This is a genomic window from Exilibacterium tricleocarpae (genome assembly GCF_007004655.1).
Lineage (GTDB): Bacteria > Pseudomonadota > Gammaproteobacteria > Pseudomonadales > Cellvibrionaceae > Exilibacterium > Exilibacterium tricleocarpae.
This window is the reverse complement of the sequence record NZ_ML660102.1, coordinates 1-57,671: the sequence shown is the minus strand read 5'-3', so window position 1 is coordinate 57,671 and position 57,671 is coordinate 1. Positions and strand designations below refer to the sequence as shown.

37 protein-coding genes (1 of these 37 running past the window's edge) are annotated in these 57,671 nt (G+C 57.9%); 25 read left to right on the top strand and 12 right to left on the bottom strand.

The window, feature by feature from the left end:
- The 5 genes in view from FKG94_RS21175 to FKG94_RS21155 are tightly spaced (at most 8 nt apart) and all read right to left on the bottom strand, a layout consistent with a single transcriptional unit that may run on beyond the window.
- Positions 1–16, bottom strand: the start of a protein-coding gene (locus tag FKG94_RS21175; protein ID WP_142928946.1) for a glycosyltransferase. Its footprint begins 2,162 nt before the window's first position; 16 of the gene's 2,178 nt are visible here — the first part of the coding sequence; its start codon is at positions 14–16; its stop codon lies beyond the left edge, outside the window.
- Positions 4–1,278 carry a glycosyltransferase gene (locus FKG94_RS21170; RefSeq protein WP_142928945.1) on the bottom strand — a complete coding sequence of 425 codons (1,275 nt, stop codon included), beginning with the start codon at positions 1,276–1,278 and terminating at the stop codon, positions 4–6. Before FKG94_RS21170 ends, FKG94_RS21175 begins: the two co-directional genes overlap by 13 nt.
- Complete coding sequence (locus tag FKG94_RS21165; protein ID WP_142928944.1) at positions 1,275–2,612, bottom strand: phosphotransferase; 1,338 nt, start codon at positions 2,610–2,612, stop codon at positions 1,275–1,277. The genes FKG94_RS21170 and FKG94_RS21165 overlap by 4 nt, the downstream gene beginning before the upstream one ends.
- Positions 2,596–4,443 (bottom strand): ABC transporter ATP-binding protein, encoded by a 1,848-nt coding sequence (locus tag FKG94_RS21160; protein ID WP_142928943.1) that lies wholly within the window; start codon positions 4,441–4,443, stop codon positions 2,596–2,598. Before FKG94_RS21160 ends, FKG94_RS21165 begins: the two co-directional genes overlap by 17 nt.
- 8 nt (positions 4,444–4,451) lie before the next feature.
- Positions 4,452–5,711 (bottom strand): glycosyltransferase family protein, encoded by a 1,260-nt coding sequence (locus tag FKG94_RS21155; RefSeq protein ID WP_142928942.1) that lies wholly within the window; start codon positions 5,709–5,711, stop codon positions 4,452–4,454.
- A 1,332-nt stretch (positions 5,712–7,043) separates the two neighbouring features.
- On the opposite strand from FKG94_RS21155, the gene bicA reads away from it, so the two are divergent.
- The 7 genes from bicA (at position 7,044) to FKG94_RS21120 (ending at position 16,359) form a co-directional block, all read left to right on the top strand.
- On the top strand, positions 7,044–8,672 hold the full coding sequence (bicA, locus tag FKG94_RS21150; RefSeq protein WP_218943597.1) for a bicarbonate transporter BicA: 1,629 nt from the start codon (positions 7,044–7,046) through the stop codon (positions 8,670–8,672).
- Positions 8,673–8,761: 89 nt separating this feature from the next.
- On the top strand, positions 8,762–9,244 hold the full coding sequence (purE, locus tag FKG94_RS21145) for a 5-(carboxyamino)imidazole ribonucleotide mutase (RefSeq protein WP_142928940.1): 483 nt from the start codon (positions 8,762–8,764) through the stop codon (positions 9,242–9,244).
- Positions 9,241–10,350, top strand: a complete 1,110-nt coding sequence (locus FKG94_RS21140) for a 5-(carboxyamino)imidazole ribonucleotide synthase (protein WP_142928939.1) — start codon at positions 9,241–9,243, stop codon at positions 10,348–10,350. Before purE ends, FKG94_RS21140 begins: the two co-directional genes overlap by 4 nt.
- Positions 10,351–11,049: 699 nt before the next feature.
- A complete protein-coding gene (locus FKG94_RS21135; protein WP_179957746.1) occupies positions 11,050–12,090 on the top strand; it encodes a helix-turn-helix domain-containing protein in 1,041 nt (346 codons plus the stop codon).
- A 165-nt stretch (positions 12,091–12,255) separates the two neighbouring features.
- Entirely contained in the window at positions 12,256–13,539 is a 1,284-nt protein-coding gene (locus tag FKG94_RS21130; RefSeq protein WP_246125309.1) for a metal-dependent hydrolase family protein, read from the top strand.
- A gap of 30 nt (positions 13,540–13,569) precedes the next feature.
- Positions 13,570–15,201, top strand: a complete 1,632-nt coding sequence (locus FKG94_RS21125; RefSeq protein WP_142928936.1) for an N-acyl-D-amino-acid deacylase family protein — start codon at positions 13,570–13,572, stop codon at positions 15,199–15,201.
- Positions 15,202–15,219: 18 nt separating this feature from the next.
- Positions 15,220–16,359 (top strand): DUF819 family protein, encoded by a 1,140-nt coding sequence (locus FKG94_RS21120; protein ID WP_142928935.1) that lies wholly within the window; start codon positions 15,220–15,222, stop codon positions 16,357–16,359.
- Between the two features lie 349 nt (positions 16,360–16,708).
- Here the strand turns inward: FKG94_RS21120 and FKG94_RS21115 are convergent, their stop codons facing one another.
- Both FKG94_RS21115 and FKG94_RS21110 read right to left on the bottom strand, forming a co-directional pair.
- Positions 16,709–18,466: a gamma-glutamyltransferase gene (locus tag FKG94_RS21115; protein ID WP_142928934.1), complete on the bottom strand. Its 1,758-nt coding sequence runs from the start codon at positions 18,464–18,466 to the stop codon at positions 16,709–16,711.
- 497 nt (positions 18,467–18,963) lie between these two features.
- Complete coding sequence (locus FKG94_RS21110) at positions 18,964–19,641, bottom strand: TetR/AcrR family transcriptional regulator (protein ID WP_179957745.1); 678 nt, start codon at positions 19,639–19,641, stop codon at positions 18,964–18,966.
- A 345-nt stretch (positions 19,642–19,986) separates the two neighbouring features.
- Between FKG94_RS21110 and FKG94_RS21105 the strand changes: the two genes are divergently transcribed.
- Entirely contained in the window at positions 19,987–22,467 is a 2,481-nt protein-coding gene (locus FKG94_RS21105; RefSeq protein WP_142928932.1) for a TonB-dependent receptor, read from the top strand.
- A gap of 89 nt (positions 22,468–22,556) precedes the next feature.
- The gene (locus FKG94_RS21100; protein ID WP_142928931.1) at positions 22,557–23,639 is read left to right on the top strand and encodes a hypothetical protein; all 1,083 of its coding nucleotides are present in this window, start codon (positions 22,557–22,559) and stop codon (positions 23,637–23,639) included.
- Here the strand turns inward: FKG94_RS21100 and FKG94_RS21095 are convergent.
- The gene (locus tag FKG94_RS21095) at positions 23,598–24,008 is read right to left on the bottom strand and encodes a hypothetical protein (RefSeq protein ID WP_142928930.1); all 411 of its coding nucleotides are present in this window, start codon (positions 24,006–24,008) and stop codon (positions 23,598–23,600) included. The genes FKG94_RS21100 and FKG94_RS21095 overlap by 42 nt on opposite strands.
- 125 nt (positions 24,009–24,133) lie before the next feature.
- Here FKG94_RS21095 and FKG94_RS21090 point away from each other — a divergent pair, with 125 nt between their 5' ends.
- The 8 genes from FKG94_RS21090 (at position 24,134) to FKG94_RS21055 (ending at position 35,930) form a co-directional block, all read left to right on the top strand.
- Positions 24,134–24,775, top strand: a complete 642-nt coding sequence (locus FKG94_RS21090; RefSeq protein ID WP_142928929.1) for a TetR/AcrR family transcriptional regulator — start codon at positions 24,134–24,136, stop codon at positions 24,773–24,775.
- 426 nt (positions 24,776–25,201) lie between these two features.
- Positions 25,202–27,217: a S9 family peptidase gene (locus FKG94_RS21085; RefSeq protein WP_142928928.1), complete on the top strand. Its 2,016-nt coding sequence runs from the start codon at positions 25,202–25,204 to the stop codon at positions 27,215–27,217.
- A gap of 1,086 nt (positions 27,218–28,303) precedes the next feature.
- The gene (gene purU / locus FKG94_RS21080; protein ID WP_142928927.1) at positions 28,304–29,176 is read left to right on the top strand and encodes a formyltetrahydrofolate deformylase; all 873 of its coding nucleotides are present in this window, start codon (positions 28,304–28,306) and stop codon (positions 29,174–29,176) included.
- A 25-nt stretch (positions 29,177–29,201) separates the two neighbouring features.
- The gene (locus tag FKG94_RS21075) at positions 29,202–30,452 is read left to right on the top strand and encodes a sarcosine oxidase subunit beta family protein (RefSeq protein ID WP_142928926.1); all 1,251 of its coding nucleotides are present in this window, start codon (positions 29,202–29,204) and stop codon (positions 30,450–30,452) included.
- A 32-nt stretch (positions 30,453–30,484) separates the two neighbouring features.
- A complete protein-coding gene (locus tag FKG94_RS21070) occupies positions 30,485–30,793 on the top strand; it encodes a sarcosine oxidase subunit delta (RefSeq protein WP_142928925.1) in 309 nt (102 codons plus the stop codon).
- Positions 30,790–33,819: a sarcosine oxidase subunit alpha family protein gene (locus FKG94_RS21065; protein ID WP_142928924.1), complete on the top strand. Its 3,030-nt coding sequence runs from the start codon at positions 30,790–30,792 to the stop codon at positions 33,817–33,819. The genes FKG94_RS21070 and FKG94_RS21065 overlap by 4 nt, the downstream gene beginning before the upstream one ends.
- On the top strand, positions 33,812–34,411 hold the full coding sequence (locus FKG94_RS21060) for a sarcosine oxidase subunit gamma (RefSeq protein ID WP_142928923.1): 600 nt from the start codon (positions 33,812–33,814) through the stop codon (positions 34,409–34,411). The genes FKG94_RS21065 and FKG94_RS21060 overlap by 8 nt, the downstream gene beginning before the upstream one ends.
- A gap of 136 nt (positions 34,412–34,547) precedes the next feature.
- Positions 34,548–35,930, top strand: coding sequence for a sodium-dependent transporter (locus tag FKG94_RS21055; protein ID WP_142928922.1), 1,383 nt, complete (start codon positions 34,548–34,550; stop codon positions 35,928–35,930).
- Positions 35,931–35,977: 47 nt separating this feature from the next.
- On the opposite strand, the gene FKG94_RS21050 is transcribed toward FKG94_RS21055, so the two are convergent.
- From FKG94_RS21050 to FKG94_RS21035, 4 genes are all read right to left on the bottom strand, one after another.
- Positions 35,978–37,405, bottom strand: a complete 1,428-nt coding sequence (locus FKG94_RS21050; RefSeq protein ID WP_142928921.1) for a methyltransferase family protein — start codon at positions 37,403–37,405, stop codon at positions 35,978–35,980.
- 103 nt (positions 37,406–37,508) lie between these two features.
- Positions 37,509–39,170, bottom strand: coding sequence for a glycosyl hydrolase family 18 protein (locus FKG94_RS21045; RefSeq protein WP_142928920.1), 1,662 nt, complete (start codon positions 39,168–39,170; stop codon positions 37,509–37,511).
- Positions 39,171–39,811: 641 nt separating this feature from the next.
- Positions 39,812–42,757, bottom strand: coding sequence for an Ig-like domain-containing protein (locus FKG94_RS21040; protein ID WP_142928919.1), 2,946 nt, complete (start codon positions 42,755–42,757; stop codon positions 39,812–39,814).
- 850 nt (positions 42,758–43,607) lie between these two features.
- On the bottom strand, positions 43,608–44,804 hold the full coding sequence (locus tag FKG94_RS21035) for an MFS transporter (RefSeq protein WP_142928918.1): 1,197 nt from the start codon (positions 44,802–44,804) through the stop codon (positions 43,608–43,610).
- Between the two features lie 453 nt (positions 44,805–45,257).
- On the opposite strand from FKG94_RS21035, the gene FKG94_RS21030 reads away from it, so the two are divergent.
- The 8 genes from FKG94_RS21030 (at position 45,258) to pnp (ending at position 57,060) form a co-directional block, all read left to right on the top strand.
- Positions 45,258–47,447: a tetratricopeptide repeat protein gene (locus tag FKG94_RS21030; RefSeq protein ID WP_142928917.1), complete on the top strand. Its 2,190-nt coding sequence runs from the start codon at positions 45,258–45,260 to the stop codon at positions 47,445–47,447.
- A 626-nt stretch (positions 47,448–48,073) separates the two neighbouring features.
- On the top strand, positions 48,074–48,529 hold the full coding sequence (gene rimP, locus FKG94_RS21025) for a ribosome maturation factor RimP (protein ID WP_142928916.1): 456 nt from the start codon (positions 48,074–48,076) through the stop codon (positions 48,527–48,529).
- Positions 48,530–48,604: 75 nt separating this feature from the next.
- Positions 48,605–50,107, top strand: a complete 1,503-nt coding sequence (gene nusA, locus FKG94_RS21020) for a transcription termination factor NusA (protein WP_142928915.1) — start codon at positions 48,605–48,607, stop codon at positions 50,105–50,107.
- Between the two features lie 27 nt (positions 50,108–50,134).
- Positions 50,135–52,741, top strand: coding sequence for a translation initiation factor IF-2 (gene infB, locus FKG94_RS21015; protein WP_142928914.1), 2,607 nt, complete (start codon positions 50,135–50,137; stop codon positions 52,739–52,741).
- 30 nt (positions 52,742–52,771) lie between these two features.
- Positions 52,772–53,179, top strand: a complete 408-nt coding sequence (rbfA, locus tag FKG94_RS21010) for a 30S ribosome-binding factor RbfA (RefSeq protein WP_142928913.1) — start codon at positions 52,772–52,774, stop codon at positions 53,177–53,179.
- A gap of 200 nt (positions 53,180–53,379) precedes the next feature.
- Positions 53,380–54,342, top strand: a complete 963-nt coding sequence (gene truB, locus FKG94_RS21005; RefSeq protein WP_142928912.1) for a tRNA pseudouridine(55) synthase TruB — start codon at positions 53,380–53,382, stop codon at positions 54,340–54,342.
- 89 nt (positions 54,343–54,431) lie between these two features.
- Entirely contained in the window at positions 54,432–54,701 is a 270-nt protein-coding gene (gene rpsO, locus FKG94_RS21000; protein ID WP_142928911.1) for a 30S ribosomal protein S15, read from the top strand.
- Positions 54,702–54,933: 232 nt separating this feature from the next.
- A complete protein-coding gene (gene pnp / locus FKG94_RS20995) occupies positions 54,934–57,060 on the top strand; it encodes a polyribonucleotide nucleotidyltransferase (protein ID WP_142928910.1) in 2,127 nt (708 codons plus the stop codon).
- Positions 57,061–57,671 lie beyond the last annotated feature (611 nt).

The following is a 57,671-nucleotide window of genomic DNA, read 5'->3' as shown; positions in this document are numbered from 1 at the left end:
AGATTACTCTGCGCATGACGCCGTCCTCTTCAGGCTGTTGAGCTGTTGGCCGACAGCCGGATTCGATGTCATCATCGCCGCGCTGAAAACCTGCCGCAGTTCGGCGCTGTTGCGGCGGATATCGAATTTTTCCTCAATCAACCTGCGCGCGGCCCGGGCCAGCCGTTGACGCAGCTCGCTGTCGTGAATCAACCTGCCGCAGGCGGCCGCCAAACCTTGCGCGTCGCGCTGCGCCACTTGCAAGCCGGTCTGATTGTGGCGCAGCACTTCGGGAATGCCTGTCACATCCGTGGATACGCACGGGGTGCCGAGCGCCATGGCCTCCAGCAGAATAGTCGGCAATCCATCGCGATCGTCGTCGGCGGATATGACACAAGGCGCTGCCATTACGCTGGCCTGCAAGAGCTTGGCACGCACTTCGGATTGCGCCAGCGGACCGCACAGTTTGACATACCCGCTTAACTGCCGGGCCTCGATCCGCGCCTGCAGGGCAGCGGCCAGAATACCGGGGCCGGCGATCTCACAGGTGAATTGTTGCCCCTGTGCCACCAGTTCGGCACAGGCGTCAATCAGATACTCGAAGCCTTTTTTTTCGACCAGGCGACCGATACCTAAAATCAACGGGCGGCGGCTGGCCGGCGCCGTGAACTTGAACTGTTCGAGATCGATGCCGTTGTAAATAAGATTGAGAGAAGCGGCTGCGGGACCGAAAGTGTCCTGCAGGTAGCGCACGTTGAATTCGCTGACAGTGACCACGGTTGCCGCGTCCGCCAGTTTGCGGCGCAAAACATCCCGGTCGACCTGCTGGTGGAAAATGTCTTTGGCGTGGGCGGTGAACGAGTAGCTGATCCCGGCAAGCTGCGCCGCCAGGCGCGCGACGGCGGTGGCCAGGGTGCCGAAATGTGCGTGCAAATGTTCTATACCGCGCTCGCGAACCGATGCGGCCAGCCACAGTGCCTGCTCCAGGTCGCCGCTGTCGATATCCTCTTCACTGTCCAGCACGGTATCCAAATTCAGGCCCGCTCTGCGCGCCAGGCGCAGGGCGTTCCACAGTGCGGTGGCTTTGCTGCCACTGGTTAGCGGCACATAGGTCACAGGTGAGGACACCTGCGCTATGCCCTCGTGAAAGCGCTGGTCGTCGCTGCGACGCAGGGAGTAGATCGCGACGGGTTCACCGACTTCCTGGTGGGCGAGGATCTCATTGAGAATAAATGTCTCGGAGAAGCGCGGGTAGACCTTGAGAACGTAGGCAACTCTCGGCTGTTGTGTAGTTGTCATGATGCTTTGCCCCCTAGTGGTATTGCCGTGACCCTGGCGCTGTCGAAAAGCGCAGTGGCACGAATAAGTAGGCGTTCCGTTTTTTCAGCCCAGTGGGTTTCGTTGCTGCGAAACGGGTGGTGAGCCAACTGCGCCAGCCCGAATGCGGTATAGGCGCGCAGTTGGTCGATAGCGATCTCCCCACCGGCGCGGAGGTAGCCGCGCAGCAGCGCATCGCCGAGCCTGGTGACTTCTGCCGCAGCGACATTGCCGCTGATGGCATCGCGTTCCAGATGGGCGATAAACAGCCCCAGATCGCGGGTGGGATGTCCCGACTCCACACTGTCGATATCCAGAATACTGACATGTTCTCCGGTGACGACGACCTGCTTGTCGTAGAAGTCGCCATGGACAACGCCGCAGGTTTCGTTTTGATCTTTCCACCAGGCGATCAACTCCCGCACCAGGGTATCCATCCGCGTCTCGAGAGAGGGCAGTAGAAAAGCCATCTGTTCATTCAAGGCCTGGAGGCGGGCGGCGAAGTCCCGACAGGGCAGTGTTTTAATCGCTGCGGCCTGGCGGTGAAACAATGCCAGCGCCCGTCCGGTTGCCTCGAGATAGCGGTAGTCGATATTCGCGGCGGCGGTGATCTCGCGCAATCCGGTGCCGGGCTGCCACGCAAAGGCGAGCGCCCGATACCTACCCGACATTCCGGCCAGTTGCGGGATGCCCGGTATTGGCTGGACCTCGAGGCACTGCAGCAGGGGTTGCACCCGGGCAAATTCCTGGGCGGTGACGTATTTGATCACATGCTCGAGTGTTGCGCCGGTGTCGTCCGTCCAACTGGCTCTGACGACATAGCGTCGCTCGGGTTTATAAGCGAGCGGTTGCAAAGCGACGTCAGGCCGGACCTCTGCGGCGCCGAGGATGCGGGTGAGGTGTTGCCGGACCCGGGTCGGGTCGCCAAGGCGCGCCAGATAGCGCAGCTTTGCGTCGTTGGGAAACGCTGAGATCACCAGGTTGCGAGCGGCGAAAAACCAACGGCCGCAGCCGAGCGGACCCGCCACCGCCGGGCGTTGCCGGTCTTTCGCCAGTTTCTCGGCAGCATCCTCGTCACTGTAGGCTTTAGCGTACACGTCCACGGGACCTGAAGCGGTGTGCAGTCGATATTTGGCCAGGCAGTTGGTGCCGGGCTTATAGCGCAGATAAGTCAGGTCTGCGGCAGTGATTGGGGGACTTCCTCCGGCGCTGTTCAGGTGTGCGACCAGCGCATCGGTATCGAACAGCAGCGGCAACCCGGCGATGGCCCGGTCACGGGCGAGGAGGCTGGCTGTGTGCCTACACAGATGTGGCATGGGTTGCTCCCTCCGTGTTATGGCGGTCCACATCGCGGTGATGAGCGGCGGCGTAGCCGCCGCCGCGAGACAACAACTCCCTGTGGCTGCCTTGTTCGATCGGCTGGCCGGGTCGGATATACAGCACCTGGTCGGCCTCGCTGCCGTGGCGGAGATCGTGGGTAACGTGGATGGTCGTGCGGCCGGCGGCCAGACGCTGTAGCGCTGCGTGAACCTGATGGGCATTATCGGCGTCGAGGCCGGCCAGGGGTTCATCGAGGATCAGAATCGGCGCGTTGCGAATCGCGGCGCGGGCAATGGCAATACGCTGGCGTTGACCGGTGGACAGGGTCACGCCGCGCTCCCCGACTTTTGTCTCGTAACCCTCGGGCAGAGCGCTGATGAAATCGTGAATGTTAGCGATGCGGGCGGCCCGCTCCACGTCCTCGTCAGTTGCCGGGCCGACGGCACCGTAGCGGATATTGTCTGCCAGGGTGCCGACGAACAACAGGGTATCCTGCAGCACCACGGAGAAGTGGCTGCGCCATGACGCCAGTGTAAAGTTGCGCAGGTCCTGCCCGTCCACCAGCAGCCGGCCGCCGTCCGGATCGTAGAGGCGCAGGAATAAACTCAGCAGCGTCGACTTGCCGGCCCCGGAGGGCCCCATCACCGCCAAGTGTTCGCCCGCGGCAATATTGATAGTGAGATCGTGCAGAACGGTGTTGCCCTCTTCATAGCAAAACGACACCTGGTCGAGGGCGATATGGCCCGCCGGGCGCGGCATGGGACGGGCGTCGGGCGAGTCGGCGACTTCCGGTTCCCGGTCCATGATTTCCACGACCCGCTCGGCGGCGGCGGCGGCCTTGGCGATGCGGGCACTGAACTTGGCCCAGTTGCGCACCGGCTTAAACGCACTTTTCAGATAGGCGAGAAAGACCAGCATTTCACCGGGTGTCAGCTTGCCCTCCAGTACGTTCACGGTGCCGATCCAGAGCACCAGGGCGGCAGCCAGGGCCAACACCACATCGACCGTGCGCTCCAGTCCCGCCGCCAGCCGCTTGCCCTTCACACCGGCGTTAAAGTCTTGATCGCCGGTGCGCCCGAAGGCATCGTTAAACTGGTCTGCCAGGGAGAGCGCCTGCACTGTCTTGATGGCGCTGATCGATTCGGCCGCCGTGGCGGCCAGAGCGCTCTCGCGCTGGCGCTGTTCCCGCGCCACCTCGGTGATCCGCTTGTGTTTGCGCGACGCCGTGAACAGCAGCAGTGGCGCAATCGCGATCAGCACCAGCGTCAACTGCCAGTTGAGCCACGCCATAACCGCCAGCATACCCGCCAGTACCACGATATTGCCGAGCAGCGGCATAAAGGCGGTGACCAGCACTTCCTTGAGCATGCCCACATCGCCGGTTACGCGGGTGATGAGGTCGCCGCCGCGGGCTTTACCGTGGAAGCGCAAAGACAGTGTCTGGATATGGTTGTAGAGCTGGTTGCGAACGTCGATAAGTACGCGATTGCCGACGATAGCGAAGCCCACCGTCGCCAGGTACGCCACCGATGCGCGCAGTACGGCAATCAGGAGGACACTGACTGCCGCGATGGTGAGTAACGTCATCGGCTCCATTTGGCTCAAGCCGCCGGGCTCCCCGCTCGCGCTTTGCCCGCGCAGAATCACGTTGTCGATAACGAACTTCAAAGGCCACGGCTCCAGCAGACGCAGCAGCACTTCGCCAAACAGCGCGGCGAAGGAGCCACCGACTACGGCCTTTTGCCGTCCGATCAATGGCGCGAAGCGCACGGCGAATTTGCGTAACGACGGCAGGGGTTTCGACGCCTTGGTCGATTTATCAGACATGGCGGCGCTCACGAAACCAGGTGGACGACGGGGGCGGCATTGTCCTGATCGGGTGAGAGCGCCGGCGGCAACACACCGGTCAATTCACTGACCACATCGCAAATGCGCGAGAGACCATCTAAATTGACGTCGACCGCAGCGCGCGCGCCCCGGTTCAGGGCGCGTTCAATCGTCTTGCGCAGGCGTTTGGTGCTGGGGTTTTCGAGCGCATCCACAAAGCCCTGTTTTGCCAGCCGCTGGGCGCGAATGGCCTGCTCGCGCCGGGGGAATGTGCGCGGCAGCAGAATGCCGCGACACCCGCTTTGCAGAATCTCTGCACAACTGTTGTAGCCGGCCATACTGACGACCACATCCGCCTCGTCCAACAGGCGCGGCAGGTTGGCATGAAAACGATGTACCTGTACCGAGGCCTGGCGGCCGAGGCGGCGCGCCTCCTGTTTATAGTGGCGCGACAGCGCCGGTTCCATCAGCGGGCCGGTAAAGATATGGCTGTCCCAATCGCAGGGCGCAAGCGCCAGTGCCGCCAGATATTTATCGATGCGTTGCCGTCCGTCTTCACCGCCGCCGACGGTTACCAGAACTTGTTTGCGCAGGTGGGGTATCGGGCTGCGGCGATCGCGGTGGCGCGATGGCACCACGTAGCCGGTAAATTCCAAACGCTTCGCCAGGCGTCGCAGCGCCGGGTACTCGTGCAGCGAATCAAAGACCTCTTGATTGCCGTAGATGCACACGCAATCGTAGAGCGTGCTCAGTGCCTGGCGGCAGGCTTGGGAATTCCACGACCGTTGTACGGACACCGGCTCGTCCAGAATATCGCGCATACCGTAGATGGTTCGCACGCCGGTGGCGTGGGCCTCGCGCAACAGTGGCAACGCTTCACCGTGCAGGCCGATCAGTTGGTGGTCGATAATCACCACATTGGGTGCAAAGCCGCGAAATGCCTCGAGCAGTATCCGACTGCGCAATGCCAGCGTGCCTTCCAGTGGTCCCGATAAACTGCGCGGCTGGTAGTCGCCGTTGGTGTCTTTGGTGACTGCGGGCAGTTTGATCAAATCGCAGCGCGCCGGTAACGGAAACTGCGTTGCACAAGGTGAGCCGGTTACCACCAGCGCGTTTGCCTGGCTGAATTTACCGGTGATAGCGCCGGCGATTGCAAGGCTGCGCCGCAGGTGGCCGAGGCCCCAGGAATCGTGACTGTACAGAAGCACACGCAGGGGGCCGGTGAGCAGAGGGGTCGATAGTGCGGTTGAGGTCTGGTGACTTTGCATAGAAAATCTGAGTCCTTATTGAGTGTGGCTGCCTTGCTCGGACGACAACAGGATGCTTGCGGGTAAGTTGCACCAGGACGTGGCACTTTGTTTGAACTCAATCGCTCCCGAAATTGTCGTCACAGCTTATGTTGGCTTGCAAAGCCTCTAAGCGAAGATGACGTCATTGCGAGACAAAACAAATTTTGTGTCGGCGTCCGCAGGTGATTACCTCTACCGTCAGGAATGCAAATCCGCCGCGAGCAACGACCGGCATTCCTAAATGTTGCAGAAATAATACAGGCGGCGACTAAAGAGGGTTTGTTGCGGCGATGAAGGCGCGCTAAATCTCAGATGAAGAATATCTAAATTTTAAATGGAAGATGTTTGACGCGAAACTAGCGGAGTTTTTGGCGGGGTTTTCTACTTACAAAAGCAAGTGTAGCACGGCGACATCGTGGCTGATAGGCGTTGTGGTGTTTTAATTATTGTCGAACAAATTTAGATTTACGGTCGCGTATTTCATTTACTGTGGGACTTTTACCGTCGGTTTTTTTGATCGACAGGCGGCAATTCGCTCGGATGAGATAAACGATTTTTAGAGCACCAGGTTATCGCGTGGAAGCGGGTGCTTGTTACTAATGGCAATCGCTTCAGAGGCCTAATTTTGGTGCTTTAGTAAAAAGGCCCCATCCAGAGGCAGACCTATCACGGTATTTCTGAATCGAGATTGGTAAGAATAGCGGGAGGGTCAATAAACTGCGCAAATCCTCTTGCGTACCATCACCACCACCGCCGAACGTAGGGGCTTTAAGCGCAAGTAGGGGCCTTAGGCGAAAGTAGGCGCTTTAAATGAAAGTGGCCACTCGAGGCGGAAGTAACCCCTTGAAGCAAGCGTCATTAGTGCCTGCTACTGCCGGACCTCGCCAAATTGAGATTTGCGAGAACTCAATCAAAATGGTGGTAGAGCAAAACTATCCACGGCGTTTGGCCCAATTGGTGAAAAACCAGACAGTTGCACCACGGCCGGCCCCGCCCTGGTGTTACTTCTTTATTACTCGTGGCGCAGGCCCCGAATCCCCTTAAAACCCTGGTTTTACTAGGGCTACAATCGCGAACAACAACACTGTATCCTCCCCCGCTGCGGCGACCTCGCAGAGCGGGTTAGCCAAAGGCAAACTTCCATTGTGTCGGCGAACCTGTATCATTTATTGCTTTGGCGCGCCCGGGGCTCGAAAATAGTGCCGAAAAAAACAAAAAATTATTGTAAAATCAATCGGTTACAGATAGCATCTGATGCCATTTCTGGAGACAGTGATTTGTCGGCAATCATAGTCAAGTGTGCCCATGGGTGTGTTTAACACAATTAACCTCGGCAACCTGCGGGGGGATATTTTTGGCGGAGTGACCGCCTCCATCGTCTCCCTGCCGCTGGCCCTCGCTTTTGGGGTGGCCTCGGGTGCGGGTCCCGCCGCCGGTTTGTACGGCGCGGTGCTGGTGGGCTTGTTTGCGGCCCTGTTCGGGGGTACGTCGACATTGATCTCCGAGCCCACCGGACCCATGACGGTGGTCATGACCGCCGTGTTGGCCACAATGATCGCCCAGAACCCGGACAACGGTGTGGCCATGGCCTTCACCGTGGTGATGATAGCGGGTGTGTTTCAGATTTTGCTCGGCGCGTTAAAGCTCGGGAAATATATCACGCTGATGCCCTACAGCGTCATTTCCGGGTTTATGTCCGGCATCGGCGTTATTCTCATTATTTTGCAGCTCGCGCCCTTTCTCGGCCATCCCACTCCACCCGGCGGGGTGTTGGGCACCCTGGAGCAGTTGCCGCAACTGTGGCAGAACATCGCGCCCACGGAGGCCATATTGGGCGCTATCACCCTGGCCATCCTGTTTTTTATGCCGCAGAAGCTGGGCCGGCTGGTGCCGCCCCAACTGGTCGCGCTGGTCATCGGCACCCTGGTTTCACTGTATCTGTTCTCCGCGGCGGATGTGCGGCGGATCGGCGAAATACAGCTCGGCCTGCCGGCGATCACAGTGCCGACCTTTACCAGCGATCAAATTACGACCATGGTGCTCGACGGCATCATTCTCGGTACTCTCGGCTGCATTGACTCGCTACTGACGGCGCTGATAGCCGACAGCCTGACCCGTTCGGAGCACAAATCCGACCGCGAACTGGTCGGCCAGGGAATCGGTAACCTGGTATCCGGTATGTTTGGCGGCTTGCCCGGTGCCGGCGCCACCATGGGCACGGTGGTCAATATCCAGTCCGGCGCACGCACGGCGCTATCGGGCGTCACCCGGGCGCTGGTGCTGCTGGTGGTGGTGCTCGGGGCGGCGCAGCTGACAGAGAATATTCCCCTGGCGGTGCTCGCCGGCATCGCCTTGAAGGTGGGTATCAATATTCTCGACTGGAGTTTCGTGAAGCGCGCCCACCGGGTCTCCTGGCATGCCGCACTGATTATGTACGGCGTGATGTTGCTGACGATTTTTGTCGACCTTATCGTGGCGGTGGGCCTGGGGGTCTTTATTGCCAACGTGCTGACCATCCAGCGACTCAGCGAGCTGCAGACGAAAAACGTCAAAGCTATCAGCGACGCCGATGACGATGTACCGCTCACCGATGAAGAGAAAAAACTGCTCGACCAGGCCGCCGGCCGCGTGTTGCTGGTCTATCTGAGCGGGCCGATGATTTTCGGTGTGTCAAAGGCGATCGCCCGCGAACATGCCGGCCTCGATCAATACGCCTGCATCGTATTGGATTTGAGTGACGTTCCCCTGATCGACACCACCGTGTCGCTGGCGATTGAAAATGCCATTAAAGATGCGGTTGCACTGGAGCGGCAGGTATTTATCGTAGGGCCATCCAAGCAGGCAAAGAAAACGCTGGAAAGGCTGGGACTGTTCGAGCTGATACCGGGCACCCAGTTATGCAAAACGCGCACTGAAGCGCTGCAAAGGGCCCTTGCTTAACACATTTGCGCAGTATTCTTGATCTGCCGGTTATTGCGCTGGCCGGCTTGCTATTTGTTATTTAGTGATTTGTTATTGAGGTTGAAATTATGTCCAAGGCACCGGTTCACATTATCATGGGCTCCCGTTCCGACTGGCCCACCATGGAATTGGCCACGAAACCGTTGCAGGCACTGGCGGTCGATTACGAAACGTCAATCGTATCCGCACATCGCACGCCGCAGCGCTTGTATGCATTTTGTCGGGATTCTGAAACCAACGGCACCAAAGTGATTATCGCAGGGGCGGGCGGTGCGGCGCATCTTGCCGGTATGGCTGCAGCGATGACCTGGTTGCCGGTGATTGCCGTGCCGGTACAGAGTAAGTATTTGAAAGGTATGGACAGCCTGTTGTCCATGGTGCAGATGCCCAAGGGGGTGGCGGTGGCGACCCAGGCGATCGGTGAGGCCGGCGCCTATAACGCCGGGCTGTTGGCCAGCCAGATGTTGGCGCTGTCCGACCCCGAGTTGCAGCAACGTCTGGTCGATTGGCGCCGGGCCCAGACCGACGCCGTAGCCGAGGAAGTGGAATGAGCACGCGCATTGCAATTGTCGGTAGCGGGCAACTCGCCCGCATGATGGCCCTGGACGGCATCCCCATGGGGATGTGTTTCAGTTTTTTGGTGGAGGCGAAAGAGAGCACGGACTGCGTCGACGGCCTGGGGCGAATTGTGGTGCGCCGGGGTGAGGCCGAAAAAATATACGAGGACCTCGGCAAGCCGGATGTGATAACCGTAGAAAAAGAGCATGTGGATATCGATCTGCTCAGGCAGTTGCAGGCACACTGCGCAGTGCATCCAAACCCCGACGCCCTGGAAATTTTCAAAAATCGCAAGCGGGAAAAGTTAAGCCTGCAATCGCTGGGTATTCCGCTCGCCGCCTTTCAAAGTGTCAGTTCCGCAGCGGACCTGCAGCAGGCGGTGCAAACACTGGATAAACCGATATTTCTGAAGTCGGAAGAAGAGGGGTACGACGGTTATAACCAATACCGGATTACGGCTGATAACGAGACAGAGGTAATTGACAGTATTGATTTTCCAAGCGCTTGGGTGGCCGAGGGTTTTGTCGCATTTGAGCGTGAAGTTTCCTTCCTTGCCGCGCGCAATGTGAGAGGGGATATCGTTTTCTACCCGGCGGTAGAGAATCTCCATAGCAACGGCACATTACTGCGCTCGATTGCACCTGCTCCTTCTGTATCTGAACCGCTGCTGGCTGCGGGCCGAAAGTATTTGGAAGATATCCTGGTAAAGACGGATTATGTGGGCTTGATTTGCATGGAGTGTTTTGTTGTCGGAGAGAGATTACTTGTCAATGAAATAGCTCCGCGGGTGCATAACAGCGGCCATTGGACCTCCAAAGGCGCGTTGACCAGCCAATTCGAAAACCATCTGCGGGCGATTACAGACCTGCCCCTGGGCTCGACTCAACCCCAGGGTATCAGCGGGATGTTGAATCTACTCGGCGTTACGCTGAGCGCCGCACAGGCAAGCGAAGAGCGATGTTTTTTGACGCTCTACGGCAAGACTCCACAACCGCGGCGCAAGCTCGGTCATATCACGATCAACAGTGACAGCTACGAGGACGTCGCAGCCCGACTGGCGGCAATGGAAAAACTCGCCTATGGCGGAGTCTCTGTGTAGTGTTTTCCGGCGGCAATCACACGCTCAGGTGCCGTGCGTGATTTGAATCAATCCAGGCCGTGTCGTTCCACTGTCTATAACTTACCAAGCGGTGCCGAGCCGAATTTAACGCACTGCCCGGGACTGGGGAAATCTCGTCTCTATCGGCTTATTGACCCCAAAGGTGATATGCCAGGCCCCTGACTATCTGTTTCTCAAACCTGAATCGTCGCCAAATCGGTACCTCCCTATACAAGTTGGATTTGCGGCCCTGATCGGCAATCGGTGCTTGACTACCTGTCAGAGAGGCCACTGCTGAAACCCCTTGATTACTCGGGAGGCCAGACATGGCAAGGGCTCCAGTCTATCCATCAAGGACTCCAGCCTATCCATAAAGCCTGGTGGAAGCCGGCTTCAGCCGGCCGACAGCGGTCAAAACAGGCCGCAAACCATTGGCCTTGACTCTGTCGACAGGAATACTATACAGTAATGTATATATCAGCCTGGCCGGAAAGTTCCATCCGCGTCGAACAAGCTGAACGAGAATATGACAGAGCGGATGCATCCATCCGGCAGCTTGTGAAAAGCTATTGTTTTAAGAGCGAATATACCTAGAGGAATACGGCAAAAAAACATTCTAGCGTATAGAAAAATCTAGGAGAGTAGGTAATGCCTGGACTTAAAATATATGAGAGGCCTGACGTTATCGAGCTACATAAAATGAGTTTGAACGCGCGGGATGTGGCGGCTTCCATTGCGGAGTTTTCCGAGTTCGAAGTAACAGGCTACCGAACGGGTATCGCAGAAGTATGGCGGGCACAGAACCGGTCGCCGGATAATTTCATTGTCAACGCGCGGTTCGACGGCGCAAATTTCAATACCGGCGTGAGTTTAATCCAGTCGCATATCGATCTCACCGGAGTCAAAAAGCCGATAGAGACTATCTTTGAACCCAGCGATTGCCTGCGCCTGCAATTTCGGCTTTCCGGAAAAAGCACCGATTGTCATGCGGACGGCAGCACCTCAGATGTTCGTATGCCTTCAGTGCTGCTGACTTATTTGCCGAAAGGTGCGAATCTTCACCAAGTGGTGTCCGCGGGCGAGAACTGGCACACCATGACTTTTTCCTTCCCCCGCCTGCTGGTCAGTACCCTGCTGGAAGGCCAGAGGGGAGGTGTGGAGCAGAGTCTGAAGGAACTGTTGGATTCTGAAAAGCCCATGCTGCACTGGCAGATGCCGCTGACGCCCGACCAGCGCGCGATTCTTAACGGCATTTGCAAAACGCCGCTGCGCGGGGCGTTGAAGGCGCGATACCTCGAGGCAAAGTCTATCGAGCTGTTGTGTCTTGCCTTGTATGATTTTAAAGGCGCCGACGGGAAAGGCGATGCCGGAGGTATACCGTTAAACCAGCAGGATCAGTCCAATTTGCGGTTGGCCCGGGATATCCTGTCCCGCGAATTCAGAACGCCGCTGACCCTGGATGAGCTGGCCAGGCGCGTGGGGTTGAACCGGCGCAAGTTGGCCCAGGGCTTTAAGCAGATATTTCACAGCACTGTGTACGGCTACTGCATCCGCCTGCGGATGGAGGAAGCCCGGCGGCTGCTGGTCGATAAAGGCATCTGTGTGACAGAGGTGGCTTTCGAGGTGGGTTATCAGGATCCTTCGAGCTTTACCAAAGCTTTTAAGCAGTATTTTAACGTGCTGCCAAAGGAATTTCGAAATCGGGCATTCGATTCGCGCGACGCGAGAGTGGATTTGTAACGCCAGCCCGGAAAATAAGAACGATCCGGCCGGTAGCCCGACAATAATCTCTTCACACTGGTTAAAAACGTGCTCTGCGCAATGCCCTCTAGGTATTTGCAGTGACGCAGTTTTTCTGCGTACCTTCTAACCGCGACTGTCTAACAACCGGTAAAAACGAAAGTGATGAAATTCAGCCTGTTAATAGTTGGGGCAGTACTGGCCCTTGCGAGCTTGGGAGCCATCGGCGCCACAACCGAAATTCACTGTGGTTATGTCCTGGACGTCGAAGCCGAAAAACTGTTGAGCGACCAGCGTATTCTGGTGCGGGACGACCGCATTATTGCCATGGGTCCGGCGGTAGACACGCCCGCCGGCGCCGGGAAAATCGATCTGTCCGATCGCTACTGTGCACCTGGTCTGATGGATGCTCATGCCCACCTCTTCTTTGATATAACCCGCGGCACTGTCGATCAAACGGTTCCCACCCAGTCCAGTGCTTACAAAGCCCTGCGGGGTTTGAAAAATGCACAGATATTGCTGCGTTCCGGGTTTACGACAATTCGAATTCCCGGCGACGGAGACCTGCACTATGCGGGCATTGACTTGCGCAACGCCATCAACCGCGGGGATTTTGTCGGCCCGCGCATGTTTGTTGCCCCGCACGCTATTTCAGCCCTCGGCGGGCATGGCGATCTGAACACCTATGCTCCCGACCTGGTCAACAAACCCCTGGGTTTTATCGCCGACGGAGTCGATGAGGTTCGTAAAGCAGTCCGCAAGGAAATCAAATACGGGGCCGACTGGATCAAAGTGATGGCGTCCGGGGGGGTTATCAGTCAACACGACGACCCGGAGGTTTCAACCTATTCGCAGGCAGAGTTCAATGCCATGGCGGAGGAAGCGCATCGGCACCATAAAAAAATCACCGCCCATGCCCACAGTGATGCCGCGATACGGATGGCGGTCGAGGCCGGCTTTGACAGTATTGAGCACGCTACCCTGGTATCGGAAAAGACGATAAAACTGATGGCAAAAAAGGGCACCTATTATATACCGACGCTCTATGTAATCGACTGGATTATCGAGATGGGACGTAAAGGTGGGGTGTCGGCCGATAATCTCGAGAAAGCCAAGCTGGTGGCGGCGCGACACAGCCGATCGGTGAACATGGCTTACAAACACGGCGTCAAGATGGTGCTGGGCACCGACCCGGTATTCCCCATGGATCAGGCGATTCGAGAGTTTAACGCCATGGCGACCCGTATCCCGAATAACTGGTACGTATTGCAGGCCGGCACAATTCACGGCGCTGAACTGTTGGGGCTGGCTGAGGAGACGGGCAGTTTGAAAGTCGGCAAGTTGGCCGATATTGTCGCTATGGAGAAAAACCCCATTGCGGCTATGAAGAATATTGAACAGATTGGTTTTGTTATGAAAAACGGGGCGGTAGTTCGCAACGACTACTGACAGGCCTTTACCGCAGAGACCGGCTTAATCATGAGTAATGTTGTTCACATTTTTTTCGTGCTTTTCTCGATGGTATTACTGCCGGCCTGTAGCCGTCAGGTGCCGGAAGAGGAATACGATCTTGTGATTCGAAACGGTTGGGTGCTTGACGGTTTAGGCAATCCCGCCCAAAAAGCCGATGTCGCGATAGTCGGGGATCGATTTGTCAAAGTGGGCGCAGTCACCGCCGCCGGCGCCCGCGAGATTGACGCAACCGGGAAATATGTATCGCCGGGTTGGATCGATATGATGGATCAATCCGGGCAGGTATTGCTGAAAAACGGCCGCGCGGAAAACAAGGTGTTAATGGGAGTAACCTCGGCTATTGGCGGTGAGGGTGGCACCGCCGTACCGGCGGGGGAGCTGCGCGCTTACTTCCGGACTCTTGAAGAGCAGGGTATCAGTATTAATTTCGGCAGCTACTACAATGCCTGGCAGGCTCGCAGCGCGGTGCTGGCGGAAAACATCACCACCGTCACCGACGCCGATATAGCGGCCATGCAGGCGCAGATGCGCCTGGCGATGGAAGCCGGCGCGGTGGGTATGAGCAGCACCGCTTTTTACCCGCCAATGTCACTGTTGACTACCCGCGAACTGATTGAAATGAGCAGAGCCATAGCGCCGTATGGCGGTATATACGCCGCTCATATGCGAGACGAGAGTGAAAAGTTGCTCAGCGCTATCGAGGAAATGATCACCATCGCCGAACAGGCGTCCGTTGCGGTGGAAATTTACCATTTCAAAAGTGCTTTTGCGCCCCACTGGGGTTCCGAGATACACAAGGCGATTGATCTGGTCAATCGCGCCCGCAGCCGGGGTATCGATATTGCCGCCAACCAATATCCCTATACTGCCGGGGGCACGGGTATCGACGCCACTGTTCCCCGCTGGGTCTGGGAAGAGGGTGAGGAGGAGGCGGTAAAACTACTGCGAGACCCGGACGTCAGGTCGCGTCTGAAAACGGAAATCGCCGACCCGCACTCAGATCGCATGGTTAACAACAGCGGCGGATGGCAAAATATTACCCTCGCCAACGCTTACAATGAAAAATACACTGACTACCATGGCAAGCGTTTTACTGAAATAGCTGAGCTTGTCAATAAAGACCCGGCCGATGCCGCCTGGGATATTATGCTGGAAGCTTTACCCAACCGCGCCTATGCACTCTACCATTTGATGTCGGAGGGCGATGTAAAGGCGATTATGCAACAGCCCTGGGTATCGATCGGCAGCGACGCCGGTGCGGCTGAGGTACTGGGAGAAGTTGACGCAATCGGTTTGCCGCATCCCCGCGCCTATGGGACTTTCCCGCGTATCATCGCAAAATACGTCAGGGAGGACGGCCTTTTAACCTTGGCAGATGCCATCCGCAAGATGACGTCACTGTCCGCTAAGCGTATGCGGCTGAGCGACCGGGGCGTGATCAAACAAGGGAAGTATGCAGATGTTGTTATTTTCGACTACGACAACATTCAGGACAACGCAACCTGGCAGCAGCCGCTGCGCACCCCCACGGGTATCGACTATGTGCTGGTGAACGGCGTGGTGGTGGCGGAGCAGGGTAAGCATACCGGCAAGACACCGGGTCGGGTGTTATACGGCCCGGGTTATCAATCACAATAATTGATTCGGGAGGATTAAGTGCAAGCGTTGATATCGCCGGATTGGACCTTTGCGCTCTGGGGCGTTTTATTTACCATCGCGGGTTTGGGATTTTGGGTGGATACCACCGCTTTTGGCAAGCGCGTATCAGGTATCGGCCTGGTTATGATCGCGGCCATGATATTGTCGAACCTGGGGCTGGTGCCGATGTCGGCGCCGACCTACAATGCTATCTTTACCTATCTCGTTCCCGTCGCCATTCCTTTACTGTTATACAAAGCTAATCTCAGGCGCGTTATTCCCGAAACCGGTGGGATGCTTGCCGCTTATCTGTTCGGTGTGATGGGTACGGTGCTCGGCGTGGTGGTGAGTTTTTACCTGCTGCCGCTGGGCGAGTGGGCGCCGCAGCTTGCCGGCGTGATGGCATCGACCTATATTGGCGGCTCCATGAATTTTGTGGCTGTGGGCACTATGTTGGAGGTGGATGAAGCGGTGTTGACCGCCGGCGCCGCCGCCGATAACGTTATGGGCACTCTCTATCTGGTAGCGCTTGCCGTTATGCCAACCCTGTTGGTGTTGCGCCGGTGGTTGCCTTCGAAAATCGCCGATGCCGCGGAAGCCGGCGAGCACACCGCCACCGGGGGCTTTGCCGACGGCGCCACCATCAATCTGGTACATATCGCCTTCGGCCTGGCGCTGAGTCTGGTGATCTGCGCGCTAAGCACCTGGATGGCGACGTTACTGGGCGTTGCCAACTATGCCATTCTTTTTATTACCGTGATTACGGTCGCTATTGCCAATATCTTTCACGACGCCATGGCCAGGCTCACGGGACATCTCGAAGTCGGTATGCTCTTGATGTATGTATTTTTTGTAGTGATTGGCCTGGGCGCCGATATCCGCGCGATGATCGACTCCGCCATGTGGGTGGCGCTCTTGGCGCTGATTACCATAAGCTCCCACCTGGTGGTGATACTGGTGGCCAGCAAACTCTGTAAGTTGGACCTGGCCGAGGTGATTATTGCATCCAATGCCTGTGTGGCGGGTCCACCGACCGCAGCGGCCATGGCCGCCGGCAGGGGCTGGAACACGCTGGTGACACCGGGCGTGTTGTGCGGTACCTTCGGCTATGTGATTGCCAGTTTTCTGGGTATATTTATTGCCGGGCTATTGGCGTAAGAGAAAATACGGCGTGCGTTTGTCTCGATGACTGCGCCGCTTGCCGGGGAAAATCCGAACGGTGAATTGAGGGGTGCGCCGAGGCGCACCCCTCGAATGGCACTTCCTTAAGCATATTTGCATCAGTTTATCGATCGCCTTACCAGCCACATCAATCTCGATTAAGCGTATTGACGGGAGGTCTGGCTCAGGCTGACGCCTTCAGAAACTCTCGACAGCAGGGATGCTGTCGGGAAGTCCCCAGGGATGGGTTTACGACGTGTTTCTGAAGGCGTCAGCCTGAGCCAGACCGGTCAATTAGCACATATTTGCTGTAAGGATGTGCCATTCCGCACCCCACCATCTAACCTTAAACGGCGAAGGCCTGGGCGGTGCGACGCGGATCACCACAGGCGCTGGCCAGGCCCTGCGCGTCAATATGGATACCGTCAAAGGAGCCGTGGGTCCAGTTCCAGGGATTCACGCTTTTTATCGCGGCATTTTTTCCGCGCAAATAGCTTAACGTTTTTGCGCCCATATCGGCCTCGACCATCAGCATTTTCAGGTTGTCTATATTGGCGCCGCCAAAGCGCGCCTTGTGTACTGAGGTCTCAATATCGAGACCGAAATCCAGGATGTTGATAGAGTTTTGAACGATGTTCTCGGTCAGGGAAACACTGGGCGAGCCCGAAGCCAAAACAGGCTTGCCGTTTTTAAAGAACATATTGGGACAGATGCGGGCGTGAATGCGGCGGTCCGGTCCGGGTATCCCCGCACCCAGGTGAATCAGGCCCGCACAGGCATAGACACCCTCCACGAAAATTCCCGTGGTATAGGGCATCGACATCACCGAGTGCAACACAGTGGCTATATTGCCCTCACCATCGACGACGGTGACGTGGTTGGAGCCCGGGGGGAGCGCGACTAAATTATCGTAAGGACCTTTGGGCGGTCCCGAGAGCTTGGCGAAGCGCTCGGCGGCAAATTCCTTGGAGATGGCTTTTTCCACCGGCATCAGCGTGCCCGTGAGCCGGCCCAGGATGGAATCGGTGTAAACCTGCCCGACGATTTGCATGAGTTTAAACGTTGTCTCGGGAGACTCAAATGCCGGCCCCTGTCGCTGCAGATCGATATGCTCGACCATGTTCATGATTTCAACCAGGGCCTGGCCGCCGAAATCCGGCGTCGGCGCGGCGACCAGTTCGTAGTCGCGATAAGTGGTGCGCACCGGTTGATCCCACAGGGGTTGCCACTGCGCCATATCTTCTTCGGTGACGTAGCCGCCGGCGGCCTGTACCGCCTGCACGTATTTGCGGGCAAATTCGCCGCGGTAGAAATAATCGCTGCCTTCCTCCGCCAGCCGCTCCAGCGTGTCGGCATGGCGGCTCTGTATCAGTTTTTCTCCCGTATTCAGCAGGCGCCGGTTTTTAAAGTACATTTCCTGCCCCTGGCTGGCGGCACCCAGAGCTGCGCTTTCCACAAACATCTCGCCCCATAAAAACGGATGGATTTCAAAGCCGTCGCGGGCGTAGTGAATGGCCGGCGCCATCACCGTTTTGCGGCTGAGTCTGCCGTGGTGGTCGTGTGCCGCCTCAAACCCACCCCAGAATCCCGGCACCGGACACAGAGCCCCGGTGCGGGCGCCGGTTGCTATGAATCGGCCGAGGTCGGACAGCGGCAGGGTGAAAATAGGGTGTTTTTTGGGTGCATTTGCCGAGCCGTTGACGTAGGAGAGCCGGCCTGTCGCCGCCTCGTAGTACAGCATGGAGAAAACGCCCGACAGGGTGGTCATATGCGGTTCCACCACCGCCTGTGCCATGGACGCGGCACAGATGGCGTCGACGGCATTGCCGCCCATTTGCAACATATCGGTGGCCGCTTTGGTGGCCAGCGGATGGGTGCAGACGGCGACGCCGTTGCGACCCGATACCCCTTGCTTGCGGCCGAACTCGGCCATTGCGACCAGGCGCCGGCGCTCCGGGTCACTGGGCGGTTTCCACCCCGCGGAGGCTAGAGCGCCGGTGCTTGCAGCAGTGCTGGCCCCACTTGTGCTGACACAGCCGGACAGGCCGGCCACAGCGCCGATAGCGGAAAGGTTGATAAAGTCACGCCTGTTAATGCCAGTCATAATCGTTTTACCTGAATTTTTAAGTCGACTTTAAACTTATCGTATTGCGGCCGCCGTCAAGTGAGTAATCGGCACGAAAGACGGGGCTATCGTTACTATTCATTGGTTGTGCCCGATAGTTGCGTCTTTTTTCAAACGGTTTTCGCCTTTTCGGCACCGTTTAATTGGGAACTGGACTTGATGGCATTTACTTAAGCCAATATGTGCTAAGTATCCGGTCAGCATCTGGATGGTGCTTTCAGAAACACGCCGTGAACCCATCCATGGGGGCTCGCTTAAAGCGCCTACTTTTGGTGGTCACGACAGCATCCCTGCTGTCGAGAGTTTCTGAAAGCACCATCCAGATGCTGACCTACCCCCGTCTTTTTTAGTTGAGATCGGTAAGGATCACCACACGAATTTTGATAAACTGTGCCAATCTTCTCAACTAAGCGCCACTTTGTGTTGGACTAATCGGCCGATGCCGGCGGCACTGAGCTATGGTAAAGCTTTGCCACCTAGCGCGCTTCTTTGCCAAAACCCTTGAGCGCTCCTCTCGGCAAGTCGAACCCGGTGAGTTGTTTGAAATAAAGCGGCAGGTATTTCAAGCGCTGCTCATGTGTTTCGTGCAAGCCCATGGCGTAGTAGCCGACTTGGTGAAAATAGAGGATCCTGGCCCTGATAAAAGCTTCTTCCCGAGGGTATTTCAGCTTTTTAAAGATATCCGCCAGCGCTTCGATGCGGCGGTTATCAACCAGGTCAATCGCCCTTTTTGCATTGCCTGAATTACGGGACCAGTCGCGCACGGCAGTGTCCAATGACGGAGAAAAGGAGTGCTCCATGATCAGGTTGAGGCAAAACTGAATAATGGTATCCAGCGGATTGTCGCCTGCGGTTTGCATGGCCTGCGACAGCGGGTCATTTTTACTGTCCATCCAGTCTTCGAGCAGCGAATTTAAAAGATCCTCGCGGTTTTTGAAAAACCAGTAAAACCCGCCTCTGGTGACTTTGAGATTCTTTGCCAGTCGATCTATTTTGACGCGGTCGACACCCTCTTCGATCAGTACCTTCCTGGCTTCTGCGAGCCAGTCTTCACGGGTGTTTTTGGTATTGCCACGGGCAGTATTTTCAGACCCTTCGACAGAGTTATTAGCAGCCAACAAGATATCCTTATAGTAAAGAAACTGTTGCGCCAAGGATTTGGTATTGGCCAGTGAATGTCAAGGGGTTTAGGTACTCAGATTGGTGCTAACGTTACTAAAAGTTACTATCGGGACTGCTGTCGCCGCTGCCCTCAATGTCCGCACGAACAAGAGGCGGTCAACTCGCGCTGGTAGATGGGAGGCCTTTGCCGTCCGTTTGTTACACGGCGGCTAAGCAATAGTAACGATAGCCCTGAATATGGTACCGATTATCCAGTTGCCGGTGTGGAAACTCAGATAGAATCGAGCTTAAATCAAAGTATGCCAATGAATAAATCTGTTACTGGTATTACTTATGTGTACTACAACAATAAGTGAGAAACTATTCGGGGGAAGGTAATGTTCAGAAAGACTCAGTGTTATCGGGACGTGCGCAAGGCGAATACTTGGCTGGTCGGTGGTTCGATCTGTGCGGCGTTCTCCTTGTCGTTACCTGTTGTTTCCCAGGAGACGCCGGATGCTTTATTGGACGAGATAGTCGTGACGGCGCAGAAACGTGAACAGGAACTGTTTGAAATTCCGATTGCCATTAGTGCCTTTTCCGGCTCACAGCTAGAGCGCTCGGGTATAAGTGATTTGACCGGACTGACCGAACAGGTTCCGGGACTGGAAATTTCACCCAGCGAAGCCGGCGGCGGCTCGGTGTTTATTCGCGGTATCGGCACGGGTGTGCAGGGTGTCGGTGCCGACCCCAATGTCGCTATTTATCGTGACGGCGTTTATGTGTCCCGCCACGCAGTGGCGTTCCAGGACTTTATTGATATCGAGCGGGTCGAGGTCTTGCGCGGCCCCCAGGGGACGCTCTACGGTCGCAACGCCACCGGTGGCGCCATCAATATCATATCCAACCGGCCCGGTTCCGAGTGGCGGGTCAACGGTCGCCTGGAAGGCGGCAGATACGACAAGTATACAGGGGCAATTGCCGCCGGCGGCCCGGTGGTGGCGGACAGGCTATGGGTGAGAGGCAGCTATGTTCGATCGACACAGGAAAATTATGTCGAGAATGTGTTCGACCCCAGCTCTCCTTTTCGGGAGAAAATAGTCGACTCTGAAGCCTTTAACGGCTCGGTTGTGTTTGAGGTCACCGGTAACCTAGAGGTGGTGTTGCAGGCGGACTACGAGGAGGACAACGGGTTCGGCGTACTGCCCATCAGAAAGAGCTGGATCGGCCCCCGGGATATCGCCGAGGCCGGTCCCTTGTTCGGGGTGCCGCAGGTATTGACTGACGACCGTTTTGAAAGCAACCAGGACTTTGCCGATACCGGCGATGCGCAACTCAGGAACCGGGGTGCGGGTGCAACCGTTACCTGGGATTTTGGCGGCTACACTTTCAAGTCCGTCAGCGGTTACCGGCGCTTCGAATCGACCCGGGTTTTCGACAACGACGGTACCAATTCGCCTATAGCTACCGCCATTACACCAAGCGACTCGGAATCGTTCTCGCAGGAAGTACAACTCTTATCGCCGTCCGGCGGTAAATTTGAATGGATTCTCGGTGCCTTCTACTACGACGAAACATCTCGTGGGCTGGGGCGGTTTGGTGGTCTGCGCAACTTTGACGTAGGCTTGGGTGAGTTGGGCTTTTCCGGGGTCCTGGCCAACAGCCAGTCCAACTTTGATTCCACCATCGAAACAGAAGCCTGGGCGATATTTGCCCAGGGGACCTACACTATTTCCGATCAATGGCGTGCCACTTTGGGGTTGCGCTACAGCGATGAGGACAAAACTTTCCAGACCACGTCAGATAATCTGCGCAGCGTGGCCAACCGGGATGAGGTCGAAGAGTTTCTGGCCGGGCCCCTGGCCCAGCTACCTTTTGAAGGTGGTACGGTCGGCGATGTGGTGAACAATATCGTGGCCTTTTTTGATGAACCGCTGACCGCCGGAACTACGGATGAGGCCAGCTTTGATGCCTTTACGCCGCGGGTTGCGTTGGAGTGGCTGCCAAATGAAGATCGCCTGTTTTACGCCGCTGTTTCAAAAGGCTTTAAGAGCGGCGGTTTTAACGCGCTTGACACCGGGCCTTTGAATATCTTATTGGGTCTGGCGCCGCCACCGCCGAGCGGCAGTGCCAATGATGCCTTCCAGGCGCCCTACGACGAAGAGGAATTGTGGAGTTACGAAACCGGTATGCGGATGACCCTGATGGAGGGCCGCATGCGCCTGGCGAGCACGCTGTTCTACTACGATTACGATAATTTGCAGGTGCAGACAACCGTCGGTAACCCCACCACGGGCTTCCAGTCCCTTATCTCGAATGATGCGTCGGCGGATATCCTCGGTCTGGAACTTGAACTGGTGGCCGAACCGATCGAACGATTGCAAGTGGCATTGACGGCAGCCTGGACCGATGGCGAGTACGATGAGTTTGACAATGTGGCAGACGCCATCGACGGTCGGATTATCGATCTGTCAGGCAGCGAAACGCTGAGAACGCCTGAATACCGGTTGTTTACTTCTGCACAGTACAACGTACCTATGGGTGACAACGGCATCCTTATTCCCAGAATCGAGGTGTCTTACGAAAGCGATCAAAACTTTCTACTGTCGACCATTACCTCGGAGTCCGATCCTCGCTTCCAGGCGCAAAAAGAACTGGGTATCGGTGATCTATCGACAGTGAAGGGTGGGGAACATACCGTGGTGGACCTCAGCCTCTCTTATGTATTCCCGCAGCAGGATATCGTCGTTAGAGGATATGTCGACAACGTTTTTGACGAAACCTATCGGTTGGCGCTTTTGTCGGATTCCGGCACCGGCCAGCAGGAAGTCCTTGCCAGGGGACGCGAGTACGGCGTGACCGTATCGTTCAATTTCTAGTACTACCTCACTGACAGACGTCATTTGGGCCTGCACAGCGACTTATCCCTCGCTTTGTCAGGCCCTCTTTTTTGGGTGATCAGCGCCAGATGCTTCCCTTCTTCCGCAAATACCTGCTGCCGGGCTTTATTTTTCAATCTGTCGTGATCGGCGGTGGTTATGCCACCGGCCGGGAACTGGTCGAATTCTTTTTTGCCGCCGGGCCGCTCGGCGGGGTACTGGGTTTGCTGGTGTCGGGGTTGGTCTTTGGTGTCGTCATGGCCCTGGGTTTTGAGATGGCGCGGGTGACGCGCAGCTACGACTACCGCAGTTTTTGCCGCCAACTGTTGGGCCGGGGCTGGTTTGTATTTGAAGTGGCCTACCTGCTGCAATTGTTGCTGGTGTTATCGGTTATCAGTTCCGCCGCGGGCCGGTTGACCGCGGCCAGCTTCGGGGTGCCGGCCATTGCCGGTACCCTGGGACTGATCGGTTTGATTGGGTTGCTGACATTTGCCGGTTCGGCGCTTATCAAGCGCGTTTTGGCGGGCTGGTCTGTCCTGCTTTACGGAGTTTACCTGTTACTTTTTATATTCACTGTGCAGCATTTTGGCGGGGATATTGTCGAGGCCTACAAGCAACCGTTAAAAAATGCGGACTGGCTCGGCAGTGGTATCCTGTATTCCGGCTATAACTTGGCGGTGCTGCCGGCGGTGTTATTTGCCGTATCTACACATACAACGCGCAGAGAAACGCTGGGTGCCGGTTTGATCGCCGGTGCCATTGCTGTGATTCCGGCCGTGTTGTTTTTTGTCACCATGATGGCGCACTACCCGGATATCGGTGCCGCGCCGGTGCCGGCATCGGTGCTGATGGCGGAACTGGGTATCGGCTGGCTGGCGCTGATTTTTCAGGTAGTTGTATTTGGCACCTTTGTGGAAACCGGTACGGCTATGCTGCACGCGGTAAACCAGCGACTTGACACCGCCTTCCACGAGCGCAATAGACGTCTGCCGCGATTTGCCCGACCGCTGGTCTCACTCGGTTTTCTGGGGCTGGCGATTTATGCTGCGCAAACCATCGGTATAGTCGATTTGATCGCACGGGGTTACGGTGTGTTAACGCTGGTGTTTATTGCCGTGCTGATTCTACCGTTAGTGACGGTGGGAATCTGGAAAATCCTGCATCACCGGTAGTATGACGACCGGCGGTAGCTGCAGGGTCCGTGCGGCTGTCTGGCGGACATTGCGGCGCTTGCATATTGGCTTATAAATGGCTAGAGTTTGCCGCACAAGCTCGGGGGTGAAGGTTGCAGCCGACGCTTTGGGAAAGCGTGCCAGGGTCGTGATTTTGAAACTGGCATTTTGCAACGGCCGTTTTGGCGTGCAGGCTATAAAGTAAACCTTGTAAAGCAGACTTTGTGGAATAGGTGCTTTGAGATAGGTGCTTTTAGATAGGTGCTTTGAGGTAGCTGCTTGAAGATAGACTCCTTGAAACAGCGGCTTCAAAACAGCCGCGTTGAAATAGCCGTTTCGCAATGAATATAGACCGGTAAAGGGCATCACAGTAATCTCTTCGCACTTTCCTGCCAGAGACTTGTCAATAGTCGAGTCATTACTTTGTAGTAACTTGTATCTGATTAGTAACTTGTATCTAATCGTTAAGATCTAACCGTTAAAAGGACCTGTCCATGGAGGCATTAAGCGCCTCAGACCAAAGTAAACAACGCCTGATTCTGGCGGCCATAAGATTGTTCGCCGAACAGGGTATCGACGGTGTTTCCCTGCGCATGATCAACCGCGAAGCCGGGGCCAAGAACAACTCGGCGCTGCACTACCACTTCGGCAGTAAGCCGGGGTTGGTGGAGGCGGTGGTGGAATATATTCAGGACTGGTTTGAAGAGGCCCGGGAGAAGGCGCTTGCCGATGTCGAGGCGGCGGGTCCCGAGGTCGATGTGCGGGATATTCTCCAGGCATTTATCTCACCCTATTTGCAACTCGTGGAGAACGAGGCCTGGGGCTACCATGCCGTGCGCTTTCTGGCACGGATGGAAACTGAAGGGGGTGAGCATGTTCGTTCAATCCTTAATCGTTTCGCCGCCAAGACAATGGCCCGGTTTAAAAAGCTTTTTGCGAAAGCGTTGCCGGGGATTCCCCGCAAGCTGCTGATGCAGCGCTTGAACTATTGCGTCAGCAGTATCGTTCGGGGAATTGCGGATTACAAAAGCCTGAAGAACTCCTACCTTGGCGATATGAGCTGCAGCCTGAAGAAGTTGGGCTCCCTCTACCTGGACTATAATGCCGCCGGTTTGTCGGCACCTGTGAATGCCTGATCGGCCACGTTCGCTAACGTATTGCCACCCAATAAACGGTACTTGCGGGTAATTAGACAGCCCTTGGGGTGGGGCGCCGGCACAGGTCTTGCCATCAACCTTGATAACTTGTTGTTTTCCTCTTCTGCTTTGGTCCGGCTGCGTTTGCCCTGAAGCTTCTGTTTACAAGGTCAGGGGTCTGCACGGTAGTCGGCTCGGGGGCCGAGCAGCCAAGCGCACATCGACGCAAAAGTGCGATACCACCCAAAAAGAGTGCGAAAGCATCCATTCTCTCGGTGGCGGCGTAGTTAAACTGAAGGTCAAAGGGCCTGCTGCCCCCGGATCGCTTCGAGAAGACTAGGCAGGTTGTCACTATAGTGCCTATGCCGGGCAAGACCCACAATCGGCGATGTTGCGGGCAGAGGTGGGACGCTATTGGGTTAACTGATGCAAAGAGCAAAGTTCACGCAGCGCGACCTGCGCGGCGAGCCGTTATACAAAGAAGTGGAAGGTTTTTTTCAGGCCCTATACAACCCGGGCGCTGACTTTATCAGCGATGGGGTGGATATCTGTGCCTCACCCTGCGGTCGTTTTGCCGGCTTTACCGGCACCGTATTCAATACTATGGCCGCGCCGCCGCGCACCCGCGCCTGCATCGCCGATCTGCAAACGGGTGCCGTCACTCGCATAACCGGTGGCGATGGCGATGACCATTACAGTGATAGCTATCCGCGCTGGGCCCCCGATGGCAGCCGCTTGGCGTTTTTGTCCGACCGCGTTGAGGCGGGCGTTTTTCAACTCTACCTGACCTCGGCCGACGGTCTGGGGGCTGTGGTGGCCACACCCGCTATAGAGGGCATGGTGGAGCATATCTGCTGGTCGCCGGACAGTGGTCGTATTCTGCTGGTGGTTGCCGGACTGGGCGCCGATCTCGCCGGGGCCCAGGGCGGCACCACCACGGTGTCGCGCGACGGCGACCATCCCCCGTGGGCACCGAGGATCGACAGTGGCGCGGCTGATAATCTGTGGCGCTGGCTGTGCGTTTATGATCTGCGCTCCGGTGAGGTGTCGCGTCTCAGCCGCAGGGGGTTGAACACCTGGGAAGGCGCCTGGCTTGGCAGTGATACTGTACTGGCTGTGGCTTCCACTGCACACACCGAAGGCTCATGGTATAGCGCCGGGCTGTATGTCATTGACGTCGCTACGGGCAAAGAGCGGTTTGTTTATGCGCCGGAGGACCAAATCGGTATGCCCGCCGGTTCGCCGGACGGCCGTCATATCGCCGTGATCGAGGCGGTGTGCAGCGATCGGTTGGTGGTCTGCGGCAGATTGTTGTTGATCGATGCCCAATCCGGTCAGGCCCGCGATGTGGATACCCATGCGGTCGATATCACCCATGCCGTGTGGCGCAACGACCGCGAGTTGGCCTACACCGGTCACCGCGAGTTTGAAACTGTGGTAGGCGACCTCGATGTCACCACCGGTGTCGCGACCGAACAATGGGCGGGTACGGACCGCGTTTTTAATGCCTGGTATCCCTATATATGGCCGCTGGCTGAAGGCGGTGTTGTCGCTATCGCCCAGGCCTATGCCGTGGCGCCGGAACTGGTGGTGGTGCGCGACGGCGACTACCGCGTGGCGCTATCACTCGCCAGTGAGGCCAGTCGGGCGGAGGGTTTTTGTGATGCGACAATCGAGCCGGTGCGCTGGCGGGCGGGCGACGGCCAGGAAATCCATGGCCTGTTAGTCAAACCCCCGGGTGAAGGCCCGTTCCCGTTGATTATGGATATTCACGGCGGTCCGATCTGGGCCTGCCGCAACCGCTGGATGGGCAATTTGCGCGGTTGTAAACTGCTGGCCGATAAGGGCTATGCGTCACTGTATCCCAACCCCCGCGGTTCCAGTACGCGCGGCCAGGCATTTGCCCGCCAGGTACAGGGCGACCCGGGCGGTGAAGATGCGCGCGATTATCTCGCCGGTATCGATTACCTGGTTGATGCCGGTATCGCCGACCCACAGCGCATCGGCGTCACCGGCATCAGTTACGGCGGCTTTATGTCGGCCTGGCTGATTACCCAGGACCAGCGCTTTGCCGCCGCGGTGCCGATTTCGCCGATTTGTAACTGGTACAGCCAGCATTTTACCTGCCAGGTGCCCAGTTGCGACCAGTGGTTGCTCGGCGCCAGTCCCTACGCTACCGACAACCACTATTTCCACCGCAGCCCGGCCATGCACGCGGGCCAGGTCAAAACGCCGACGCTGCTGTTGGCTGGTGCGCGCGACCAGAATACGCCGCCGACCCAGGCGTTGGAATTTCACCGCGCCCTGCTGGAAAACGAGGTCGAGTCGGTTTGTACCGAGTATCCGACGGCTGGGCACGGTATTCGCAGTTTCCCGGAGGTCATCGACCATACTACCCGCCTGATCGGCTGGTTTTTATTGCATATGCCGCCGCGGGGTTAGCGGTGTAGGGAAGGGTACGTCGGTGCTTTTAGGTAATACTAGAAGCTCGTTGGGCGATTCTTTGGCAAGGTTTGGCGTTCTAAATTTTTTACCTGCCACACCGCGGCTCGGCGGGGGTTCGCGATCCCGATCGGGCGCAAGCTTGCCTGTCGCCCCGGCGGCTGCGGAACTCAACCATTTTTTTGCTTTGCAAAAAAATTGGGATTCGAACAGTCCTCGCCTAAAAACGCCGGGGCGACAGGCAAGCTTAAACGCGCCCTGATTGATCGGGATCGCGAACCCCCGCCGAGCCTTACCCACTGTACACTGTTCACGTATCGAGAAATCCAAAACAGGGAGTAAGAAAAAATATTGTTACTAAGAAAATTTTTATAATCTGCTGGCTGTACAACTCAGTAACAGATTATCAGTTCTTTTTCGAAGAGAGAAGGTAGGCCGGGCTCAGACCGCTATCGGGCCTCTGCTAGATCGGATTTGTGGCACAGCGTTTCTTTCATGGCAACTTTATGATTTTTTCCTTTGAGTAACAGCAATCGTGCCATCTTGATGCCGCCTCAGTAAGCCAGCGCCTGACCATTGGTAACATAGGGCGAAGCGGCGCCGAGCTTGCCGCCTTTATCCCGCATAATGCCCGCATCGGTATTGCCTCTCTATCAAAAACCTGTACAGAAATGTGTAGCGGATACTATCGAAGGGGTGAGGACGATTGAGTTCCAATGCAGTTGAGTCCACCCGGCGAGTCTACGCTATTCAGGCAGGCAATTATCGGCCAAAAAGCACTTTTTCCGGTGCAAACGTGGGCCTTGCCAAAAGCCGGATCGGCGGTGAAGCACCCGTGTTGCGGATGCTTATAATCCCGTTGACTTATGTATAATCCCTGTGTCTTAATAAGGATGTGCTGCGAAGCACGATCGCGATACTCGTGGCATTACTCAATATGAAAAAGTGGTTGAACCGCAGGCAAACCCTGGCAGCTAAACCGTAATTTCAAAGTAGCTCGGTCAAAGTAAGTAGCTCGGTCAAAGTAAGTAGCTGGGTCAAAGTAAGTAGCTGAGTCAAAGTAGTTGAAGCAAGGTAGTTTCCATCATGTCCGCCATAGTAACGCCGGCGTATAGCCAGTATATTCTCACCTTCAAGTGCCGGGATCAGTTGGGTGTACTGGCCAGCGTTTCCAATACCCTTTATAGCAACGGCGCTTTTATTACTGAAATTTCTCACTATGGTGATCCGGATACCGGACAGTTTTTTTCCCGCACGGTGTTTGACGACCGGACGCTGAATGTTCCCATGAGTGAATTTAAGCAGATTATCGCCCTGCTGGCCCAGGAGTTGGGTATGGAGTATGTTCTGCGCTCGGCCAGCGCTCGGCGGCGCGTATTGGTAGCGGTTTCCAAGTACAACCATTGCCTGAATGTACTGCTGACCAAATGGTGTTGCGGTGCTTTGGATATCGACATCGTCGGTGTGATATCCAACCACGAAAATTGCCGCGCAGTGGTGGAGTTCTACGGCCTGCCTTATCACTATCTGCCCATTACCCCGGCCACCAAACCGCAGCAAGAGGCGCAGATTCTGCGCCTGCTGGCGGAGTATGACGTCGACCTGTTGGTGCTGGCGCGTTATATGCAGATCCTGTCCGACGGACTCTGTGAGCACCTGGGGCCGCGCGCCATCAATATCCACCACTCTTTCCTGCCCGGTTTCAAAGGGGCCAAACCCTATCATCAGGCCCATGATCGCGGTGTGAAGGTGATCGGCGCGACGGCCCACTATGTCACCGCCGACCTGGATGAAGGTCCGATCATCGTGCAAGAGGTCGAACCGATCGATCATCGCCTGACGGCCGAGCAGATGGTTCATGTCGGCCACGACATTGAGGCCACGGCACTGGCCCGCGCCGTGAAGCTGCATTGCGAAGAGCGTGTCGTAATGAACGGCAACCGCACCGTTATCCTGTAAGCAGAGACCGTCAGAGAGCGACCCTATGGAAAAGTACTCACTGCTGCAGTTGGCAAAACACGCGCTCAGCGGGCACCGGCACTGGCCCCAGGCATGGCGCAGTCCGGCGCCGAAGGCTTCTTATGATGTCGTGATTATCGGCGGTGGCGGTCACGGTCTGGCCACCGCATATTACCTGGCCAACCAACACGGTATCACCAATGTCGCCGTGTTGGAGAAAGGCTGGCTCGGTGGCGGTAACACCGGGCGCAACACCACGGTGGTGCGCTCCAACTATTTCTATCCGCAAAGCACACTTTTTTTTGATCACTCCCTGAAGCTTTACGAAAAACTGGCGCTGGAATTGAATTACAACGTGATGCTGAGTCAGGGCGGGATCCTGACCCTGGGACACAGCCGTCACGATATGGAAATGTTGGAGCGCTGGTCCAACTCGCTGCAATTGCAGGGTGTGGACGCACAGATGCTGACCACCGAACAGATAGGTGCGCGGACCCCCCTGCTCGATACTTCCCCGGCGGCGCGCTACCCGATCTGGGGTGGCTTTATTCAGCATCGCGGCGGTGTCGCCCGCCACGATGCGGTGGCCTGGGGTTACGCCCGCGCCGCCGATGCCAAGGGTGTGGATATTATTCAAAACTGCGAGGTTAAGGGTATTCGCACTTCTGCAAAGCAGGTTCAGGGGGTGGAGACCAACTGCGGTTATATTCGCGCAGACAAAGTGGCGATCGCCGTAGCGGGGCACACCAGCGTTCTCGGGGCGATGGCGGGGTTGAAATTGCCCATTGTCAGCCAGCCTCTGCAAGCTATGGTCAGCGAACCGGTAAAGCCCTGTCTCGACGGTGTGGTGCTGTCGGGGGCGGTGCACACCTATGTGAGTCAGTCGGACCGCGGTGAGATCCTGATCGGTGGCGGCGCCGACCGCTACATGTCCTACGGCCAGCGCGGCAACCTGCCTATTGTGGAGGAGACGCTGGCGGCCACGCTGCATCTGTTTCCACACCTGAGTCGCCTGAAGTTGATGCGCCAATGGGCGGGCATTGTCGACATTTCCCCCGATCGCAGCCCGGTGATCGGCAAGACGCCGATTGCCGGTTTATACCTCAGCAGTGGTTGGGGTACCGGCGGTTTCAAAGCGATTCCCGCCGGTGGCGAGACACTGGCCTACACCATTGCCCACGATCGCTGCCACGAGTTGATCGAGCCGTTTGGCCTGCACCGGTTTGTCACCGGCGCGTTGATTGACGAAGGTGCCGCGGCCGGTGTTGCGCACTAAGGCAGTAACAGGGCAGTAACAGGAGACGAATCATGATGCAGATCGAATGCCCGTGGTGCGGCAGGCGCGACGAGGAGGAGTTCACCTGCGGTGGCGAGGCCCATATTCAACGCCCGCCGGATCCGCAACAAAACAGCGATGCTGAGTGGGCCGCTTACCTGTTTGACCGCATCAACCCCAAGGGCGTGCACCTGGAACGCTGGTGCCACACTTACGGTTGCCGGCAGTGGTTTAACGTCGCGCGCCATACCGTCAACCACAACATCCTTGCCGTTTACCGGATGGGGGCCGCGGTGCCGGCCGACAGTGTCGGCGTTGCGGTTGATGAGGTGTCGGCATGAACAATGACGTGAACAGCCGCGTGCAGGGAGAGGCTGCCCAAAATCCGTTGCGTCGCCTGGGCACCGGGCACCGGGTTGATACCAGTGAATCGATCACGTTTACATTTGACGGCAAAACCTACACCGGGTGTGCCGGCGACACCCTGGCCTCGGCGCTGTTGGCAAATGGGGTCAGGCGGGTCGGCCGCAGCTTCAAGTTACATCGCCCGCGCGGCTTGCTGAGCGCGGGCCGCGAAGAGCCCAACGCGCTGGTGCAGTTGGAAGGTGAGGGCTTTGGTGAACCCAACGCCCGCGCCACACTGGTGCCGTTGTACAAAGGTTTAAAAGCCAGGGGACAAAATGCCTGGCCCAGCGTCGAGCGCGATATGCTTGGCGTGCTGGGCCTGTTCCAGCGCCTGTTTCCCGCCTCCTTTTACTACAAGTCCCTGATGTGGCCCAGTTGGCATTTTTACGAGGGCCTGGTGCGGCGCCTGGCCGGGCTTGGAAAAGTGCCGCGCGCCGCCGATGCGCAGCAATACCACAAGCGCAACCTGCACTGCGAGGTGTTGATCGTCGGCGGCGGCGCGGCCGGTTTGGCCGCCGCCCTGGCGGCCGGTGCCGGCGGCCTGCGCGTGGTACTGATGGACGACCAGGAAGAGCTTGGCGGCAGCTTGCTCGGTGAAAACCGGGTTATCGGGGGCAGTTCGAGTACGGCCTGGATCGCGCAGGCAGTGGCAAAACTGCGCGCCCAGGAAGGGGTGACTTTGTTGCCCCGCACCTCTGTGATCGGCTACTACGAACACAACTTCCTGGTGGGGGTGGAGCGGGTTTGCAACCACCTCGGCCCCGGCGCCGATTTGCAACAGCCACGCGAGCGCCTGTGGCGGGTGCGGGCCAAACAGGTGGTGCTCGCTACCGGTGCTATCGAGCGGCCGCTGGTGTTTGCCGATAATGATCGCCCCGGCATTATGCTGGCCTCGGCGGTCCAGACGTATCTCAACCGCTACGGTGTGGCCGCGGGTCGCAGGGTCGTGCTGGTGACCAATAACGACAGTGTCTATCGTGTCGCACTCGATCTGCACGATTTGGGAGTGACGGTGGTGGCGGTTGTCGACAGTCGCCGCGACCCGGTCGGGCCCTACCAGCAGGCCGTGCGCGATCGCCAGATACCGCTGCTGACCGGTCGCATGGTACGACAGGTGCGAGGGCGACGACAGGTGCGGGCCGTGCGTTTGGCCGCGCACCTGGGCGGCGGACAGCTGGGGGAGAGCAGGGAGAGCCTGGCGTGTGATGTAGTCGCCATGTCCGGGGGTTGGACACCGAGCATTCACCTCTATTCCCAGGCCGGCGGCTCGCTCGACTTTAATGAACACAGCGCCTGTTTCGTGCCTGCGAGCTGTGCCCAGGCTGTGAGAGTAGCCGGGGCGGCTAACGGGGAATTTCAACTGCAGGGCTGCCTTGCAGAGGGCTATCGCTCTGGGGCGGCAGCGGCGCGGGCCGCCGGTGCCGGCGCAAATGTCGAGCCAAGCGCGCCGAGCTGTGACGACTGGCCGCAGACACCTCTGGAGCCCTATTGGTACACCGGCAACGCCGCCACGGAGAAACAGTGGCTGGATTTTCAGTACGACGTCAAGGTTTCCGATATCGAACTGGCCCGGCGTGAAAACTTTATTTCGGTGGAACACGTCAAGCGCTATACCACCAACGGCATGAGCGTGGACCAGGGCAAAACCAGCAATGTCAACGCGCTGGCGGTGATGGCGGCGCTGAGCGGACGCAAGATTCCCGCTGTCGGCACTACCCGGTTTCGCCCCCCCTATCACCCCGCTACGATCGGTACCTTTGTCGGTCGCGACCTGGGTGAAAGCTATGCGCCGCGGCTGGAACTGCCGGCGCACAGTTGGCACCTGGCGCAGGGTGCCTGGATGGAGGATATGGGCTGGCAGCGCCCGCAGTGTTACCTGCGCGCCGGTGAAGATTTCGAAGCCGCCGTCAGGCGCGAGGCGGTAGCGGTGCGCCGCAGTGTCGGCATGTTCGACGGTTCGCCGCTCGGCAAGATCGAGGTCAAGGGCCCCGATGCCGCCAGGTTTCTCAATCGCATTTATATCAACAACGCGGTAAGTCTGAAGGTGAACGCCGGTCGCTACGGACTGATGTGTAATGAAAACGGTGTGGTGATCGATGATGGTGTGTTTGTGCGCCTGGCCGATGACCATTTTATGGTCCACACTACCAGTGGCGGGGCGACCCGCATCCACCGCTGGCTGGAAGAGTGGTTGCAGTGCGAGTGGCTCGATTTGCAGGTGCTGGTCAACAACGTTACCACGCAGTGGGCCAATGTCACCGTCAGCGGTCCCAACGCCCGCCAGGTGTTGCAGGCACTCGACAGCGATATCGACTTTGACGCCGCGGCATTCCCGCATATGCAATTTCGCAGCGGCACGGTCAACGGTGTCGAGGCGCGCATCCTGCGGGCCAGTTTTACCGGTGAGGCGTCCTATGAGATCAGCGTGCCGGCGCGCTACGGCCTGGCGTTGTGGGAGGCCGTCTATGCGGCCGGAGAAACCTTTGATATTACGCCTTACGGTGTGGAGTCGCTGATGGTCTTGCGCACGGAAAAAGGTTATCTGCACGTCGGCGCCGATACCGATGGTACCACCAATCCGCTGGACCTCGGCTGGGGGGTGCCAATCGGCAAGAAGCAGGATGATTTTATCGGCCGTCGCTCGCTTGCGCGCGCCAATGACACGCGCAAAGACCGTCTGCAGTTTGTCGGTATCGAGGCGGTGGACCCGCGCTTACCACTGCCGGTGGGCGGACATGTCGTGAGCTGCGCCAGTCCCGCGGTGCCCGCACCGACCCAGGGCTACCTGACCTCGGCTTGTCTGAGCCCGGCGCTGGAAAAATCCATCGGCCTGGGCTTGGTCAGCCGCGGTCGTGAACGTCTCGGGGAGCAGGTTTATATCTATGCCGACGGTAATACTACAGCCGCGAAAATTGTCTCGCCCACACATTTCGATGCCAAGGGAGAGCGCTTGAATGGTTAGCCTGACGGCCACCTCGGCACTGACCGACTGTCATCGAAACGGGCGCGCCGCGTTTTTTGAAAACGACGGTGTGACTTTGGAGGAACTGCCTTTTTTAGGCATGCTGCGGCTGCAGGGACCGGGCGCCGACCCGGCATTCTGCGCACAGGTGGCAGCTCTGGCAATGCCGCTATCGGCGCCGGGCAACATGGGGGTGCAAGATGCAACATCCTCCAAGCCGGCGTTGCGCTGCCACTGGCTGGCTCCGAACGAGTGGCTGCTGGTTACCGCGGCGGGCGCTGAGCCGGCCGTCGCGCAGTCGCTTGCCCCGGCGCTGGCCGGCAGGCTGGCGCTTGTCACCCCGATCAGTGACAGCCGCCTGGCGCTTGCCGCCAGCGGGCCCTGTGCCGCGGAGTTGTTGAGCAAAGGCTGCGCCCTGGATTTACATCGCCGGCAGTTTATGCCCGGAGAAACCACGGTCACCCGTTTTGCCAAGGTGGCGGGTATGATCACCCGCACCGGCGCGGAGCGCTACGAACTCTATGTGGATCGGTCCCAGGCACGCTACGTGTGGCAGTGGCTGATCGACGCTGCGGGTGAATTTGCCGTGTAGTTTCCTCGCTTTTGTAAAAAACTGTTGTTACAGGTTGTGTTAAAAATTGCTATAAAAAAATTGGTGTAAACTTTTGCGGCAAAGCCCGTGTATGATGGGCGCCGGCTGAAAAATGATAACGGGCGCAGGAGATAAAATGCTGGGATCGGGCACCGCTGCGGAGGTTGATGGTAGTGTTAAAGGCGGGATAAGTTGGACCTCGCGTTTTGCTTTCTTAATGGCATCGGTGGGTTTCGCCGTCGGTCTGGGTAATATCTGGCGCTTCCCCTACGTCACCGGTGAAAATGGCGGCGGCGCTTTTGTGCTGGTCTATCTGGTTTGCGCCTTTGCCATCGGTGTGCCTATTCTGATGGCGGAACTGCTGCTGGGCCGGCGCGGCGGCATGTCGCCGGCCAACAGCATGCGCAACGTGGCTTTGCAGCAGGGGCGCAGTCGGCACTGGCAACTGCTGGGCGGCATGAATATGCTGGCGGCCTTTACCGTTTTGATCGTTTATTGTGTGATTGCCGGTTGGGTGTTGAACTACCTGTTCAAGGCGGTGCTGACCGGTTTTGCCGGTGCCGATGTCGTCAGTGCCGCCCAGTCATTTGAGGCTTTGCTCGGCAGTCCCGGCACGTTGCTGGCGTGGACGCTGGTAAGCCTGATAATCACCGGCCTTATTATCTACGCCGGTGTGCAGAGCGGCATCGAGCGGGCGGTAACCGTAATGATGCCGGCACTGTTCGCTTTGATGATCGCCCTGGTGGGTTACAACATGGTCGTCGGCGGTTTTGGTGAAGCCATCGATTACCTGTTTACCGCAGACTTCAGCAAGATCAATGCGGCGGTGGTGTTGGCGGCCATCGGCCAGGCGTTTTTTTCCATCGGTGTGGCGATGGCGGGAATGATGACTTATGGTGCCTACCTGCCGAAAGACGTCTCCATTCCGCGCTCCGTAGTAGTGATCGTGTTTGCCGATACCCTGGTCGCGCTGCTGGCGGGGCTGGTGATCTTTCCCGCGGTTTTCAATAATGGCCTCGATCCCGCCGGCGGCCCCGGGCTGATTTTTCAGACTCTGCCGGTGGCCTTTGCCGGTATGCCCGGCGGGCATCTTGTCAGTGTGCTGTTTTTCCTGTTGCTGTCAGTGGCGGCGATAACCTCCATGCTGGGCCTGATCGAGCCGCTGACCCGCTGGCTGGAAGAGCACAAGGGGTTTGCCCGACACAACAGTGCCATCGTCATGTTGATTACCGTTGCGCTGCTGAGCGTGCTGAGTATTTTGGGCTATAACCTGCTGTCGGACTATACCCTTGGCGGCAGGGATATAAACGGTGTGATGGATTACTTCTCCAACCAGATACTGCTGCCGCTCGGCGGCCTGTTGATAGCTGTGTTTGTCGGCTGGTTTGTCAGTCGCCAGGTGGCGGCGGCGGAGCTGGGCCTCGGCCGGGGGCTGTTGTTCAACGCCTGGTATTTTCTGATTCGCTATGTCGCACCGGTCGCCGTATTGCTGGTATTTGTGTTGGGAGTGGCCGGGTAAAGCGCTGTACCAAACGGCAAAGTACCTGAAAGCAACTGGGCAACGCGTCAAAGCACACCCGGAATAAACCGGTATTTTACCGTTTGGCAATAGCTGCGATAGCGCGGGTCGGCACTCAGGTGACGTTCCTCGGTGGTAGCCCTCAAGTAATAAAACCCCGTCATGATCAATAACCCCAGGGTTTGGGCAATGGCAATATGAATCCCGGTATAAACCACATTGTAGAGTATCGCCGGAAACATAACGCACCACCAGGCAAAATTTTTCGAGGCGTAAGCGGGGTGGCGCACAATCGCGTAGGGCCCGGTGCGAATAATGCCGCGGTGGGTCAGGTTGGAAAAGCGCACGCCGAACCACAGCGTCGAAGCCATATAGACCAGGTAACTGAGCACCATCATGCCGGTGAAGGCGGTGATCAGCCATTGATTGTCGAAGCGCAGTACCTCCCGCTCACCGGGCGCGGCGAAGTACAACCCCAAAAACATCTGGAACGGCGGGTAGCAACACAAGCACACGACCCAGCCGAGCAAGGTGGGTTCCGCCGAATGGGTCCGGTTGTCGACCCAGCGTGAAGACACCACATAACCGCACCAGGCCAGCGCGATATCGATGGAGAAAATCAGTGTGATCGACAGGTTGAAAAAATCGGTATTGAACTGTTGGTGCGTATAGCGCTGGTCTGCGATCAGCGCGGGTATGGTGTTCAACAGGTAGTCGACATTGTTTACCAGATGCGGAAACTGGTCGAAGAAAAACACGGTCATCAGCGGGGCGAAGAACAACTTGACGAGCAGGGCCCTGATCGCTTTCTTGTGCCGTTGTTCGGCAGCGGTAACGGTTTTTTTCTCCCGCAGCAAAAATGATTTGATAGCGGTAAACAGTTTGGCAACCAGAATCGGCGGGTCGTTGTCGTCGGCTTGCGGGTCGTGTTTCAACGCCCGGGTAAGACAGACATAGGGCAGGCCGCCCCAGAGGTAAGCGCTAAAGGCCAGGTCCAGGAACGTGAACCAGGGCTGGTAGTAGGGCGCATTGCGTTGATAGCCGTATTCCCCGGCCCACTGAAAAAACACAACCACCAGCCAGAACAGGCCGAGGTAAGCCAGGTAATTGCCGAGCGCTGTAGCCATAAACGTCACATAGCGACCGGATTTCAACAGCGGGCTAACGGCGATAAAATTGCGGGGGTTGCGCAGGTAGAGTCGAATCACTTCCGTTAACAGCATGGCGCCGGTGGTGATAAGCAGGGCGCTCAACAGGGTCTGCACGGGCGTTTGGGTAAGCTGGTGACCCATTACCACCACACCTTTCGCCAGGGCCTCGGTGGCATTGAACCAGATGGCGCAAACGATAACGCTGACGGCACCCACCGAGCCGCACACCCAGGCGCGATCGGTTATCCAGGTCTCTGCGCTCTGGTCGCTGGCGGTTTGATCAAACGGTTGGCTTGGGTTTTTGTGGCTGTAGGAATACCCCATTGGCAACACCGGCTGTTTTTTATCGGTTGAAAAAACCAGAAAAGCCCCAGGCTGGCTGGGGCTTGAAGGTCTGGCTAAGGTTTCTCTCTAGGTGCCGATAGCATCAAAGCTTGGGTAGAGAGGGGATCGTCTGGTTGCAGTCTCCCGCCAGCGGCAGATTGCGACAGACATACTGACCCGCCGAGTTTTCAGTGGCGGCTCCGGCGGGTGCGGGCAGGTGCACGCGCTGCTTCCAGAGCTGCCACAACATAAAGCCGTCACCGGGCTGACCGGCGTTTTTCACATAGCCGAGCATGGTTTCGATATTGTAGTAGTCCGAAGCTTCGTTATTGCTGCCGGTGAGAAAACCTGTATCCCACTGAATTCCCGGCGGCGCGTTTACGGTCAGCACGGCGCCACCGGAACCCTCCGGCGCTATTTCCATGCCCATATTGATGGGGCCGTTGTAGATTGCCCGGTAGGCGGCGAAGCCTTCCCGCGGATCGTAGTAGTTGCCGCCGTCGTAGGACATCAGGTTGACAAAGTCCAGCTTGTCGCCGTGGCGTTTGACCACATTGTACATGGTACCGCCGAACGGTGAGCCCCACTGCACCTTGCCCTCTTCGAACGGCGTGCCCTTGACGTAGTAAGCACCTGTCGACCAGCCGGCGATGGAGATGCCGAGGCCGGCACCGCGACGGTTGATTTCGTTGTACAGGGTCACGAGGATATTCTCGATCTCAGGGTCGTCTGTGCAACTGAAGTTAGCGGCATCTTGTTTATTGCACTGTGAACCGCTTGCCTCCCAGTCGATATCGATACCCGAGGCACCGAGGTCGAGCGCCAGGTCGACAACCCGCGGCGCGCTGAAGCCCTGCCACTGGCTGCCCTGGCTGTACGACCAGCCGCCGACGGAAATCCAGACTTCCGTGCCGCGGGCCTCGAGTGCTGCGATGGCATTGATCAGGTCCTGGGATTCCTCTGCGGTGAAGGGGTTCGGTCCGCCGAAGCCGGTAGCGCCTTCGACAAATTCAAAACCGGACACCTGTTGGTCGAACGCATAGGAGCCGCGCTGGTAGGCCGTGTTGGGCCGCACAAAGGACAGGTTGACGTTGGTGATATAGTTGGGAATGTTATTGACATCCAGATCGTAGATGCTGGTATTCCAGGTGCTGGCGTAGGTGACATAACGACGCTGGCCACCGCTCGATGAGCTCGAACTGGATGAACTCGAGGAACTGCTGCTACTGGAGGAGCTACTGCTACTGGTAGAAGAAGACGAAGAGCTGGTAGACGATGAACTGGAAGACGAACCGGAGCAGGTGCTGCAGTTCCAGACATCGGCCTGGGCCGGGTTCTCCCCGCGGGTCCACCAGCGCGCCGTACAGACAGAATTGTTGTTAAGCGCCTGGTCGCCGCCCCAGTAGACGGTGTTGGCGTCCCACATGGGAATACCGCTCGGGCAGGCGCCGCCGCCGGAGGACGAGCTGCTCGAGGATGAGGACGTGGAACCCGAAGAGCTGCTGCTGGAAGAACTGGAACCACCGCAGCTATCGCATTGGCCGAGCGAACGCCACTCCTTTTCCGGGCCCGAGTGCATTTCCGGGTCTCTGCCCTGGGTCCACCAGGCGGCCCGGTAAGCGGCGCAGTTGTGGGTGACCTGCATACCGCCGGTGTAAGCCGTGGAGCTGTTCCACTGCGCGAGCCCGGTGCAATTGGCCGCAAAGGCGTTCGCCGACAGGCAATACGCCGCCGCGATTGCCGATATTCGCCATAGACTTTTCATCGATCGCTACCTTAATTGAGAGCATTGAGTTGAAGCCAGCCTGAAGGTCGGCGGACATTACCCTTGCGGCTATCCGCGGCTGGCGTTGCATTTATCCGTTGATTTACGCTGCCTCGATCTGGCTTGGAAGAACGCAATAAGTCGCCAAAGACAACGTTGTCGTGCACCATAGCCTGTGCTGGACAACGTTGTCAAGCAGGGTTGTGAAAACTAAGAACCAGGTCACCGTCAGGCCTGAAATCCCGGGCCGACTGGCACTTCCTGCAAGGCTATCGCTGCAAGTGCCGGCTTTGTGGTACTGAAGCATAGGCGTGCCATTTGACCGGTCTGCCTCTGGATGGGACCTTCAGAAACACGCCGTAAACCCTTCCCTGGGGGCTTCACGACAGCATCCCTGCTGTCGAGAGTTTCTGAAGGTCCCATCCAGAGGCAGACCTACCTCCGGTATCTTTAACTAGTGCTTTGACCAGAAAATATTTACTGGTCGAAGCACTAGGTTTGGTAAGGACAGACTAAAAGGCAACGAGTTCTAGAACTCTGCTTGGGTGCCAAAAACCGGCACCTGCAGCGAATACGCCTCAGCATTACCCCACCGTCTGGAAGGGCAATGCTGATCTAAATCCTGCTCGCAGCTCTCTCGGTCAAGGCGTGTAGGTCACAATTAACCGGGGTTGGGCGGCACCTTCCCGGGCGCTGAAAGCCACATCGTTGCCGCCGGCGTCCATATCCAGCACCAGAGATACGACGCCATTGGCGCTCACCAGCGAATCGATCTCCAGCGTATAGCTGACGCCGCTGCTCCAAGTGCCGTTTCGGTTGCCCACCTCGGCGCCCGCCGCCGGCGCGGTTGCGGTGCTTAAGGTACTCTCGCTCCAGTTATTACTCTGTCCGCGAAACACCGCGATATTGCCGTTGCCGGGGTCCGTGGAGACCTGTAGTTCCAGTTTGACGTCGGTGACTGTACCGCTGATGCCGCTGACGTCGAACTTCAAGTAGGCGGTGCGGCGGTTGTGCTCTACCCGCAACTCATTTGAATTGAACGGCGTGCCGTTTTGCAGATAGGCGTCGTTAGTGGGTGTAAAGCTGAGCGTGACAGGTTCGCCGCCGTTGTCGCTGGCGTTGACGGTTACCGAGGTTTCACTGCTTTTCCCCAAGTCGTCTGTCGCTATGGCCTTCAATTCATAGCTGCCGGCGGCGAGATTCTGCAACTGGGGGTCCTGGTTCCTGTCGTTCCAGCGATAGGGGTCAATGTTTTCCTGGCGCACAAACGCATCGTTGATAAAGAGCCTGACATTGGCAACGGCGCCGTCCGTATCGGCCGCCGCTACCGTCACCACCAGGCTGTCGCCGACACCGATGGTCTGGCCGTTGGCCGGTTCGGTAAAGCTGACACTGGGCGCGTTATTGGCATTCGGGTCCTCGACGGTAATAGTGATGATTGCCTCGGTGCTGGCGCCATCGTTGTCCGTGGCCACAGCTTTCAATTCATAACTGCCGGCGGCGAGGTTCTGTAGTGCAGTGTCCTGGTCGCGGTCATTCCAGCGATAGGGATCGAAGTTTTCCTGGCGCACCAGCGTATCGTTCAGGAACAGCCTGACATTGGCGATGCTGCCGTCCGCATCCTCGGCCTCCACTTCGACCTGAATACTGTCTCCGACGCTGAACACTTCACCTGCCGAGGGCGACAGAAACACGGCAGTCGGTGATTCATTGCCGCCACCGCCTTCGGCGCGCAGCAATACCACCCAGTCCTGATCGGCAGAGTTGGGTGGACTGCCCAGTGCGTGGGCGCCGCCGCCAACGATGGTGGCGCCGCCCTGAAACTGGCCGTTGCGGGGGTTGTACCAGCGCTTGGTATAGCTGCCGGAGGCCAGGTTGATGGTGCCGCTTGGCGAGGCGTCGGGGAGATAGACCGCATACACCTCGCCGGCCTTATGAAAAACCTGGCCGCCGCCGAAGGCGCCACTCTCGCCGCTGAGCAGGCCGTCGTTGGGTTGCATATCCCAAAACGGCAATTGCTCCTGCATAAAACGGCGCGCGTACCACATATAGCGATACATGGCCTGGCGGGTGCGGAAGTTTTCGGTGCGCACATCGCCGCCCAGCGGCAGCGAGTGGTAACCGAAGTACCATTCGATATTGCCGCCGCTGAAATACACGTCGTAGAGCGTGCGCTTGCGCAGGTCGTTGGCATTGGTATCGGTCAATCCCTCGGAGGCGGGATTGTTTTCATCCATATCGATCACCCAGATGCGACCATTGTTACGGGAGCGGTTGCGCATGGTCTCCACAAAGTCGTTGGCATTGTTGGGGTTGTATTGAATCGAGGTGGTGTCAAAGCGTGTATCGCCCAAGTGCGGATCGTACTGGTTGAGCCGGTTGGGGTGGGTGTGGAAGGTGATCTGGTGATTGGCCCAGTCCAGGGCGCCGATATAGTCGGCAAACGCGCGCAGGTTGTTGTCGGAAAAATCTGTTTCCTCGCTGAGATTCCATTTGATTGCCAGCAGGTAACTGAAGCGCGCAATAAGTTCCCGGTAGTACAGTTTTCTCTGCACCCCGAGGTTGCCGTTGTCAAACCAGTTCTCGTTGCCGCTTTCCGTCTCGGCCAATACGAAGTGCAGTGCTATGCCTTTTTCCTGGGCGTGGTTGAGAACCTGGTTCCACTGACTCAATTTGCTGATGTCATAGTGCGCTTTATCAAAGTTGTTATTGCCGGGCCCGACAAACGGATAGGTTTCCCGCCCGTCGCCGCCGAGGTTCATCGGCAGAAAGTAGATGGAGTTGACGTTTTCGGAACTCAGGTAATTTAAAGCGCCGATAATACCCCGGGAATCGAAACCCGTGTCTGCGCTGGTAAAGTCGGGGTCGCCCGGATTCCAGTCGTCGACGTGGGGCAGATAACGGTGCAGGCCGTTTTCCAGGCCGGCGGTGTTGACCCCCCCGGATTGATTGACGGTGTTGTCGAAACCTTTATAACCGAGAAAATTTTCCGGGCTGTCCACACCGCCTTTGATCCAATAGTCGCCATCTCTGAATTTCAGATAGTGCTTGTTGACATATTCGAGCCTGCCCCATTTCAGAAAACCCGGTGCGCCCGGGTCCCGGCCGGCGACCGCGAATGAACCGGTCGCACCGCCCAGACTGGCGGCGCTGCCGGCGTTTGGTGCCAGCTCCACCGCGACATTGGTGCCACTGCGCAGCGTCGCGGCGTAGTTCCAGTTGCCGGCCTCGTCGGGTGAAAAGCGAACCCGCCAGACGTTGCCGCTGCCGCCGCCGTTACCGTTGCCGTCAAAAAAACCGGGCACGTTGTAGCGCTGTCCGCTGGGGCCGGTAAAGGTTACTTGCAGGCGATAATCCAAAAATGGGTTGGGGTTATTGTCGGTCTCACTGGCCGCGGGGCCGTTGAAACTGACCGTCACCGGATGCCACTGGGTCAGCTCGCCACTGACGACACCGGCGAAACTGAAATGGCACAGACCGGGGAAAAACACCAGCCATAAAAGCCATGCCCACGGGCGTTTGTCGTGACGCCTGGTATCGGTTTTTGATGTAAGTAGATAGCAGTTATCGAGTGATAGCATTTTCATAAAGTTATTACTCTCTCTGTAAAGTGTTGCCGGGCGGCGACACTTTTGCTGCGACAGGGTTTGAAGATGATTGTAGTGACGTTTTCCAGAAGCTGTCTCGTGGCTGCCGGGTGCAACAAGTCGGTATCACCGCAGTTGCCCGGCAGTTACGAAACAACTTCTGTTTATAAGCTTCGGATAAAACTGTCGTGCCTCAATAGCGAGACCAACGGTAACGCAAAAATTTTTTAAAAAACGGAAGTGAATCCCATTTTATTTGCCGGGTGAGCCGGGCGGTAAATTGCTGGCGCGCGATATATGTAAGTTAAAAAATGACGTTGTGTTGGCTGTTTGACCTGGCAGCGATCTGGTGTGGGTCGACCAGTTTGCAGGTGGAAAAAAACGACGGGTCGCGTATATCTTCCTGGAAAAATGCCGGCGGTTTTTCGGCCCTTGCCGTTACGGAGCATTCAAAAATATGTACTGCACTTTGTCTCAATGAAAGTCTCTTTGTAGCTGGCCGATAAAAAGCTGATATCTGAGGAAACGCCATCGCTTTTTAGTGTGTCGACGCCTTGATCGATTCGCTCAGGTCGCCCGGGGACATGCCGGCCGGAGTCAGGGCCGCCGGAGGTGGTGTCTTTAATGAAGGTTAAGGGAAGGTTAAGGGGACGGAGGGAAAGGTTAAGGGGACGGAGGTTAAGAGTTAAGGGGACGGAGGGAATAAAAAATAATCCCTCCGTCCCCTTAACCCGGGGTAGTTCTAGCGTAGGGAAGTGGCACCATTCTAGGGGGACGCAACTGAAGTTACGTCCCCGCACCGTGCCGCCGGAGGCGGTGCTTTTAAGAGAGGTTTTTCAAAGGTGTCCATTTATTCTGTGGTCACCGGGCGCGCCACCGGTCGGGAGCGAATCGACAGGAACATGCCGTAGCTGGCCAGGAAAATCAGTAACCCGCAGGCGACCAGGGCCTGGCGTCCACCACTGTCTGCCGCCAGGCCGCCCACCAGGGGGCCCAGCGCCCCACCGAAACCCTGGGCGGCGGCAATCAGCACGACAAAGCGACCGCTGCTGTCAACGGTGGCCAGGGTCGCCATTTGAAAAGGCAGAACCAACCCGGTGCCGAGTCCGAAAGCGGTAACGGCGGCGGCATAGCTAAAGAAACTGTCGATATTGGCCAGGGTCCAGAGCGAGCCCGCCAGCACGGCATAGCCGCCGGCGAGTGCCGGGCGGCGGGGTATCCGGGTACTGATGGCGGCGGCTGCGAGGGAACCGCCGCCGATCGCCAGCAGGTTACCGGAAATTACCGGACCGATCCGGGCCCCGTCAAAACCCGCTGCCACACCGATACGTTCTACAAATGCCCAGATAGCCGCGATGCCCAACCCGCCCAGGAAAATACCCGCCAGCGCCAGTGCCACCGGGACCGGCATATTGCCATCGATGCCGCCGATCGGTGAGGGGGCGGGCGCCGCCAGGTTAGCGGGTATCCAAAAGGCGCCCAAACTCAGCAGCGCCACCGTGGCGATAATGGCGAGCGCAGCGCCGCCCAGGCCGTAGGGTGTTATGACAAACCGCCCGAGTATAAAAACGACAACGGCCAGCGCACTGTAGGAAATGGCAATGGACAGGCCAAACGCGCGATCGGGATTGGCGGCAGCGCCAAATATCCGATAGCTGATCGCCCACTTTATACCCATGCCGACACCGATGAAGATACAGGCAGCGATCACCGTGGCGTAGCTGTCGGCGCGCGCGACGGCATAGAAGCCGGCGACGACGATGACGCCCGCTGCCGGCAGTGCGTGGCGCCAATTGCTTCGCGGTACCCAAAGTACGGCCGTGGTGGCAACCAGGGAAAAGGCGATCAGGTAGGCCGAGCCCAAGGCTCCGGCACCGGCTTTGGAAATATTCAGGGCTTCGGATTGCAGGCCGATAAACAACGGCAGAAATGCCCAGAACAAGCCGCCGGCGGTAAATACGGCCAGGGAGCCGTAAAATGTGCCGGGCCGGTCGGCGCTGGGGCTGTTTTGACCCAAGGGGGCGCGGGTCTGTGTTTTTAGTGACATGGACTTTCTTTTTCCTTAACCAAGTAGATGGGTTGACGCTGCAGTGTCGAAGTCGAAGCTTAGGGGGCATGCTGACGGCGATTCTAGCAAACAGGAAAGATGGGGGAAGGAGGGCAGGGTGTTGGGGGGATTTTTATCCCGCTGTGGGGCACTGGAAGAGGTGGCTTTGAGGAAGGGGAGTGGCACCATTCTCAGGGGACGCAACTGGAGTTACGTCCCCGCACCGTGCCGCCGGAGGCGGTGCCGTTAAGAAAGGGGAGTGGCACCATGCTAAGGGGACGCAACTGGAGTTACGTCCCCACACCGTGCCACGGGAAAAGGTGCCAAGAGTTGATTTCCCTGACCGGGCTGCCAAGCTTGCAAACTGCCGCTGTTGCCGCCGCGCGCGGCGTTTGGCTGCAGCGCAATCCCTGTTAAGATTGCGGGACCGTGCCGCCGGTCGACCAGGTAACCATGTCTTTTTTTCGCGCGCTTTTATTGATGATAACCGCCGTGGCGGCAGTGGTGTGCCACGGGCAACAACAGCGCAGCGGCGACGGCTATGTGGGCAGCGGCGAGTGTGCGAGCTGCCACCGGCAACAGTATGATCTGTGGCGCAATTCCCACCACGATCTGGCGATGGCCAGAGCAACGCCGGCAACCGTACTGGGAAATTTTGACAACGCCCGCTTTACCTATTACGACGAGGTTACCCGGTTTTATCGCCGCAACGGTGATTTTTTCGTCAAAACGCGTGGGGAAAACGGCGAGGATCACGAGTTCCAGGTTCTCTACACGTTCGGCGTCGAGCCCCTGCAGCAATACCTGGTGGCTTTTCCCGGCGGTCGTCTGCAGGCACTGGCCGTCGCCTGGGACAGCCGGCCCCGGGCCGAAGGCGGGCAGCGCTGGTTTCACCTCCAGCCCGAGCAACCTATCGCCCACACCGACGAATTGCATTGGAGCGGCACCTACTTCAATTGGAACAGTCGCTGTGCAGAGTGCCATTCGACCAATCTGAAAAAAAACTTTTCCCTGGCTGAGAATCGTTTCGCTACCACCTGGTCCGAAATAGATGTGGCTTGTGAAGCCTGTCATGGGCCCGGTGAGAAGCACCTGCAATGGGCTGCCGGCACTGACCGGAAAAGCGCGGACAGCGGCCTGCTGCCGTTGCGCAGCACCGCTGTCTGGCAGGCCGTGCCCGGTTCGCACACAGCCCGCAATACCAGCGCCGGCGCCGCCCGCGACACCGTTACCCAAATCGATATCTGCGCGCACTGCCACAGCCGCCGCGCCATCGTCAGTAACGACGTTTTCGGCCGGCCGTTTCCACAGCACCACCAATTGCAGTTGTTGGATGAAGGTATTTACCACCCGGACGGTCAGGTGTTGGAGGAGAATTATGTCTACGGTTCTTTTATTCAAAGTAAAATGTTTCATCAGGGCGTGACGTGTAGCAATTGCCATGAGCCGCACAGCCTGGCGTTGCGGGCGCCCGGCAACGCGGTGTGCACCCAGTGCCACAGTGCACCGGTGTTCGATACGCCCAAACATCACCATCACCCGGTGAGCAGCAGTGGTGCATCCTGTGCCAACTGTCATATGCCGGAGACCACGTATATGGTGATCGATGACCGGCGCGACCACAGTCTGCGGGTACCGCGGCCGGATTTATCCGTGGCCTTAGGTGTGCCCAATGCCTGCAACCAGTGCCATACCGACCGGGATGCCAAGTGGGCCGCGGCGGCCCTTGAGGACTGGTTTCCGGCATCGCGCCTGCGCGGCGAACATTTTGGTCACACCCTGGCGGCCGCCAGGGCCGGCGATCCCGGGGCCGAGGCGATGTTGATCCGCCTGGCTCGGGCCGGGCATCAGCCCGCTATCGCTCGCGCCACGGCGGTGGAGTTGTTGCAGTACTATCCGAGCCAAGAATCGCTCGATACCGCGGTGGCGCAGTTGGCCGACACCGATCCGCTGGTGCGGCTGTCGGCGTTGCGGGCGCTGGCGATGCTGCCGCCGGCGCAGCGGCTTCAGTTTGCCGGCCCGGCGCTGGCCGACCCGTCGCCGCGGGTGCGGGCAGAGGCGGGTAAAGTATTGGCCGGCACACCCGCGGCCGGCTTGTCCGCCGCGCAGCGGTCGCAACTGCGTCGGGCGCAGGATGCGTATATCGAATCGCTGATGGTGAATGCCGATATTGCCGACAACCACCTCAATCTTGGTGCCCTGTACCAGCAACAGGGGCGGTGGGAGCGGGCGGCGGCAGCGTTTGAAACCGCGTTGAGGATAGATGCCAGGTCGGTGCCGGCGATGCTCAATCTGGCCGACTGGTACCGGCAACAGGAACGTGACTTCAAGGGCGAGCCTCTGTTGCAAAAAGCGTTGCGGGTCTCCCCCGGCAATGCCGCCGCGCATCATTCCCTGGGCTTGCTGTACGTGCGACAAAAGAAAATACCGCAGGCGATGCAGCATTTACAGCAGGCCGCGCAGCGGGCGCCGGAAGTCGTCCGTTATACCTATGTTTACAGCGTTGCGCTGGACTCCGTCGGCCAGACCGCCGCGGCGCTGGAGGTGGCGCGACAGGCCCTGCAGCGCCACCCGCACAACCGCGAACTGCTGGGGTTGCGGGCGAGCTTTGGTCGCAAGCTGCAAAACCAGGAGGCGCAATGAGACCGTTTCCCGATCCGGTTGCCCGGGCCTGCTTAAGGTGGTGATGGTTTAGCAGGCCGGTCAATTGGCACGTCTTGGTTCAGGAACCGCGAAGCTACTCAAAGCGGGCGCCTAGCGCCAACAATCATGGAAGCACCAGCGCCGATTTTGACCGCCTCGGCAGGTGCCCGATGATTGCCGCCAAAAAACCGGCAACAACGCCCATGGCGCCAGAGTTGCGCGCCCCGGGCCATTGATCTTGCGAGTAAAGTCTTGCTATAATTCGCCGCCTTGGCAGGACTGGCTCCCTCCACTACGGACAGCGACCCTGCTCCCGGAAGTTCCGGTATCGATGCGGTGTCGAGTAGTACAGATGTCAGTGCGGTGTCAATCGATGTCTGGCAGCCACCCGCGAGCGAATTCTTGTGCCGTTTCAGGCACTGTCGAGAAGCCCCTTTAATAAGGGGCTTTTTCGTATGCGACAGGTTTTTTGGGCCGCTTTGCCGGTTGCCGAAGCGTGTTGCCAAAATAGCCGCAGAGGCCTGCGGCGGTAGTTAGAAAATGGGCTGCGTGCCCATTTTTTGTTTGTAAATCAAGTGGTTGCATATGGCCTGCAGGCAGGTCATGGGCAACCTGGCGATAGCGTTATGGCGTCCAAGCAAGAAGAATTAAAGGCGTTGCTGGCGCCGACGGTGGCTGCGCTGGAGTGCGAACTTTGGGGGTTGGAGTACTTTTCCCAGGGCAAGCACACCACGTTGCGGCTGTATATCGATGCCGAAGGCGGCGTCACCCTGCAGGATTGTGAGCGGGTGAGTCGCCAGGTCAGCAGTGTATTGGATGTGGAGGACCCCATCCACGGCGAATATGCCCTGGAAGTCTCCTCCCCTGGGGTGGACCGACCTCTGTATACACTGGAGCATTTTGCCCGCTATGCCGGCGAGCAGGTCACTGTGAAATTGCGGGTGCCGTTTGACGGCCGGCGCAAGTTCAGCGGCACCCTGCGCGGTGTGGAAGGCGATGAAGTTGTGGTGGTGGTGGATGATCACGAATATCTGCTGCCGTTGGATTCGATTGATAGGGCCAATATCATTCCCCGGCTGTAACGGTTTGTTAACGCCGGGGAACGCTAGGGCCTGTAGACAGGCCCTAGTTCGGGTGGAGTTGAACGAGGCACACGAATGAACAAAGAAATTTTGCTGGTTGCTGATGCAGTGTCCAACGAAAAGGGCGTCGATCGCGAGGTCATTTTCGAGGCGATTGAGCTGGCGTTGGCCACGGCGACCAAAAAGCGCTACGACGAGGACGCCGACATTCGCGTAGTCATCGATCGCAAGTCCGGCGACTACGATTCTTTTCGGCGCTGGGAGGTGGTTGACGACGACACCCTGGCGGCGCTGGGTACCCAGTTCACGCTGGAGGAGGCCCACGAGAAAGATGTCAAACTGCAGGCCGGTGATGTCTACGAGGAGCAGGTGGAAAACGTCGAGTTCGGCCGCATTGCGGCCCAGACCGCCAAGCAGGTCATCGTGCAAAAGGTCCGCGAGGCCGAGCGGGCCCAGGTGGTGGAAGAGTACCGCGATCGGGTCGGCGACCTGATCAGCGGCACGGTCAAGAAAGTGACCCGCGACAACATCATTGTCGACCTGGGCAACAACGCCGAGGGTCTGCTGCCGCGGGACCAGCTTGTCGGCCGCGAAGTGTTCCGTATGGGCGACCGGGTGCGGGCGCTGTTGTTGGATGTGCGACCGGAGGCCCGCGGCCCGCAGCTCTACCTGAGCCGCTCCTGCCCGCAGATGTTGATCGAGTTGTTTAAAATAGAGGTGCCGGAAATCGCCGAAGAGGTGATTGAACTGAAAGGCGCCGCCCGCGACCCCGGTTCCCGCGCCAAGATTGCCGTCTCCACCAACGACGGCCGCATCGATCCGGTCGGCGCCTGTGTGGGTATGCGCGGCTCGCGGGTGCAGGCGGTCTCCAATGAACTGGGCAATGAGCGTATCGACATCGTGTTGTGGGATGACAACCCGGCGCAGTTTGTGATCAATGCCATGGCGCCGGCGGAAATCGAGTCCATCGTGGTGGATGAGGATGCCGGTTCCATGGATGTGGCGGTCAGCGAAGACAACCTCGCCATGGCGATCGGCCGCAGCGGCCAGAATGTCCGGCTCGCCTGCGAATTGAGCGGCTGGGATATCAACGTCATGGGGCTGGACGAATGGCAGTCGAAACAGGAAGAGGAGGCGGGCAACTACGTCGAGGTGTTTATGGCGGCGCTGGATGTGGATGAAGACGTTGCCGGCGTGCTGGTCGACGAGGGCTTTACCTCGCTTGAGGAAGTTGCCTATGTGCCGCTGGAGGAGATGCTGGGTATCGAGGGCTTCGATGAGGATATCGCCGAAGAGCTGCGCGCCCGCGCCAAGGATGCGCTGCTGACCCAGGCCCTGGCCTCCGAGGAACAACTGGAAAATGCGGAGCCGGCAGAAGACCTGTTGACCATGGAGGGGATGGACAAGCATCTGGCGTATCTATTGTCCAGCCGGGGTGTTATCACCATGGAAGACCTGGCCGAACAGGCTGTAGACGAATTGTTGGATATCGAAGGGCTCGACGAAGAGAGGGCCGCCGCACTGATTATGAAGGCGCGCGAGCCCTGGTTTGCCGATACCCAAGAGGAAGGCAACTAATGCCTGAATAAATACTGAGGAAATAGAATGGCAGAAGTAACAGTAAGCGAACTCGCCAAGTCGGTCGGGGCCTCGGTTGAGCGGCTGCTGAAACAAATGAAAGAGGCCGGCTTGTCGCACCAGTCGGCCGAGGCGCTGGTATCGGATGCGGAAAAGCAAAAGTTGCTGACGTTTCTGAAGACCAGCCACGGCGAGAATTCGGCGGCACCGAAGAAGATTACGCTGAAGCGTAAAACCACCACTACCCTGAAAACAGGGAGTGGCAGCGGCCGTAAAACCGTCAATGTGGAAGTTCGCAAAAAGCGCACGTATGTGAAGCGCGATGCTGGTGATTTGAAGGTGGCCGAGCCCGCCCATCCGGGGTTGACCGAAGAGGTTGTCGAAGCGCAGCGCGAGGTCGTCGAGGCGCCGGGCAGCAGCCAGCCTTTGGTGGACGATGCGGAAATCAAACGCCAGGCGGCGCTGGAGGCGCGCCGTAAAGCCGAGGCCGAAGAACAGGCGCGCCTGGCCGAAGCGGAAGCGGCCAAGCAACGCAGCGCTGCACCGGCAGCGGCGCCGGAGCCTGAAAAAAGCGAAGAGCAACAACGCGCCGAGGCCGAAGCGCTGGCACTGAAAGCGAAACAGGAAGAGGAAAAGGGCAAGCACGGCAAAAAGAAAGTCAAGCACGATGAGGCCGCCGATGAGGACGACCTCGAAGGTAAGGCGCGGCCGAAGAAAGCCACTCGCAAGGCCGGCCCGAAAAAGGCCAGCAAAGTGGCGCTGCTCGATATTGAGGATGATTACGTCGAGGATGAAGTGCCCACCGCAACCCGCAAGAAAGTGAGCAGACCTGCGCTCAAACTGGCGGTAAACAAACACGGTTTCAAGAGACCTACCGGGAAAATTGTGCACGAAGTTGAAATACCTGAAACCATTCTGGTGTCGGAACTGGCGCAGAGAATGACCGTGAAAGCCGGTGAAGTTATCAAACAGTTGATGAAACTCGGCACCATGGCGACCATCAATCAAGCCATCGACCAGGAGACCGCCCAGTTGGTGGTGGAGGAAATGGGGCACCGGGTCCGGTTGCTCAGCGGCAACGCCGTCGAGGAGGCGCTTGAAGAGGCGCTGGAAACCGAAGGCGAGAAGGTCGGCCGCGCACCGGTGGTAACCGTTATGGGCCATGTCGATCACGGCAAAACCTCACTGTTGGATTATATTCGCGAAGCGAAGGTCGCCTCGGGCGAGGCCGGCGGCATTACCCAGCACATCGGCGCCTACCGCGTGCAGACCGAGCAGGGCGAGATTACCTTTCTCGACACCCCCGGCCACGCCGCGTTTACCGCCATGCGTGCCCGCGGTGCCCAGTGCACCGATGTGGTCATCCTGGTGGTGGCGGCCGACGACGGTGTGATGCCGCAGACTGAGGAGGCGATTCAGCACTCCCGCGCCGCCGGCGTACCCTTGGTTGTGGCGATCAATAAATGTGACAAAGAAGCGGCCGATCCCGATCGGGTTAAAAACGAGCTGGCGGCCAAGGACGTCATTCCCGAGGACTGGGGCGGCGACACTCAGTTTGTCCACGTGTCGGCGCACACCGGCGAGGGCATTGATGCGCTGCTGGAGGCCGTGTCGCTGCAGGCGGAGCTGTTGGAGCTGTCGGCGGTGACGGACGCACCGGCAAAAGGTGTCGTGGTCGAATCCCGGGTCGATAAGGGCCGCGGGGTGGTGGCGACCATTTTGGTGCAGTCGGGCACTCTCAACCGCGGCGATATCCTGTTGGCCGGCCAGAGCTTCGGGCGGGTGCGAGCCATGACCAATGAGCGCGGCCAGCAGGTGCAGCAGGCGGGTCCCTCCACGCCGGTGGAAATTCTCGGTCTCGATTCGGCGCCGGAGGCCGGCGATGAGTTTGTGATCGTGCCGGATGAACGCAAAGCGCGCGATGTGGCAGAGTTCCGCACGGAGAAGTTCCGCCAGGAGAAACTGCAACGCCAGCAGGCGGCCAAGCTCGAAAATATGTTTGCCGGTATCGGCGAAAATGAGCAGAAAGTTCTGCCGGTGGTGTTGAAAGCCGACGTGCGGGGTTCCCTGGAGGCCATTCAATCGGCACTGGGTGATATCGGTAACGCCGAGGTGCAGGTGACGGTGGTGTCCTCCGGCATTGGCGGCATTACCGAAAATGATATCAACCTGGCCCTGACGTCGAATGCCATTGTGCTGGGGTTCAACGTCCGTGCCGACGCTTCGGCGCGCAAGCTGGCGGAAGCGGAAACGGTTGAAATTCGCTACTACAGCATCATCTACCAGTTGCTCGACGAAGTGAAACAGGCGCTGGGTGGGATGTTGGAGCCGGAGCGGGTCGAGGAGATCGTCGGTATTGCCGATGTGCGCGATGTCTTCCGCTCGCCCAAGTTTGGCCAGGTGGCCGGCTGTATGGTGATCGAGGGCACTGTCTATCGCAGCAAGCCGATTCGCGTGTTGCGTGATAATGTGGTCATCTACGAGGGCGAACTGGAGTCGCTGCGCCGTTTCAAAGACGACGTCAACGAAGTGCGCAACGGTATGGAGTGTGGTATCGGTGTGAAGAACTATGACGTCAAGGTCGGCGACCAGATCGAAGTCTTCGATGTCAAAGAAGTTGCCCGCCAGCTTTAGGGAACGGAGCAAAAGGGAGGTAACCAATAAATGGCGAGAGAATTTAGCCGAACCGAGCGGGTCGCCGATGCCGTGCAGCGCGCGCTCGCTCAACTGATCCAGTTTGAAGTGCGCGACCCGCGGGTGGGTATGGTCAATATCAACGATGTGGAAGTCAGTCGCGATCTGGCGCTGGCGAAAGTGTATGTCACCTTTGTCGGCCGCGATACCGATGCGGAGTGTGAAAAAGGTGCCGAGGCGCTGAACAAGGCGGCGGGTTTTTTGCGCAGCCACCTGGCGAAAGAGCTCAATATTCGCACTACCCCCCGCTTGCAGTTCGTCTACGACAAAACGGCGGTGCGCGGCCAGGCGTTGTCGAGCCTGATAGACAAGGCTGTCGCCGAAGACCGCGCCCACCAGTCGCCGCCGAGCAGCGGTGACGAGCGCGGCGATACCTAGTTCGCCACTGTGGCTACCCCGGCGACGGCAACACAAGTGCGGATAACAGGGGCTGGTTGGAGACGCCGGAAGCCCTGAATAAGGGAAGTGGTGCGGTTTGACTTAAAGGGGTTGCGTGCAAGGGTATGGTGAAAGGAATGATCACAGGATCAAGGGAGCGATAAAGATGGGATTTAGCGGTGAAGTCTAGGGGTAAGTGAGTGGCACGACGCAAACGCGCTTTTGGCCGTCCGATTGACGGGGTATTGATATTAAACAAAGCGGCCGGTATGACTTCCAACGCCGCCTTGCAGCAGGCAAAAAGGCTGTTGTTTGCTGCCAAGGCGGGCCACACCGGTAGCCTCGATCCTTTGGCTACCGGCGTCTTGCCGCTTTGTTTCGGCGAGGCGACCAAGTTTTCGCAATATCTGCTGGAGGCGGATAAACGTTACCGCACCACTGTTCGCTTCGGCGTGACCACCACTACCGGTGATGCCGATGGTGAAGTGCTGACGGAGATACCGACTGAGGGCCTGACCGAGGCTGCTTTGGCCAACGCCCTGGGCCAATTTGAGGGCGACATCTTACAGGTGCCCTCGATGTACTCCGCCCTCAAGCACGAGGGCGAACCGCTGTACAAGCTGGCGCGGGAGGGCAAAGAGGTGGAGCGGCAGGCCCGGCCTGTAACCGTCTACGCCCTTACGTTGCTGGCGTTTCGCCCCGGGCCCGAGGCCGAGGCGGACCTGGAGATTCACTGCAGTAAAGGCACCTACGTGCGTACCCTCGCCGAGGACCTGGGGCGCGAACTCGGCTGCGGTGCCCATGTGGCAAGGCTTCACCGGGTCGCTGCGGGGCCGTTTGACGAAACCCGGGCGGTCAGTCTGGAGCAATTGTCCGGCGAACGCGGTGACGGCCGGGCGGAAACCCTGGATCACCACCTGTTGCCGGTCGATGCGCCGGTCAGTGACTTGGAAAAAGTCACCTTGCCGGAGACCACTGGCTTTTATTTTCGCCAGGGCCAGCCGGTAATGGATACCCAGGTCTATCGCGTTGGGGCTGTTGGTGATATGGTGCGCGTTTTCCAGGAAGATGGCGATTTTTTAGGCGTTGGGGAGGTGACCGACGACGGGCGGCTGGCCCCCAAACGCCTGACAGTAAAGCATTCGGTCAGCGGCGGCCGTTAATGGGCGCCGGCAGATTGAACTTAGCGTGCCTGTAAATATGCGCGGGCAAGGCTGAATCTATTAACCGCATATTAAATGAGGTAATTATTATGGCATTAAGTGCTACAGAAAAAGCGGCTGTTGTTAAGGATCATCAGCGTCAGGAGGGCGACACCGGGTCTCCGGAAGTGCAAGTGGCGTTGTTGACTGCGAATATCAACAAATTGCAGGGACACTTTGCCGATCACAAACAGGATCACCACTCCCGCCGGGGGTTGATCCGCATGGTCAACCAGCGCCGTAAGCTGCTGGATTACCTGAGAAGTAAAGATGCCGGTCGCTATGCCGCGCTGATCCAGAAGTTGGGTCTGCGTCGCTAAGTCGGCCTGCGGTGCCCGCCTCGGCGGGCACTTTTATTTGAGACTCTTCGAGATTTGGTATTTGAGACTCTTGGAGATTTGGTCGGTGTCGCCGGTGCGGCACCAGAGCATTGGCGGCTGGCGCGAGGCGACTGTGCCTGTGAAAGTCACCTGTTCATTGACATAATGCATTACAGAATCATATAGAAGACGACATAGAAAGCAACGCTAAAAAAAGCAAAAGGATAAACTCGTGAATCCCGTAATTAAATCATTTCAATACGGCAATCAAACCGTCACTCTGGAAACTGGTCGGATCGCGCGCCAGGCCACCGGCGCTGTTATGGTCAGTGTCGGCGAAACCAGTGTCTTGTGTACGGTAGTGGGTGCCAAAGAAGCCAGAGCCGACCAGGACTTTTTTCCGCTGTCGGTCCACTATCAGGAAAAGACCTATGCCGCGGGCAAGATTCCCGGCGGATTTTTCAAACGCGAGGGTCGCCCCAGTGAAAAAGAAACGCTCACCTCGCGCCTGATCGATCGCCCGATCCGACCGCTGTTTCCCAACGGTTATATGGCCGAGGTACAGGTGGTCTGTACCGTGATGTCGGCGGAAAAAGACATCGACCCCGATATTGCCGCCATGATCGGCACTTCCGCCGCACTGGCGGTTTCCGGTATTCCGTTCAACGGTCCCATAGGTGCTGCGCGCGTCGGCTATACCGAGGCCCAGGGCTATCTGCTCAACCCCAAATACAGTGAAACGGCGACTTCCGAACTGGAAATGGTCGTGGCGGGAACCAAAGATGCGGTGTTGATGGTGGAGTCCCAGGCCAATGAGCTGCCCGAAGATATTATGCTTGGCGCCGTGCTCTACGCCCACCAGGAAATGCAGGCGGTGGTACAGGCGATAACCGAACTGGCGCGCGATGCCGGCAAGCCGACCTGGGAATGGGCGCCGGCGGCGGAAAACCAGGAGTTGAAGGCGGCAGTCGCGAACGGTTTTGCGGAAGGTATTGGTGAGGCTTACCGCATTACCGACAAAAAGCAGCGCTATGACCGCTTGGGTGAGCTGCGCAGCCAGGCGATGGAGCAACTGGCCGACGAGGCGGCGGGTATCGGCGCCGACGATGTGAAGAGTGCTTTCGGCAAGCTGGAGAAAAATACCGTGCGCACCCGCGTGGTGGCCGGCGAGCCGCGTATCGACGGGCGCGACAACAAGACCGTACGCCCGATTGCCGTGGAGACCGGTGTGTTGCCCAAGGCTCACGGTTCAGCGCTGTTCACGCGCGGCGAAACCCAGGCGCTGGTAGTGGCCACGCTCGGTTCCGCCCGCGATGCGCAGATTATTGATGCACTGGAGGGCGAGCGGCGCGACAATTTTATGCTGCACTACAACTTCCCGCCCTATTCGGTCGGCGAGTGCGGTCGCATGGGGGCCACCGGCCGTCGTGAAATCGGCCACGGCCGCCTGGCCCGTCGCGGGGTGGCGGCGGTATTGCCGGTTGAGGAGACTTTCCCTTACACCATTCGGGTGGTCAGTGAAATTACCGAGTCCAATGGCTCCAGCTCCATGGCCTCGGTCTGCGGTTCCAGCCTGGCCATGATGGATGCCGGCGTTCCCCTGCGGGCGCCGGTGGCCGGTATTGCCATGGGGCTGGTCAAGGAGGACAACGGCTTTGCGGTGCTGACGGATATTCTCGGCGACGAGGACCACCTGGGCGATATGGACTTCAAAGTTGCCGGTACGGACCAGGGCATTACTGCGCTGCAAATGGATATCAAGATCGAGGGCATTACCGAGGAGATCATGGAGATCGCCCTGCAGCAGGCGCTGAGTGCGCGCCTGCACATTCTTGGTGAAATGAACAAGGTGATCAGCAAATCGCGGGAACAGGTATCGGACAACGCGCCCCGTTTTGAGACGCTCAAGGTGCACCCGGATAAGATTCGCGACATTATCGGCAAGGGCGGTGCCACCATTCGCTCCATCACCGATGAGACCGGCGCCTCCATCGATATCGACGACGACGGCAATATCAAGGTGTACGGCAGCGACGGTGAGTCTTTGCAGGGCGCCATCGATCGTATCGAGGCGATTACTGCCGAGGCGGAAATCGGTGAGATTTACGAGGGTAAAGTGGTGCGGATCGTCGACTTCGGTGCCTTCGTCAACTTCCTGCCCGGCAAAGACGGCCTGGTGCATATTTCGCAAATCGCCGACGAGCGGGTAAATACGGTAACCGATTACCTGAAAGAAGGCGATATGGTGAAAGTGAAGTGCCTGGATGTGGACCAGCGCGGGCGCATCAAGTTGTCCATCAAAGAGGCCAATCGCGACCAGCAGGCGTCGCAAGCCGACGAGCAGGGTTCCGCTGAGTAGGCAGACTCTGGCGTGGTGAAAAGGGGCTTAAATGCCCCTTTTTTTGTTTTCTTCAATATTGGCGTTGGTTGCAGACCCTGTGTCCGGTTGGGGGTGCCAGCCAGTGGGAACGGCCTCTTCCCACCTGCACCGAACTGTAGATCAAGCGCCCACCCACTGAGGATTGGGGGCCCTAGACTGATCGCAAGCTAACCAAAATCTGATCGAGACCAACCCTGCGCGAACCGGATACCGCCATAGTTCCAATTGTGAGGCACGGCCGATAGGACATCCTTGAATAACGAGTATTGACAAAACTCACACTATCTCACACTATCTCACATATGGTTGTGAGGGCAATATGGATTGGCAGAATTTTAGATTAAGTACACGTTTGCAGCTTACTGGAGAGATTGTTGAAGCGCTGTACGCCAGGATAGCTGAAATCGATGCAGTCAAAAATACCTTTCGCATAACGCATAGGTTACTGCCGCAGACGATTGAGCGTTAGCGTTCATTCCCTGACATAATTGACACAGCGATCTCCCTGGTATCAGTTTACGTCCTTAACAACCGTCAACATCCCTGGTGGCATCTTCCATTGCCTTTGGTCTTTGGTGAGAACTATCACT

What these genes read in the sequence shown, in the direction of transcription:
- FKG94_RS21170 (WP_142928945.1), bottom strand. Translation starts at nt 1,278, where the DNA reads ATGACAACTACACAACAGCCGAGAGTTGCCTACGTTCTCAAGGTCTAC.
- FKG94_RS21165 (WP_142928944.1), bottom strand. Translation starts at nt 2,612, where the DNA reads ATGCCACATCTGTGTAGGCACACAGCCAGCCTCCTCGCCCGTGACCGG.
- FKG94_RS21160 (WP_142928943.1), bottom strand. Translation starts at nt 4,443, where the DNA reads ATGTCTGATAAATCGACCAAGGCGTCGAAACCCCTGCCGTCGTTACGC.
- FKG94_RS21155 (WP_142928942.1), bottom strand. Translation starts at nt 5,711, where the DNA reads ATGCAAAGTCACCAGACCTCAACCGCACTATCGACCCCTCTGCTCACC.
- purE (WP_142928940.1), top strand. Translation starts at nt 8,762, where the DNA reads ATGTCCAAGGCACCGGTTCACATTATCATGGGCTCCCGTTCCGACTGG.
- FKG94_RS21140 (WP_142928939.1), top strand. Translation starts at nt 9,241, where the DNA reads ATGAGCACGCGCATTGCAATTGTCGGTAGCGGGCAACTCGCCCGCATG.
- FKG94_RS21135 (WP_179957746.1), top strand. Translation starts at nt 11,050, where the DNA reads ATGAGTTTGAACGCGCGGGATGTGGCGGCTTCCATTGCGGAGTTTTCC.
- FKG94_RS21130 (WP_246125309.1), top strand. Translation starts at nt 12,256, where the DNA reads ATGAAATTCAGCCTGTTAATAGTTGGGGCAGTACTGGCCCTTGCGAGC.
- FKG94_RS21125 (WP_142928936.1), top strand. Translation starts at nt 13,570, where the DNA reads ATGAGTAATGTTGTTCACATTTTTTTCGTGCTTTTCTCGATGGTATTA.
- FKG94_RS21115 (WP_142928934.1), bottom strand. Translation starts at nt 18,466, where the DNA reads ATGACTGGCATTAACAGGCGTGACTTTATCAACCTTTCCGCTATCGGC.
- FKG94_RS21105 (WP_142928932.1), top strand. Translation starts at nt 19,987, where the DNA reads ATGTTCAGAAAGACTCAGTGTTATCGGGACGTGCGCAAGGCGAATACT.
- FKG94_RS21100 (WP_142928931.1), top strand. Translation starts at nt 22,557, where the DNA reads ATGCTTCCCTTCTTCCGCAAATACCTGCTGCCGGGCTTTATTTTTCAA.
- FKG94_RS21090 (WP_142928929.1), top strand. Translation starts at nt 24,134, where the DNA reads ATGGAGGCATTAAGCGCCTCAGACCAAAGTAAACAACGCCTGATTCTG.
- FKG94_RS21085 (WP_142928928.1), top strand. Translation starts at nt 25,202, where the DNA reads ATGCAAAGAGCAAAGTTCACGCAGCGCGACCTGCGCGGCGAGCCGTTA.
- purU (WP_142928927.1), top strand. Translation starts at nt 28,304, where the DNA reads ATGTCCGCCATAGTAACGCCGGCGTATAGCCAGTATATTCTCACCTTC.
- FKG94_RS21075 (WP_142928926.1), top strand. Translation starts at nt 29,202, where the DNA reads ATGGAAAAGTACTCACTGCTGCAGTTGGCAAAACACGCGCTCAGCGGG.
- FKG94_RS21070 (WP_142928925.1), top strand. Translation starts at nt 30,485, where the DNA reads ATGATGCAGATCGAATGCCCGTGGTGCGGCAGGCGCGACGAGGAGGAG.
- FKG94_RS21065 (WP_142928924.1), top strand. Translation starts at nt 30,790, where the DNA reads ATGAACAATGACGTGAACAGCCGCGTGCAGGGAGAGGCTGCCCAAAAT.
- FKG94_RS21060 (WP_142928923.1), top strand. Translation starts at nt 33,812, where the DNA reads ATGGTTAGCCTGACGGCCACCTCGGCACTGACCGACTGTCATCGAAAC.
- FKG94_RS21055 (WP_142928922.1), top strand. Translation starts at nt 34,548, where the DNA reads ATGCTGGGATCGGGCACCGCTGCGGAGGTTGATGGTAGTGTTAAAGGC.
- FKG94_RS21050 (WP_142928921.1), bottom strand. Translation starts at nt 37,405, where the DNA reads ATGGGGTATTCCTACAGCCACAAAAACCCAAGCCAACCGTTTGATCAA.
- FKG94_RS21045 (WP_142928920.1), bottom strand. Translation starts at nt 39,170, where the DNA reads ATGAAAAGTCTATGGCGAATATCGGCAATCGCGGCGGCGTATTGCCTG.
- FKG94_RS21040 (WP_142928919.1), bottom strand. Translation starts at nt 42,757, where the DNA reads ATGAAAATGCTATCACTCGATAACTGCTATCTACTTACATCAAAAACC.
- FKG94_RS21035 (WP_142928918.1), bottom strand. Translation starts at nt 44,804, where the DNA reads ATGTCACTAAAAACACAGACCCGCGCCCCCTTGGGTCAAAACAGCCCC.
- FKG94_RS21030 (WP_142928917.1), top strand. Translation starts at nt 45,258, where the DNA reads ATGTCTTTTTTTCGCGCGCTTTTATTGATGATAACCGCCGTGGCGGCA.
- rimP (WP_142928916.1), top strand. Translation starts at nt 48,074, where the DNA reads ATGGCGTCCAAGCAAGAAGAATTAAAGGCGTTGCTGGCGCCGACGGTG.
- nusA (WP_142928915.1), top strand. Translation starts at nt 48,605, where the DNA reads ATGAACAAAGAAATTTTGCTGGTTGCTGATGCAGTGTCCAACGAAAAG.
- infB (WP_142928914.1), top strand. Translation starts at nt 50,135, where the DNA reads ATGGCAGAAGTAACAGTAAGCGAACTCGCCAAGTCGGTCGGGGCCTCG.
- rbfA (WP_142928913.1), top strand. Translation starts at nt 52,772, where the DNA reads ATGGCGAGAGAATTTAGCCGAACCGAGCGGGTCGCCGATGCCGTGCAG.
- rpsO (WP_142928911.1), top strand. Translation starts at nt 54,432, where the DNA reads ATGGCATTAAGTGCTACAGAAAAAGCGGCTGTTGTTAAGGATCATCAG.